This window comes from Megalodesulfovibrio paquesii (genome assembly GCF_054653055.1).
In genome coordinates this window covers 1-53,832 of the sequence record NZ_BAAIGQ010000006.1, presented here as the reverse complement: position 1 = coordinate 53,832, position 53,832 = coordinate 1, and the positions used below count along the sequence as shown (strand labels likewise).

The 53,832-nt window shown below is 62.1% G+C and carries 60 protein-coding genes and 2 pseudogenes (1 of these 62 only partly in view); 15 read left to right on the top strand and 47 right to left on the bottom strand.

The window, feature by feature from the left end:
* The 15 genes and pseudogenes from ACYQ00_RS13085 to ACYQ00_RS13015 all read left to right on the top strand — a co-directional run.
* Nucleotides 1–302: the 3' portion of a helix-turn-helix domain-containing protein gene (locus tag ACYQ00_RS13085; protein WP_460032584.1), read on the top strand. The gene continues 160 nt to the left of window position 1, outside the view; only the last 302 of its 462 coding nucleotides appear in the window; its start codon lies off the left edge, out of view; the stop codon is at nucleotides 300–302.
* A 198-nt stretch (nucleotides 303–500) separates the two neighbouring features.
* Nucleotides 501–1,316 (top strand): hypothetical protein, encoded by an 816-nt coding sequence (locus tag ACYQ00_RS13080; RefSeq protein WP_460032583.1) that lies wholly within the window; start codon nucleotides 501–503, stop codon nucleotides 1,314–1,316.
* On the top strand, nucleotides 1,313–1,612 hold the full coding sequence (locus ACYQ00_RS13075) for a hypothetical protein (protein WP_460032582.1): 300 nt from the start codon (nucleotides 1,313–1,315) through the stop codon (nucleotides 1,610–1,612). The genes ACYQ00_RS13080 and ACYQ00_RS13075 overlap by 4 nt, the downstream gene beginning before the upstream one ends.
* A gap of 66 nt (nucleotides 1,613–1,678) precedes the next feature.
* The gene (locus ACYQ00_RS13070; RefSeq protein WP_460032581.1) at nucleotides 1,679–2,041 is read left to right on the top strand and encodes a hypothetical protein; all 363 of its coding nucleotides are present in this window, start codon (nucleotides 1,679–1,681) and stop codon (nucleotides 2,039–2,041) included.
* A 69-nt stretch (nucleotides 2,042–2,110) separates the two neighbouring features.
* Nucleotides 2,111–3,217 carry an ABC-three component system protein gene (locus ACYQ00_RS13065; protein WP_460032580.1) on the top strand — a complete coding sequence of 369 codons (1,107 nt, stop codon included), beginning with the start codon at nucleotides 2,111–2,113 and terminating at the stop codon, nucleotides 3,215–3,217.
* Nucleotides 3,214–3,708 (top strand): ABC-three component system middle component 2, encoded by a 495-nt coding sequence (locus ACYQ00_RS13060; protein ID WP_460032579.1) that lies wholly within the window; start codon nucleotides 3,214–3,216, stop codon nucleotides 3,706–3,708. Before ACYQ00_RS13065 ends, ACYQ00_RS13060 begins: the two co-directional genes overlap by 4 nt.
* The gene (locus ACYQ00_RS13055) at nucleotides 3,708–5,591 is read left to right on the top strand and encodes an AAA family ATPase (RefSeq protein WP_460032578.1); all 1,884 of its coding nucleotides are present in this window, start codon (nucleotides 3,708–3,710) and stop codon (nucleotides 5,589–5,591) included. Before ACYQ00_RS13060 ends, ACYQ00_RS13055 begins: the two co-directional genes overlap by 1 nt.
* A gap of 180 nt (nucleotides 5,592–5,771) precedes the next feature.
* Nucleotides 5,772–6,119: pseudogene (locus tag ACYQ00_RS13050) on the top strand (response regulator); the annotation flags it as partial.
* A gap of 12 nt (nucleotides 6,120–6,131) precedes the next feature.
* Nucleotides 6,132–7,343, top strand: a complete 1,212-nt coding sequence (locus tag ACYQ00_RS13045) for a sensor histidine kinase (protein ID WP_460033170.1) — start codon at nucleotides 6,132–6,134, stop codon at nucleotides 7,341–7,343.
* 11 nt (nucleotides 7,344–7,354) lie between these two features.
* Entirely contained in the window at nucleotides 7,355–8,974 is a 1,620-nt protein-coding gene (locus tag ACYQ00_RS13040; RefSeq protein WP_460032577.1) for a response regulator, read from the top strand.
* A 160-nt stretch (nucleotides 8,975–9,134) separates the two neighbouring features.
* Complete coding sequence (locus tag ACYQ00_RS13035; RefSeq protein ID WP_460032576.1) at nucleotides 9,135–9,254, top strand: transposase; 120 nt, start codon at nucleotides 9,135–9,137, stop codon at nucleotides 9,252–9,254.
* A gap of 20 nt (nucleotides 9,255–9,274) precedes the next feature.
* Nucleotides 9,275–9,819, top strand: a pseudogene (locus tag ACYQ00_RS13030) (integrase core domain-containing protein); the annotation flags it as partial.
* A 44-nt stretch (nucleotides 9,820–9,863) separates the two neighbouring features.
* The gene (locus tag ACYQ00_RS13025; protein ID WP_460032575.1) at nucleotides 9,864–11,519 is read left to right on the top strand and encodes a hypothetical protein; all 1,656 of its coding nucleotides are present in this window, start codon (nucleotides 9,864–9,866) and stop codon (nucleotides 11,517–11,519) included.
* Entirely contained in the window at nucleotides 11,516–13,021 is a 1,506-nt protein-coding gene (locus tag ACYQ00_RS13020; RefSeq protein WP_460032574.1) for a hypothetical protein, read from the top strand. The genes ACYQ00_RS13025 and ACYQ00_RS13020 overlap by 4 nt, the downstream gene beginning before the upstream one ends.
* 453 nt (nucleotides 13,022–13,474) lie before the next feature.
* Complete coding sequence (locus tag ACYQ00_RS13015; protein ID WP_460030289.1) at nucleotides 13,475–14,527, top strand: IS5 family transposase; 1,053 nt, start codon at nucleotides 13,475–13,477, stop codon at nucleotides 14,525–14,527.
* Between the two features lie 154 nt (nucleotides 14,528–14,681).
* Here ACYQ00_RS13015 and ACYQ00_RS13010 read toward each other — a convergent pair whose 3' ends face one another.
* The 47 genes from ACYQ00_RS13010 to ACYQ00_RS12780 all read right to left on the bottom strand — a co-directional run.
* A complete protein-coding gene (locus ACYQ00_RS13010; RefSeq protein WP_460032573.1) occupies nucleotides 14,682–15,125 on the bottom strand; it encodes a hypothetical protein in 444 nt (147 codons plus the stop codon).
* 167 nt (nucleotides 15,126–15,292) lie between these two features.
* Nucleotides 15,293–16,048: a tail fiber protein gene (locus ACYQ00_RS13005; RefSeq protein WP_460032572.1), complete on the bottom strand. Its 756-nt coding sequence runs from the start codon at nucleotides 16,046–16,048 to the stop codon at nucleotides 15,293–15,295.
* A 23-nt stretch (nucleotides 16,049–16,071) separates the two neighbouring features.
* The gene (locus tag ACYQ00_RS13000; RefSeq protein ID WP_460032571.1) at nucleotides 16,072–19,215 is read right to left on the bottom strand and encodes a DUF4815 domain-containing protein; all 3,144 of its coding nucleotides are present in this window, start codon (nucleotides 19,213–19,215) and stop codon (nucleotides 16,072–16,074) included.
* 19 nt (nucleotides 19,216–19,234) lie between these two features.
* Nucleotides 19,235–19,771, bottom strand: coding sequence for a hypothetical protein (locus ACYQ00_RS12995; protein ID WP_460032570.1), 537 nt, complete (start codon nucleotides 19,769–19,771; stop codon nucleotides 19,235–19,237).
* Between the two features lie 3 nt (nucleotides 19,772–19,774).
* Entirely contained in the window at nucleotides 19,775–21,205 is a 1,431-nt protein-coding gene (locus ACYQ00_RS12990; protein WP_460032569.1) for a phage tail protein, read from the bottom strand.
* Nucleotides 21,198–22,322 carry a baseplate assembly protein gene (locus ACYQ00_RS12985; protein ID WP_460032568.1) on the bottom strand — a complete coding sequence of 375 codons (1,125 nt, stop codon included), beginning with the start codon at nucleotides 22,320–22,322 and terminating at the stop codon, nucleotides 21,198–21,200. Before ACYQ00_RS12985 ends, ACYQ00_RS12990 begins: the two co-directional genes overlap by 8 nt.
* Nucleotides 22,323–22,352: 30 nt before the next feature.
* Nucleotides 22,353–22,682, bottom strand: coding sequence for a GPW/gp25 family protein (locus ACYQ00_RS12980; RefSeq protein WP_460032567.1), 330 nt, complete (start codon nucleotides 22,680–22,682; stop codon nucleotides 22,353–22,355).
* Nucleotides 22,683–22,691: 9 nt separating this feature from the next.
* Nucleotides 22,692–23,096, bottom strand: coding sequence for a phage tail protein (locus ACYQ00_RS12975; protein ID WP_460032566.1), 405 nt, complete (start codon nucleotides 23,094–23,096; stop codon nucleotides 22,692–22,694).
* A gap of 9 nt (nucleotides 23,097–23,105) precedes the next feature.
* Nucleotides 23,106–23,897: a phage baseplate assembly protein V gene (locus tag ACYQ00_RS12970; protein WP_460032565.1), complete on the bottom strand. Its 792-nt coding sequence runs from the start codon at nucleotides 23,895–23,897 to the stop codon at nucleotides 23,106–23,108.
* 46 nt (nucleotides 23,898–23,943) lie between these two features.
* Complete coding sequence (locus ACYQ00_RS12965) at nucleotides 23,944–24,966, bottom strand: phage late control D family protein (RefSeq protein ID WP_460032564.1); 1,023 nt, start codon at nucleotides 24,964–24,966, stop codon at nucleotides 23,944–23,946.
* Entirely contained in the window at nucleotides 24,963–25,235 is a 273-nt protein-coding gene (locus ACYQ00_RS12960; protein WP_460032563.1) for a tail protein X, read from the bottom strand. Before ACYQ00_RS12960 ends, ACYQ00_RS12965 begins: the two co-directional genes overlap by 4 nt.
* A complete protein-coding gene (locus ACYQ00_RS12955; protein ID WP_460032562.1) occupies nucleotides 25,228–27,672 on the bottom strand; it encodes a phage tail tape measure protein in 2,445 nt (814 codons plus the stop codon). The genes ACYQ00_RS12960 and ACYQ00_RS12955 overlap by 8 nt, the downstream gene beginning before the upstream one ends.
* 87 nt (nucleotides 27,673–27,759) lie before the next feature.
* The gene (locus tag ACYQ00_RS12950) at nucleotides 27,760–28,095 is read right to left on the bottom strand and encodes a phage tail assembly protein (protein WP_460032561.1); all 336 of its coding nucleotides are present in this window, start codon (nucleotides 28,093–28,095) and stop codon (nucleotides 27,760–27,762) included.
* 4 nt (nucleotides 28,096–28,099) lie between these two features.
* Nucleotides 28,100–28,645, bottom strand: a complete 546-nt coding sequence (locus ACYQ00_RS12945; protein ID WP_460032560.1) for a phage major tail tube protein — start codon at nucleotides 28,643–28,645, stop codon at nucleotides 28,100–28,102.
* A 2-nt stretch (nucleotides 28,646–28,647) separates the two neighbouring features.
* Complete coding sequence (locus ACYQ00_RS12940; protein ID WP_460032559.1) at nucleotides 28,648–29,925, bottom strand: phage tail sheath family protein; 1,278 nt, start codon at nucleotides 29,923–29,925, stop codon at nucleotides 28,648–28,650.
* A complete protein-coding gene (locus ACYQ00_RS12935; protein ID WP_460032558.1) occupies nucleotides 29,922–30,176 on the bottom strand; it encodes a hypothetical protein in 255 nt (84 codons plus the stop codon). Before ACYQ00_RS12935 ends, ACYQ00_RS12940 begins: the two co-directional genes overlap by 4 nt.
* Before the next feature lie 9 nt (nucleotides 30,177–30,185).
* Complete coding sequence (locus ACYQ00_RS12930) at nucleotides 30,186–30,758, bottom strand: hypothetical protein (RefSeq protein ID WP_460032557.1); 573 nt, start codon at nucleotides 30,756–30,758, stop codon at nucleotides 30,186–30,188.
* A complete protein-coding gene (locus ACYQ00_RS12925; RefSeq protein WP_460032556.1) occupies nucleotides 30,755–31,372 on the bottom strand; it encodes a hypothetical protein in 618 nt (205 codons plus the stop codon). Before ACYQ00_RS12925 ends, ACYQ00_RS12930 begins: the two co-directional genes overlap by 4 nt.
* Nucleotides 31,369–31,695 carry a hypothetical protein gene (locus ACYQ00_RS12920; RefSeq protein ID WP_460032555.1) on the bottom strand — a complete coding sequence of 109 codons (327 nt, stop codon included), beginning with the start codon at nucleotides 31,693–31,695 and terminating at the stop codon, nucleotides 31,369–31,371. Before ACYQ00_RS12920 ends, ACYQ00_RS12925 begins: the two co-directional genes overlap by 4 nt.
* 17 nt (nucleotides 31,696–31,712) lie before the next feature.
* The gene (locus ACYQ00_RS12915; RefSeq protein ID WP_460032554.1) at nucleotides 31,713–31,940 is read right to left on the bottom strand and encodes a hypothetical protein; all 228 of its coding nucleotides are present in this window, start codon (nucleotides 31,938–31,940) and stop codon (nucleotides 31,713–31,715) included.
* Entirely contained in the window at nucleotides 31,927–32,559 is a 633-nt protein-coding gene (locus ACYQ00_RS12910) for a hypothetical protein (protein ID WP_460032553.1), read from the bottom strand. Before ACYQ00_RS12910 ends, ACYQ00_RS12915 begins: the two co-directional genes overlap by 14 nt.
* A 1-nt stretch (nucleotide 32,560) precedes the next feature.
* Complete coding sequence (locus ACYQ00_RS12905; RefSeq protein ID WP_460032552.1) at nucleotides 32,561–33,145, bottom strand: glycosyl hydrolase 108 family protein; 585 nt, start codon at nucleotides 33,143–33,145, stop codon at nucleotides 32,561–32,563.
* Between the two features lie 29 nt (nucleotides 33,146–33,174).
* Nucleotides 33,175–33,444 carry a hypothetical protein gene (locus tag ACYQ00_RS12900; protein WP_460032551.1) on the bottom strand — a complete coding sequence of 90 codons (270 nt, stop codon included), beginning with the start codon at nucleotides 33,442–33,444 and terminating at the stop codon, nucleotides 33,175–33,177.
* A complete protein-coding gene (locus ACYQ00_RS12895) occupies nucleotides 33,441–33,722 on the bottom strand; it encodes a hypothetical protein (RefSeq protein WP_460032550.1) in 282 nt (93 codons plus the stop codon). Before ACYQ00_RS12895 ends, ACYQ00_RS12900 begins: the two co-directional genes overlap by 4 nt.
* Before the next feature lie 8 nt (nucleotides 33,723–33,730).
* Nucleotides 33,731–34,750, bottom strand: a complete 1,020-nt coding sequence (locus ACYQ00_RS12890) for a major capsid protein (protein ID WP_460032549.1) — start codon at nucleotides 34,748–34,750, stop codon at nucleotides 33,731–33,733.
* Between the two features lie 4 nt (nucleotides 34,751–34,754).
* Nucleotides 34,755–35,102 (bottom strand): head decoration protein, encoded by a 348-nt coding sequence (locus ACYQ00_RS12885; protein ID WP_460032548.1) that lies wholly within the window; start codon nucleotides 35,100–35,102, stop codon nucleotides 34,755–34,757.
* 25 nt (nucleotides 35,103–35,127) lie between these two features.
* Nucleotides 35,128–36,411, bottom strand: coding sequence for a S49 family peptidase (locus ACYQ00_RS12880; RefSeq protein WP_460032547.1), 1,284 nt, complete (start codon nucleotides 36,409–36,411; stop codon nucleotides 35,128–35,130).
* Between the two features lie 62 nt (nucleotides 36,412–36,473).
* Nucleotides 36,474–37,205 (bottom strand): DNA-methyltransferase, encoded by a 732-nt coding sequence (locus ACYQ00_RS12875; RefSeq protein ID WP_460032469.1) that lies wholly within the window; start codon nucleotides 37,203–37,205, stop codon nucleotides 36,474–36,476.
* On the bottom strand, nucleotides 37,202–37,366 hold the full coding sequence (locus ACYQ00_RS12870; protein WP_460032546.1) for a Com family DNA-binding transcriptional regulator: 165 nt from the start codon (nucleotides 37,364–37,366) through the stop codon (nucleotides 37,202–37,204). Before ACYQ00_RS12870 ends, ACYQ00_RS12875 begins: the two co-directional genes overlap by 4 nt.
* 197 nt (nucleotides 37,367–37,563) lie before the next feature.
* Nucleotides 37,564–38,043 carry a hypothetical protein gene (locus tag ACYQ00_RS12865; RefSeq protein ID WP_460032545.1) on the bottom strand — a complete coding sequence of 160 codons (480 nt, stop codon included), beginning with the start codon at nucleotides 38,041–38,043 and terminating at the stop codon, nucleotides 37,564–37,566.
* Between the two features lie 158 nt (nucleotides 38,044–38,201).
* Nucleotides 38,202–39,161 (bottom strand): tail fiber protein, encoded by a 960-nt coding sequence (locus tag ACYQ00_RS12860; RefSeq protein WP_460032472.1) that lies wholly within the window; start codon nucleotides 39,159–39,161, stop codon nucleotides 38,202–38,204.
* 9 nt (nucleotides 39,162–39,170) lie between these two features.
* A complete protein-coding gene (locus tag ACYQ00_RS12855) occupies nucleotides 39,171–41,459 on the bottom strand; it encodes a hypothetical protein (protein WP_460032544.1) in 2,289 nt (762 codons plus the stop codon).
* Nucleotide 41,460: 1 nt separating this feature from the next.
* Nucleotides 41,461–42,831 carry a phage tail protein gene (locus ACYQ00_RS12850; protein WP_460032474.1) on the bottom strand — a complete coding sequence of 457 codons (1,371 nt, stop codon included), beginning with the start codon at nucleotides 42,829–42,831 and terminating at the stop codon, nucleotides 41,461–41,463.
* Nucleotides 42,828–43,934: a baseplate assembly protein gene (locus ACYQ00_RS12845; protein WP_460032475.1), complete on the bottom strand. Its 1,107-nt coding sequence runs from the start codon at nucleotides 43,932–43,934 to the stop codon at nucleotides 42,828–42,830. Before ACYQ00_RS12845 ends, ACYQ00_RS12850 begins: the two co-directional genes overlap by 4 nt.
* Nucleotides 43,931–44,269 (bottom strand): GPW/gp25 family protein, encoded by a 339-nt coding sequence (locus tag ACYQ00_RS12840; protein WP_460032476.1) that lies wholly within the window; start codon nucleotides 44,267–44,269, stop codon nucleotides 43,931–43,933. The genes ACYQ00_RS12845 and ACYQ00_RS12840 overlap by 4 nt, the downstream gene beginning before the upstream one ends.
* A 1-nt stretch (nucleotide 44,270) precedes the next feature.
* Nucleotides 44,271–44,654, bottom strand: coding sequence for a phage tail protein (locus tag ACYQ00_RS12835; RefSeq protein ID WP_460032477.1), 384 nt, complete (start codon nucleotides 44,652–44,654; stop codon nucleotides 44,271–44,273).
* The gene (locus ACYQ00_RS12830; RefSeq protein ID WP_460032478.1) at nucleotides 44,651–45,367 is read right to left on the bottom strand and encodes a phage baseplate assembly protein V; all 717 of its coding nucleotides are present in this window, start codon (nucleotides 45,365–45,367) and stop codon (nucleotides 44,651–44,653) included. The genes ACYQ00_RS12835 and ACYQ00_RS12830 overlap by 4 nt, the downstream gene beginning before the upstream one ends.
* 7 nt (nucleotides 45,368–45,374) lie before the next feature.
* Complete coding sequence (locus ACYQ00_RS12825; RefSeq protein ID WP_460032479.1) at nucleotides 45,375–46,655, bottom strand: phage late control D family protein; 1,281 nt, start codon at nucleotides 46,653–46,655, stop codon at nucleotides 45,375–45,377.
* A 9-nt stretch (nucleotides 46,656–46,664) separates the two neighbouring features.
* Nucleotides 46,665–46,880 carry a tail protein X gene (locus tag ACYQ00_RS12820; RefSeq protein ID WP_460032480.1) on the bottom strand — a complete coding sequence of 72 codons (216 nt, stop codon included), beginning with the start codon at nucleotides 46,878–46,880 and terminating at the stop codon, nucleotides 46,665–46,667.
* Nucleotides 46,873–49,656, bottom strand: a complete 2,784-nt coding sequence (locus ACYQ00_RS12815; RefSeq protein WP_460032481.1) for a phage tail tape measure protein — start codon at nucleotides 49,654–49,656, stop codon at nucleotides 46,873–46,875. The genes ACYQ00_RS12820 and ACYQ00_RS12815 overlap by 8 nt, the downstream gene beginning before the upstream one ends.
* A gap of 122 nt (nucleotides 49,657–49,778) precedes the next feature.
* Nucleotides 49,779–50,087, bottom strand: a complete 309-nt coding sequence (locus tag ACYQ00_RS12810) for a phage tail assembly protein (protein WP_460032482.1) — start codon at nucleotides 50,085–50,087, stop codon at nucleotides 49,779–49,781.
* 3 nt (nucleotides 50,088–50,090) lie between these two features.
* Entirely contained in the window at nucleotides 50,091–50,624 is a 534-nt protein-coding gene (locus tag ACYQ00_RS12805; RefSeq protein ID WP_460032483.1) for a phage major tail tube protein, read from the bottom strand.
* Between the two features lie 9 nt (nucleotides 50,625–50,633).
* Nucleotides 50,634–52,103, bottom strand: a complete 1,470-nt coding sequence (locus tag ACYQ00_RS12800) for a phage tail sheath family protein (RefSeq protein ID WP_460032543.1) — start codon at nucleotides 52,101–52,103, stop codon at nucleotides 50,634–50,636.
* A gap of 12 nt (nucleotides 52,104–52,115) precedes the next feature.
* A complete protein-coding gene (locus tag ACYQ00_RS12795; RefSeq protein ID WP_460032542.1) occupies nucleotides 52,116–52,370 on the bottom strand; it encodes a hypothetical protein in 255 nt (84 codons plus the stop codon).
* Between the two features lie 222 nt (nucleotides 52,371–52,592).
* The gene (locus tag ACYQ00_RS12790; protein WP_460032541.1) at nucleotides 52,593–53,093 is read right to left on the bottom strand and encodes a hypothetical protein; all 501 of its coding nucleotides are present in this window, start codon (nucleotides 53,091–53,093) and stop codon (nucleotides 52,593–52,595) included.
* Nucleotides 53,094–53,558, bottom strand: coding sequence for a phage virion morphogenesis protein (locus ACYQ00_RS12785; protein ID WP_460032540.1), 465 nt, complete (start codon nucleotides 53,556–53,558; stop codon nucleotides 53,094–53,096).
* Nucleotides 53,555–53,832, bottom strand: a 278-nt coding sequence (locus ACYQ00_RS12780) for a phage protein Gp36 family protein (RefSeq protein WP_460032539.1), incomplete at its 5' end; no start/stop codon positions are given. The genes ACYQ00_RS12780 and ACYQ00_RS12785, both read right to left, overlap by 4 nt.

Here is a 53,832-nt window from a genome sequence, read left to right as displayed (position 1 = left end):
CGCTGGCGCGATGGGCAGCAGAGTTAAATATCAATCTTAACTGGCTGTTGCTCGAAGAGGGGGAGATGTTTCGCAAGGGGGGGGCTGAGGAGCCGCAGGATGATCCCCAACGGGTGCGCGAACTGGAACAACGGGTCATGGAGCTGCAGCAGGAGCTGCTGGACGCGCGGGCAGAACTGCTCACGCTCTACAAGGAGAAAGCCCAGGCCGAGGGGCGCGCCACCAGGGGAGAACACTGCGTGACTGCCCGCACCGCCCCCACTGCTGCCCCCTTGCCGCCCCACGGCAGTGAGAGTTTGTGAGATGAAGACGGTGGCTGGGGCGGCTGGGGAGGATGGGGAGGATGGCCTGTGCGGCGGGACAGCCTGACACGGCGTCTCCCGGTAAAAAGCACGCGTACGTGCCCGCCGGACGCAGGCGCAGGGAGGCGAGGCAACAGGAGGCCTCGAACCCGCCCAGGGAATGGCGCAAGCGCCGCAAACCGCTGTACTGAGGGACCCATGCACCACACGCGATTTGCCCCGCGATTGGCCCCAAGCCTGGCCCCAAGCCTGCCCCCAAGCTTGGCTCCAGGTCTGGCCCTGCTGCCGGCCTTAATGCTGGCCTTGCTCGCCGTCGTGCTTCTTACCAGCCCCGCCATCGCGGCCAATTGGTATGAAGGCGGCACCCTGCATAGTGCCACCGTGAGCGGCTGGCTCAAGGCCACTGGGCAGAATCAGCTGGCCACCGCGGCCGATTTCGTTGCCGCCACCACAGATCCCGCACAGCTTCGAGCCCAGAGCCCCGACGCCCTCAGAACCGCCACCCAGGCCGCGGCCGACTGCGTCACCACATTTGCCGAGACCGGGGTGTTCGACTCTCGCATGACCGTCAAAGAAGCGGTCCTCTTCTGTCTCAAGGACAGCCAGAAAACCTACCCCTTTTTCCTGAGCAAGGCCGGCGCCGATCCGGAACGTGCTGCGCCTGCGGAAAAAGTGGCCAATGCGGCAACTGCGCCAATTGTGACAGAGACGCCGATGACCGCAGACCGCCTGCGCAGCGCCGTCAAAGCGCTGCTCCAGGAGCTGGACAGCTTCCGCAATACATCCACCTTCAGGGGGTGCATCTACGGCTGCGGCAGCCGCAACCCTGGCGCGGCCTGGGAAGCCAAGCGCAAGGCCCTTGACGCCCAGGTCACCCCACAGCTGGACGCCCCCTTGCTCCTGAAAACCACCCCAGCCGACCTCTGGTCCCTGGGCATGGCCTACGGCAGAAACAACCACGCTGAAGCCAAACGCCTCCGGGCGCACATTGAAGAAGGATTGGTGGTGAAGTGATACTTAAGTTGAAACACGGCGAAGGCTTTTTGCTGGTGGCTCCACAGGATATTCATGGAGAAGATGTCAGAAATGCGCATGTTTTTAAAGGCACCTATAATCCATTTACCAGGTCTTGGACGATTAAACCCAATCGCTCCCACTGTGGGAAAATGCGCTGCCACACACTTTCTCCAGAACCCGAAATTGCCGAGAGTGATGAACGAAAATTTTGCCATATGGTGGTCGATGCTCAGTTTAAGTATGGCATCGTTTGTGGTTCCTGCATGGCGACGTTTTTTGCGGATGATGATTAGAATAGCTAGCCATATACACTGGGCAGCCTACCATCCCAGCCAGCTGCAGGTTCTTGGTCACGGCTTATGGTAGTTACGATCCCGACGGAGCCAAACGGCTCCGGGCGTAAGCTGAAGAAGGAGATAGGAATATATAAAATGATTAATCCAAAGATTAAGGCTGTGTTCTTGGTGGCACCTGCGAATATCAAGGGCGAACATGTTCAAAATGAACATGTTTTTGATGGACACTATTATCCGAACGATAAACTTTGGAAGATAGGCAACATACCTCGCTGCAAAAAAAGCACACTACAGCTGCAAGCTGCAAAATCAATCACTAAAGATACTGATTTTCAGAAATTTTGCAATTCGTTAGTCGATCGCCAATTTGAGGGTAATCAAATCTGTGGAACATGCTTCGCAACATTCTTTGATGATGAGGACTAGAGCAATTGAATTTTCAGTGGTAGTTAACGTAACTTTGGCATAAATTTACTTAGGCAATTCGTAGACCCTATGACCTCCGTACTAAAAGATATTACGCCGCTAGTGGAAAATGTTACACTCACAGCGGCGCAAATTATGTGTGGAGTTCCATACCCTCCAGTGAGTTTGCTGCCCATCCTCTCCGCGGATGATTGGGAACAATTTATCCATGAGTGGCTCTGGTTCTATAAAAATGAGGGCACATATTATGCCGTGAACAAGTACAGTGGAGCGGGAGATCTCGGTCTAGATCTTGTGGCCTTCACAGCCGAAAACGGATTCGGCGCTCCTTGGGACAGCTTTCAGTGCAAGCAATATGACCACGCTCTCCATCCAGCTGATATCTATCCTGAAGTCGCAAAGATTATCTATCATTCCTTTAAGCGCACACCGCCATTTAACCAAAGTGAGCGAGTGCCACGACGTCATGTTTTTGTCTGCCCGCGAGGCGTGGGCATAACAGTTGGCCGATTACTCAAGGATCCGATTCGATTCAAGGAGGAGGTCCGAGAACACTGGGACACAAATTGTGTGCCCAAAATCCAAAGAGGCCTTGTCGCGCCACTTACAGATGAGCTTTTGACCTATTTTGATGCTTTTAATTTTTCGATTTTTGATGACGTCTCCGCGACTGATTTGATAGCCACACATCAGAAGACTCCTTTTCATGCGCCAAGATTTGGCGGAGGTCTTCCTCAGCAAGACCCAGCCGCCCCCCCTCCGCAAGAGCCCACTTCCGACGAAAGTGTCTATATCATGAAGCTGCTGGAGGCTTACAGCGATCACCTTGGTGTTGCAGTTTCAGCTATTGCGCAACTTGACGGACATCTTTGCCGCCATTATGACCGCCAGCGTGTTTTGTTTTACAGCGCTGAATCGTTACGGAACTTCGCACGGGACCGAACCCCCCCGAAGACCTTCGAATCGTTGCAGGAAGATATCTTTTTTGGCGTCATAGACACTTGTGATGACGACCATGCCGACGCGCTTGCCCGTTTGCGGGCAACCGTACACTCCGCTGGCCAGGTCGCAGCTGGAGGCAACGCGCTTTATGCTATTTCAAGGGTGGCTGACCGGCAAGGAATCTGTCATCAACTGGCGAATGTTGGCCGCCTGAATTGGATTAAGAAACCATGAACATCCCGCGCCCTTCACCATTCAATAGTGCGTTGGAAACGGGTGTGCGAACACTGTCGATTTTGGTGGAATCATATCCATCCGCGCACGATCTCAGCAGGTTGGTCCAGTATGACTACCTTGTCGTGCACTCAGCCGACGCCAACGGACCGCCAAGCCTCCATCCTCCCCTCCCATTGCGGGCAGGCGAACTATTAGTGCGGCGCGAGTTGATAGAATCTGGCCTCAGGCTCTTTATGAGCCGTTCTCTAGTAAAGCGAGTTTTGAGTAAAAGAGGTGTGCTTTATCAAGCAGAAGAGGCTGCTGGCGCCTTTCTCGGTAACATTACAGCCCCTTATTTACGTGAGCTGCGTTGTCGCGCAGAATGGGTGTCGGGGACATTCAATCCACTTGATGCAGATGAACTAAGTAACTTGGTGAATCAACTCTTCTCAACTTGGACGATTGAGTTTCAGCAGGTTGATTTAGGATTTCAAGGGGACCTTTTTTAATGAGTGGCATCCTGCTCAGATATCTAGCCTATTTTGGTCCGGGGCGAGAGCCTGCGGCTATCGAGTTTGGGCCAAGTCTGAATGTGATTTGTGGTGCTTCAGATACTGGCAAATCCCTCATTCTTGAAAGCATCGATTTCATGCTTGGGCGAACTGATCCTGTGCCTGACATCCCCGAACGTAGCGGTTATGATCGAATCCGCCTGATAGTTGAAAGCGCTGGGCATTCTACTTTAACATTGGACAGAAGTGTCGAGGGTGGTCATTTTAGTGCTTATGATGGAATGTTATTTTACGATATTGAGAATTCAGCACCAAGCACACTGCGTTGTAAGCATGCCGCCACTCGCACCGATACTCTTTCTTACCAGCTTCTGACCCGTATCGGCTTCACAGCCAATAAAATTCTAAGAAAAAATAAATCTGGCACAACACGGACTTTAAGCTTTCGTGATATTGCACGGTTATGCATCGTTTCGGACGAAGGAATAGAACGGCGTGGCTCTCCTGTTTTATCAGGGAACCCAACCTCATCGACCTCTGAATATTCGGCCTTTAAGCTCATGCTCACAGGCAACGACGACAGCGCCCTTGTTTCGATGAACAATGATTCTGCGCGCCACGAACACAACGGGGGGAAATTAGAACTCCTTGATCAATTGATAGATGAGTTACAGACGGAGCTAGAGGAGGCTGGAGAGGATGAAGATGATCTCAAGGAACAAATGCAGCGCCTAGAGGCTTCTCTGGAGAAAAGCAAATTATCTATCCTGGAAGCCCAACAGAAGTTTAATCTTGTAATGGAAGAACGCGCTAGTGCCGCCACGCAATTGCGTGAGACTAAGGCTAGATTGCTTGAACTCAAGGAATACATAGAGCGCTTCTCACTTCTTGAACGCCACTATATGAGTGATCTTGAACGGTTGCGTGCTATCTATGAGTCGGGCACTCTCTTCGTCTATCTTGAGGCTAAGCCTTGCCCCTTGTGTGGTGCACTTCCTGGAGATCAGCATCTTGATGGGGAATGCGAGGGTAACACCGAGGCCGTCATCCAAGCGGCGGCGGCTGAGATTAAAAAAATTGAAATATTGCGCTCAGAGCTGGCCGCGACGCTTGCCTCTTTGCGTGAAAAGTATTTTATTCTGGATAAATCATTCCCCCGCCTTCAGGCAAGTTATGACTCTGTAGAATCTCAACTTCACAGCATCGTTGCACCGGCAGTATTTGAAGAACGCGCTTCCTACGATGTGCTCATGAGTGAACAAGCTACTGTGCGTTCCTCTTTGGAGAAAATCAACAGACTGCACAAGCTGATTCAACGTCGTGTAGATCTTGAAAGTGATTGTGAAAAACAAAACTGCGCTACAAACGAATCAAAAACAATTATTCCTAAAAATATTCTTGATGATTTTGCAACAGAGATTCAGCAACTACTCGAGGAGTGGGACTACCCTGATGCGTCTCGAGTGTTCTTCGATGAATCACAAAAGGACATTCAGATATCTGGAAAACCACGAGGCAGCTCTGGGAGAGGCCTTCGTGCAATAACCCATGCGGCATTTACAATTGGGCTCATGCAATTTTGTCGAAAGCGCAGCTTGCCTCATCCCGGCTTCGTCGTGCTTGACTCTCCATTGCTTGCCTATTGGAAGCCAGAAGGAGAGGCCGATGATTTACGAGGGACAAATCTGAAGGACAAATTTTATCGCTATTTGTTAGGCATGTCAGGAGACTATCAGATTATTATCATCGAGAACGAGCACCCGCCCAGCTTTGTTGAGCATAGCGCATCTGTAACCGTTTTTACAAAAAATCCTAATGATGGCCGCTTCGGTTTTTTTCCTCCAAAAGTGGTCCCGGTCCTTCGGACCAGTGAGCGGTGAAAAAAGTTGGACTTGGTTTCTGGCCAAGGCAGTCATAGCGGGGTAGCGGAGGCACTACAACACCGTGCGCCCGCATTACACCGCTGGTCTACAGGGAGGCTGGGATGGGCCAAAACCGGAGCGCAACTCTCAAGTAACCAATGGTCCGAAGAAGGCCGGCAGGTCAGGAGTTACGCATAGATGTACAATAAAATACTCTTGGTTGACGATGAGAAACACATCAGAATGCTATATACTGAAGAGTTGGAGGCTGCTGGTTTTTTAGTCAACAGTGTCGACGGGCAGTCTGACATACTAGACGACATAAAAAAGTACTCACCAGATATTATTATATTAGATATCAAGCTTGGCGAACGACGTTCGGGGTTAGACTTATTACAGACAATCAGATCAACCAATTTACTCCTCCCTGTTATATTGAGCACCGCGTACGACTCGTTTCAGCACGATCTTAAGTCATTAGCTGCTGACTATTATGTTGTTAAATCTGTAGATTTAACCGAACTTATTCAAAAAGCAAAAGTCGCTCAAATTAGGCTCATGTTGCAAGGGGCATCTCTTCAGAAATGGAAAGGCGAGCTGACACAGCCATTTTCTGACACATTAACATATATTGACTATTCTCTTAGGGCTTACTTGGGGACAGCCCTTGAAGGGAAAGAAGCTTTTGCAATAAAGAGTCTACAATTAACAATCAAGGAATTTGCAACGGATGCGATATCGAAAAATGATATCCATGCGTTCATCCAAATTGTGCACGAGCAATGCCTTTTATTAAAAAAGCTTTTGTTCATTGCAAGTAAAGAGGCAAGTGTAATATTTATGCATAATCCTAAAACTTCGCTCAAGGAATTTCAAGATAAGGTAACGGCCGTATGCCCTGAATCTACAAAGCTATACCCGGAATTGATAAGGCAACTTTATGATCAGGCGAGTATTGCATTTGTCAAACGATGCAAGACAGTTGCAGAAAATCTCAAGGAAGCTGCTGAAGAAGTTTTACAAGGCAATATCTCTGGTCATCTACTCGATAGCATGCTGCTGCCTCTTCAATACGAACCCAAGGTTTATAATTCCATGGCACTTCAAGGCGAGAAGATCATGGATGCTTTGCTTGGATCAATCCGACATGACATCTTTTCATTACGTAGCAAAGTCACGCGAAACTACTATAAATCTAGATGGGATGCTTTTTGGGGGAATACGGAGGCGCAGCAAGAGAAAATAGCTTTAGACCGGGAAATAGATTCTATATACAAACGGCTTAAATCTATATCAGGTTTTCCTGTAAGGGTTGGGCTGGTTGAAGTAAACATATTCCGGCTTATCCAAAACACACTGAATAGTTCTTTTCGTGGCGCAAACATAAAACTTAATTGCCCCCCCAGCTCGCAGCAGATGACTGTATTTGGAGATCCAACTCTGGTAGATATTATTTTGAGGAATATATTAAATAACGCTCTGGAAGCAAGTGCTCAAAACACTGCGATTACTATTGAGCTTAGCTTTAAGCATGATCTATCTATAGTTAAAATACTTGACAATGGATGCGGCATTGCTGAGGATGACCTCCCATTTATTTTTGATTCTGGGGTTAGCATATCGAAAGCTAAGCACACCGGGGAAGGACTCCATATTGTTAAAGTTCTTTCCGATGCCATGGGATTCAAAATTCATGTAACTAGCGTACCCACACAAGGTACGACTGTTACAATTACAATGCCGTGCAAAAATGTAAAACTGCAGAATTAGAGAGGTGATTTATGGTTGACAACTATACAGTACTCATTGTCGATGACGACAAATTTTTCGCCGATAAGGCTCAGCGCGAACTGTCAACTACAGAGATTACTACGTTCGCTACTTATGACATTGATAGTGCGAAATCGTTTGCCAAATCCAATAAAATTGATTTGGCAATTTTAGATATAAAGCTCCCGCTTTCATCGACAAAAACGTATTTAACTGACAACGGCGGGTTCATTGTTTGTTCTTTTATTAGAGAACTCCACCCTCTGGCTACGGTGGTAATGCTTACTGCATTTGACTCGTCAGCAAACGCTGTAAAATCACTTAAGAATCTTAATGCAAGTAATTATATAGCAAAATCGGGCAGTGACGACGAAGACATTAAAAGACTCTATGCTCTCATTACTCAAGATTTCGAGACTTCATTTTACAAAGCCGCAAAGCCTAATCCATTCAGAGTACAGCTAGGCGAGTATCCAGATCGTGCTATTGAGTTCAGGGGAACTGGCCTCAAAAATTATATTAGAAGAATACTTAGCGGGAATGATGTTCCGACCCGTGCACTAATTTTTGGTCCGCGCGCAATGGGGAAAAGCTGTACTTTGCACTTCATAAAAAGTTTATTCACAAAAAAAGGTTTCAACGTTTCAGCCGTCTCTTTAAGTCCAGAGCTTTCAGAAAATTCATTTAACATATATGCTGCTGACTTCTGTAAGGAGTTGGCGACAGGTTTTCACGCTTCGACCTCAACTACCTGGACTAGCTTAGGCGAGTTCTTTAATAAAGTTGGGATTGAAATTGGGCTCCCTTTTGTTGGCAAAATAAGTATAGCTCGAGATGGTAATATGCTAAGAACACAATCGTATCAGGATCTTCTTCACGGCGGTCTCGCAGCAATCTCCAAGTCACTTCAAGGGTCTAGCAAACCTACAGTAACAATTATTGACAATCTTGATTCACTAATTAATTTTCCAGTTTTTTTTGACGCGTTTATGAATAATCTTACTGAACATTTGCTAACGAACGTAAATAGATCCTATTTCTTTGCGTCTTTAACCTCACTACACCCAGCACTTGAAAGGCAAAACTGTAGCAATTTTGTGAGGCATTTTAGTGGTAACCTATATCAAGTCGAACCTTTTACGTTCGAGGAATCGCACTTTTTTATATCTCAATCCCTTGCCGACACAGGAGTTTATTTTCAAGAGGACTTAATAGCTAAGATTCATCTCGTGACAGATGGCCACCCCTACCCACTAGGCGTTATATGTCATTATTTATATGAAGGCGCTTCGATTGGTGCAGTAACAATTGCAGGCTTTGATAATGCTTTTCAAAGGGCCGAACACGAGTTGGCACTTTACTTAAACCACCCATTTGATAATATTTCGCATGATGCTCTTTTGTTGTTAAGAATCATTGCCGTTCATGGCCCGCAAGCAAACAGTAGGGCTTTTCTTTTCCATATTCCCGATAACAGAAGTGATCTTTTGAACATTGAGCGCGTACAGATCATCCTTTATGATCTCCAAAAAAGTGGACATATTATCATAGCTAATGGGTATTATACAATTTCCAGCGAATTATTCAGAAACTTTATTTATACACATCTAGGCAAATTCTTTGAACCCTAACTTTCACAGTTTAATTTTAGATTTATTCAATTTTAGATCTACGCTGATAATAAATATCAATTTTTGCTAATCGACCTATCAGTCTATATATTGATCTGCCCAGGTATTTCCAGGCCAGTTGAAACTTGAGAGGGAGGCTCCAGAAAGAAACGAAGGAGCCATGAGGAACAGTCGATTCACGGACGAGCAGAGGGTAGGTATCCTGCGGGAGGCGGATCGGGAGCCGGTGGCGCAGGTGGCCAAGAGGCACGGCGTCAGCGAGCAGACGCTCTACACCTAGCGCAAGCGGTTCGGGGCCAGGCCAACGAGGTCTGGGCTTACGACTTCGTGTTCGACGCCTGCGCCAATGGTCAACAGCTGAAATGCTTGACGATTGTCGACGAGTTCACGCGTGAATGCCTAGCCCTCGACGTGGCCGGGAGCATTCGTTCCGGGAGGGTGATCGAGGTGCTGGCTCGGCTGGTCAGCGGCTTGTCTGGAACAGGGGCGCGCCACGGCATTTGCGGTCGGACAACGGGCCGGAGTTTGTCTCCACGGCGCTGCTGCGCTGGGCGGCAAAAGAATCCCTGGGTTCCGCATTGATTGATCCAGGCAAGCCGTGGCAAAATGGCACCGCCGAGAGCTTCAACGGCAAGTTTCGCGACGAATGCTTGTCAATGAAGTGGTTTCGCAGCCGGGCGGAAGCCAAGGCAATCATTGAGGGGTGGAGGCGGCACTACAACACCGTGCGCCCGCACTCCAGCCTGGGCAACATGACCCCAGGGGCTACAGGGAAACGGCAACGACGGGCCAAAACCGGAGCGCCACTCTCAAGTAATCTGTGGCGCAAGTTTTTTATACAATAATATTTAAAAATCGGCATTGTATCACAATGCACAGGAGGATTCCCATGTCTGTATATGCGATATTGAGCGATAATTACAAAAAAGCTTTCCCAAAAAAATCTTTTATTTCGCCAAATATCCCTGAAAAAAAACTTAATGGGGCCATTAAAGGCATGGACAAAGCCCTTGATCCTGATTCAGTCATTTTAATATTTGACTCTACAATGTTTGGTGGCGCAGAAGATGGCATTATGTTCACAAACGACACACTTTATTGGCATACAGCATTTTCCAATGTAATCTCTGTGAAGTATGACGCCATAGAAACAGCTGAGTACAGAGCAATTCCGGTAAAGGATAAAAAAGGCAGAGAAACACTTGAAGAAAGCGTGGTTATCAATGAGTCGTCCAACAATATTGTTATCAAGGAATCTTCAGTAAACCTTGAAGAGCTTGCTAAACTTATCAATCTTATCAAACACGAAGGAACTAGTCCATGCATTGAAGATACAAAGAATATTCCTCTTGAAGAAATGCCCGCTAAGGCCAAGCTGTCTTATGTCAAAATTATTGTTAATTTTACCTTCGCAGATGACGGTGTTATCGATCCAGAAGAAGTAAAAGAAATATATTCACTTATGCAACGCCTCAAGTTCGGACAAGAAGAGCGTTTTAGCATCATACAATATATAAATATCCATAATGAGTCAGATGATTTATTATTAAAAAATATAAATGAATGCTTGAACGACGTTACACTAAAAAGCTTTCCACCATCTATTTTGAAAGATTTAATCGCAATATATACGAGCACAAAAGTTAATGGCGATTATAACTGTTCGAAATTTATAATGGACATGGCAAAGAAACTCGATATTTCAACAGAAGCTCTAGAGCAAATCAAAAAAGCGATAGAGAACGACAAGAAGATTTTTGACCCGACTATTGACGACAAAGGCCTTTCCAACGGTTTTTCAGAAATAATTACCGGGGCCAGTGCAGTTGGAATCCCGATTGCCGCATTATATTTTTCTGGCACAGTGACAGGCTTAGGTGCTACGGGTATAACAAGCGGTTTAGCCGCATTAGGTTTTGGCGGAGTTTTGGGGTTTTCAAGTATGGCAACAGGTGTAGGCGTTCTTCTCCTCATAGGATATGGCGCACACAAAGGTTTAAAAGTCCTAAGTGGAAGCAATGAAATTGAATCTCGTCGGCGTAAGGAAATGATGCTTATGAATGTTGCTAAGCATCATCAACGCACAATGAATTCACTGATGCAAGATATTAACTTTTTAACATCAAAAATTACAGATGCTTTTCTCTCAATTTCTCATCTTGAATCTGAAATTGAAAATAAAACTGAATCTGTCAAAAAGATTCTTTCACAGCTAAAAGCTATGTCTGACGCCGGAAAGGCTGCAAGCAGAGACTATACGAGATCTGAAGGCTGTGCATTACAGACTAAAGTACCCTATGAGATTGATATTAAGCGGGTGGCAATTATCACTGAATCTCCAACAGCAAAAAAATACTATCAATATATAGTTGATTGTTATGATGAAAAAGCTATACCGTCACATGACGAAAGCAAAAAGGACGTCAGGAGTGCGTGGCAACTGAAAAACAATTTATCCAATGAAACGCTAGAAACCTTGAATTCGATACTGAGCCAACTTGGATACTTTGCCGCGACAAGTGTCGTCAAAGGTTTTTTTAAATGAAAGATCCACTTTCCGATTACAATAAAATTGCATTAGTTCAAAGCCATCAAGTAAACGCTGCACAATCTGTTATAACAAATGGGATAACCACGTTAAACGACCTTGAGCAACGACAAAAAATAATTTCTAAACAGGTTGATGAATTTGATGAGCTTGTCGCCTTAGCTCAAGAACAGGTTGAAACTCTTAAACAACATCCTGGCTTTAGTGACGTTTATTCCCTTGATCGTTGCTTAGATGTTAATGCTGATATTTTGGAACATAGTGCTTTCCTAGAACAAGAAGCCGGCCTGCCTTCATGTTTAATATTTGAAAAGCTTAAAACGATTGACCCCGGTTGTACTGATAATGATTTTCTAAAAAACGTATCATGCTATGCAGAACAGTTCGATATCAATTTGTCTCAATCTGCAATTTTCAATGTACTTTCTGAACAGGAGCGGCAAGAAGTTAATAGGCGTATATACGATGATCTTACCCATAAAAATGCTTGCTGTGATCACTATGACTACATGATTGCAGGAACGTGTGGAGTTGTTGGAGGGCTCATTGATATTTTTTTTGTAGGCATACCAGGAATAAGTTCTTCAACAAATTTTGGCGACAAAATAGTTGATATATCTGTTCAACGCTTTGCTACTTTTTTTGGATGGAAAGGGGACTCACTCAAAGGTCCTTTTGGCGCTATTGCGTTCCTTGAAAAACGGTTTAAGATCAACTACGATCAACAGTATGGAGCGGCAACAAATGATCTTCTTGGGATGAATACTAAAAACCATCACCTTAAGAGCATAGGCCATTGGCCAGATTTTGTCGGTTTATTTTTTTCCATCTTGGACCAATTTAATTCCACATCTCATTTTGTTGACAACGGTCGACTACTTACATTTAATACTGAAACATTTGAGTTATCTGGAGAGACATTTCTTGCTAAAATTTTTGCCGGATTCGTAAATTGGATAGGGCATTTATTTTCTGATGCTGCTGGTTCTTCTGCAGCCCAAGGGAGGGGCGCAGGGATACCGATCCCTTTTTTCGGATTTTCCCAGTTGCTATCATTTGGCTCAATAGGCAAAGCCAAAAAGACAATTGCGGATATCGCCGTAGAGCTTTTCGAAAAGGGCTACGACTTGCGTCATGGGATAGCCATGTCTATTCCTCTCATCACAACTGAAATTTTAGTGCGCTTCATGTGGTCAATAAAAGCTCATTTCTATCATCTAAAAAAATGGAGTGAGAGCATTCCTTCCGGGGATATCCCAGAACTTCGGAGAATGCTTCTGGTTGGACACGGAACACTGTGTTTACTGGATGGCCTAGATGCGACTCTTCGCTCTGGGGGTGAGATTGTCACCATGCTACTTCGCATGAATCTTATAGCGTGGGTACGTTTAGGATTCATTTCAATGAAAGAATTACAGGCCGTTTTTAAGTGTGGACACCTCGACCAAAGCAAAGTTAACATTTACCTTCAATCTGAATATGAACGACTTATCGCTTGAATAATCGAGAGAATAATTTTAACGAACAGCTTATTTTGACATAATGAGAGTGTCCTGAAAACTGTGTAAACGCTGCGGGCGATATATTGCCCCCCATGCAGCGCCGGTGTGTCAGCACCGGGCCGGTGGGGTGTGCTACCACCCCGCCTGCGCCTCCGGGTTTTATTGACAAATGTTATGCTACTTGCTATTTTTTGTCTCCTTCATTAGGAGAGTAGCTCAGTGGCAGAGCAACCGATTTTGGATCGGGAGGTCGTGGGTTCGATTCCCACCTCTGAAATCAACGGCCCGCTTTATGCGGGCTTTTTTTTTTGCTGATCCTTCATCTTGACAAGCCTGCCCATAGCTTTCGCCATTCCTACACCTATCGAGACCTCTGCACGGCCACCGCATATTTTCTCTTCAAATCCAGCATGATATCTGCTATTCTTCCTTCACCCCAAGGAGGATAACATGGCAGAGCGCAGCCCCAAGGCCCCGTTGCTTGGCGATTACTTCATGGCCCGGCGCAAGACCAAGCGCACCTTCCTGGACGACATTGACGCCCTCATCGACTGGCGGCCTATCCGTTCGTTTTTGAACAAGAAACTTACCCGCAAGGCCGACGCCGTGGGCAACCCCGCCTACCCGGCCCTGGCCATGTTCAAGATTCTGCTCCTGCAACGGTGGTACAATCTCAGCGACCCGGCCACCGAGCAGGCCCTCTACGACCGCCTCTCCTTCATCCGCTTCGTTGGTCTGTCCTTCGAGGGTGACGTCCCCGACGAAACCACCATCTGCCGATTTCGCAACGGCCTGATCAAGTTGAATATTCTCGATAAGCTTCTGGATCGCCTCAACGAGCAGCTCGAAGCCAAGGGCCTGCTCGTGCGTGAGGGGACCGTGGTCGACGCCTCGGTGGTCGAATCTGCCCGCCGCCCGCGCAAAATCATCGACATCCTGCCCGAGGATCGCGCGGAGGAGGCCGAACAGCAACCTGCATCCCCTGCGAAATCAGACTGTTCGGTCAAGGTCAGCTTTTCAGACGATGCCGACGCGGCCTGGCTCAAGAAGGGGCGTCGCTGTCATTACGGCTACAAAATCCACGCCGCCACCGATGCTCGCGACGGCTTCTTCCTCGGCGGCCACGCCACCTCGGCCAACCGGTCAGACATGCGCGAGTTCGAAACGCTGCTCGATGAAATCCATGTTATTCCAGGGACCTATGTCTATGGCGACAAGGGGTATTCCAGCGGCGCCAACCGCGACGCGCTGCTGGCCCGCGGCCTCAAGGACGCCACCATGGACAAGGCCACCCGCCACGCGCCGCTCACGGCCTATGAACGATTGCGCAACCGGCTCATCAGCAGCGTGCGCTGCGGCGTGGAGCGGGTGTTCGGGACCTGGAAACGCGGCTACGGCCTGGCCCGGGCGCGCTATCTGGGCCTGAAAAAGGTCTGCGCCGAGCTGTATCTGGTGGGAATGGCCTTCAATTTGAAGAAAGCCGTGCGGTTGATGGGCACTTGAGGGGCTGGTGCGTCCAAAATTTGGAAGGAATGATGAAAATGAGGGAAAAATGATGAAAACGATGACAGATTAGACCAAAATCAGAGGCCGAGAGGGCCATTTCCTCGGCGAAGAGTCGTTCGGGTGGTGTTGTGCAGAGGTCTCCTATCATCTTTCACGCCAGCACCTCTGCCGCCCGTGCTTCGGTCAGCACGCCGGTGGCCACGGCCACGCCGATGCCGGCCACGGTGCGCGGGTCGTCCAGGTCGATTTCCTGGGCGGTCAGGGTCAGGTCCACGAAGTAGCCCACCCCGGCGTGGTTGCTGGTTTTGGCCTGCTGCCATTCGTCTGCCGTGAGGCGGCTCAGGAACTGTACCCGCGTGAGGATGCGGGGATTGGGTTCCGGCGTTTCCGGGGCGCTGGGTTCGGGCGCTTCGGGCACCGCCTCCAGCGCCCAGGCCCGGTCCATCCAACGCGGGCGCGTGCCCGCCTCTGCCGCCGGGGGCGGCGTGGCGATGCAGCCGGCAGGGATGAGCCACACGCCCGGCTCGCGCGGGGATTCCTCCGCTGTCACCGACCCGAGGTAATAGCCGTCCTGGTCCAGTTGGTACACGATCATGCAAGGCTCCTTGGGAGGCGGGGGAGCGTTGGGGGAACTGAGTTCCCCCAAACCCCCTCCGACAGTTGGTTCTGGGCACCATTCGCGCCCGGCGTTTCAACCCCTCTCCGGGGGGCCAGTCATGAAAAGTCGGGACAGTGTTCCCCCGATGGCCGTTTTCTTTCCTCCTAATATTTCACACAAAACAGCAGCGCGACGTTGCGGGGGCGGGTTTCTGAGGTGGTGGTGGCCCGGGTGGCGTAGGCCACGGCAGACCCTGGGCCGGCGGGGACGTTCGCGGTCACGCCGGTTGTCGCCCCCAGGGTGTAGTCCAGGATGTGGCTGTGGGGGCCGACCATGCCCGCCTGCGCCGTCCCCAGCACCCGCCCGGCGTCCGCCCCGCGGCTGTCATCCCAGCCCCGGAGGAACTCCCCGCGCAGGTCCGGCAGGTGGAAGGTGGTCTCGCCATCCCCGGCGCCAAAGGTGGCGCCTATGACCGCGAACAGGGCCGCATACGCCGTGCGGCTGATGGCCGCGCCGTTGCACCTGAGCCAGCCTTCCGGCGCGGCGGCCATGGCAAAGGGCAGCACCGCCCCGACCGGCATGGCCTGGACCACGGCGGCTTCCAGGGCCGTGACCGTCCCGGCCAGGGCCGCGTGGGCCTGCTGCAGGTCGTCATCGGCCTGCCCGCGAGCGGCGGCTTCGGTGGCCAGCTCCCAGGCCATGGAGGCCTGGACCGCCTCCCTGGCCTGGGCTTCCAGGTCCATCCGCGCGCCCAGGACGGAATCCCCCTCCAGCCGAGCAACGGCTTCGGCGGCGCGTTCCGCATGCCCCTGCTTGAGCAGGCCGTCTAGGATGTCCGTGTTTTCGTTGAGTTTGGGCAGGTCCTCATCCAGATACGTCCCCACCTTGTGCAGCCCTGCGAAGGCCGTTCTTTGTGCCATGATGCACCTCCCAGTGTGCGGTCTTAGATGGTCAACACGCGGACGTTGGTCACCATGGGCCGGGCCACAGGGGTGCCGGTGAGCTCCAGCTTCACCCGGATGAGCAGGGCGCCCGTGGTGCCTTCGTAGGTCAGCTCCTGCCAGCCTTCGTCCAGGGGACTGGACTGGAGGAAGGGGACCGGGGTCCAGTGTTCGCCGTCGCCCAGGCTGGCCAGCACGGCCGCGCCGGCGGGCAGGAAGGCGTCCAGGATCACCCGCACCCTGCTGTCCTGCCCGGCGGGCACGGCGCGGGTGATGTAGTCCGCCGTCTGCGCCGTCACCCCGGCCACCAGCTGCGCGCCAGGATGCAGCACCGGGGAGGCCTGGGCGCTGCCACTGAGCCTGGCCGCCACGGCCAGGGCCCCGGTGAGGGGCTGGGCAAAGCGCGCTGGCTGCTGGTCCGTGAGGGTCACCACGGCTGCGTCGGGCAGGGTCACGGCATATTCCACCCGGCAGGCTGCGGCCGGCTGTTCCGCCACGCCCATGAGCATCAGGTCCGTGGCCCCGTCCACCTCCACCTGGCCCAGGGGCACAAGGCGTGACGCTTCGGAAAACACCGCCTTGAGCAGGCGGAAGGTCAGGTCCTTGTCCTGATGCGCCGTCCAGGTGCTGGCGTTGCTGGAGCTCAGCAGCACCCCCACCTGATACGGCTGGGAGGTCACCCAGGTGCTGTACCAGGGGTCGGACTTACCCAACTCCGCGATGGCCAGGGCGGTCACGCCGTCGTCGCACATGACCACCAGGGCGTATTCCATGCCCGGCTGCAGCATTACCGGCGCGGGGAATTCCACGCGGGTGGCATTGTTGCCCAGCACCAGGTCCGCGGGGTCAAGAATCTGCTCCGCCAGGACGGTCTGGTTGGGCATGCCCACGGTGGTTTCCCGAATCTGCACCACCACCCTGGACGTGCCGGCGGCCGTGAACCACACATCCACGGCGGCCAGCTGGCAGGCGGCGTCCAGTACAAAGGTCTGGGCCAAGGGATCGTGCCAGGTCAGCACGGTGGTGGTCACGTTGCGCAGGGTCTGCAGGGTCAGCTGGCCTTGCCCGGAAAAGATGGCCGAACCACGGGACCCACCGCGGCCGGCAAACAGCACCTGCTTGGAGCCGGCCGGCACATTGGCCGGAATGGTGAACGTGCCGGCCAGCGCGCCGGCGGCATCGGCCTGGGCCGTGGCCACGGGGAGGCCGTCAAAGGTCACGTCCACGGTCTCGCCCGCGGCAAAGCCAGCACCCTGAAAGCCCACCGCCAGCTGCCGCAGGTACTGCAGCCGGGTGGACTCGGCAGCCACCACCTGGGCCTGGGTGCTGCTGGTCTGGTCCACCAGCGTCAGGTTCGGGTTGCCCGGCACAAAGTGTCCGGTGTTGAACAGCTCGGTGACCGGGCTGGCCCACTGGGTCTGCACATCGGTCCAGCGGTCAATGGCCGGGCTCAGCTGCACCAGGGCCGGCAAGGGCTCAAAGGCGCTGTACGGATTGACCAGCATGGCGCCGGTGCGCAGCAGCTGTTCCAGCACCGGAACATACGTCGCCTGCAGGGCCAGCGGCCGGGCCACGTCCTGGGCCATCCTGGCCACCACGTCCACGCCCACGGGCAGGGTGATCACGCCGTTCACGATGGCTGCGGTCTGGGCCAGGCCCTGGTCGCGCATGTCGTCCCCCAGGCAGGGGTCCACCCACAGGCCGCGTTTGGCCCCGGCTTCGCGGGTGATGATGTCCGCCGTCAGGCGCTGGGCCGCCACTTCGGCCAGGATGCCGTCCATGCGGGTGTTCAGGGCCGCGATGTCATCCATGGGCACGGTCTTGACGCCGTCGTTGCGCACAGTGCGGGCGCTGTCCCAGGTCTGGTGCACCGTGGCCAGGGCCAGCATGTCATCGGGCACGCGCGGCGGCTGGGGATTCCACTCCGAGGCCACGCCGTCTATCCAGAGGAACTCGCCATCGCGCGTCAGGCACAGCCGGTCATACCGCGGCAGCATCTGGGTGTAGGTGACCAGGATCTGCGTGTTGGCCACGGCCCCTTCCACGGTGCAGCCCTGCAGGTCCGCGTCCTGGGCCACGGCCTGGGCAATGTGCCGGTAGGTGACCGTGTACGCGCTGTGCGGCGCGGGCTCCAGGCCGGCGGGGCTCCAGTCCACCTTGCCGGCGGTCAGCCTGTAGTCTGCGCCGGGGGTGTAGGTGATGCCGCCTTGCTTCACCTCCAGGATCTCCACCACCGAGGTGTGCGGCAGGGGGTCTGCCGCGCCGGTGTAGCCGCCGTGGGTGATGGTCTCGGTGCTTTCTTTGGTGATGCGAATCTGCTGGATGGCACCCACGGGATACCGGTCCAGCACAAGGCGTTGCGCCTGCGGCCCGGCGGACAGGTGCGGCTCCGAGTCCACGGCCAGCAGGTCCGGCGTGGCGGCTTTGGTCAGACGACGCGACACCGTCAGCTCCACGGGATAGCCGTACACCCGCGCCCGCCCTTCGGACACGGTGTAGACCTGTTGCCCGGCTTCGGAAGAGCCGGCCGCCATCAGGGTCCGCAGACCGGAGACGATGTAGGTCCCGCCGGCGGAATCACGGTCATACCGGGCCAGGGCCTGGGTGACGCTGTCCAGGTTGGGCGGCGGCTCCTTGGCCCGCAGCGCGCCATTGTCCACGGTGTAAATGGGATAAAAATCCCCGGTCTGCCCGTCGGTGGAATAGCCCCAGGCGGTTTCCTCCTGCAGGCGGGCCGCGCCGCCCTCGCCTTCCCCGCGCGTGCCCACGGCCGGGTTGTACAGGCCGGGGTCCTCAAACTCGGTAACCACCCGCCGCCGCAGGTACACGCCAATGGCCACCGTGCCTGTGGTAGGGATGAAGAAGGTGGCCGCAGGCACGCCGCGCACCGCGCCTTCCAGGTACAGGGCCCCGGATTCGCAGACCACTTCGCCCGTGGCTTCGTTGATGGACACCCGGCAGTCGCGGACAATGTCGCCATTGGAGAGGATGGCGTCCCCAATGCCCTTGACCCGGTCCAGGAGGCTGCGCTGCACCTCGTTAAGTTCGGCGCTCTGCAGGGTGCGATCGGCCCGGAACAGCACGCGGCTGTAGTGGTCCGCCGGGTCAAAGCGGTCATAATACTGCTCAAGCTGGATATCGGACATACACACTCCTTCACGCTCCTTAGATGGCCAGCACAAAATCAAAGGTTTGCCGGACGGCGGGAGACCGGACAATCACGGGGTCCATGCGCTGGATGGCCAGCAGCCGGCCGGCGTCGTCCAGCTGGTCCGGGGTGAAGTACCGCTGCCCTGGCGGCAGGTCCGCCCTGGTGGCGGTGTTCAGGAACACGCCCACCTCGCGCACCACCTGGTCGCTGGCGTCGGCAAAGTCGAAGTTGGCCCGCAGGTACAAAAAAGGCGTGGGCTCCAGCACGGCGCGGTACCGGGCCTCCACCACGGCCCCGTCGGGCTGCCGGCCCACGGGCACGGTGATCTCGCCTTCAGGATCCGGCGTCACGTAGCCGATGGCCGTCACGGCCCGGCGGCCCAGTTCGTTGTTCAGGGCCACGGCCTCCACCAGGGACTGCGCCAGGTGCTGGGCCGTGGGATCGTCATCCCAGGCCGCATTGCCGCTGCCCCAGGCAAAATGCAGGGGCATGGCGGCCAGGGCCTGGGCCATGCCGGCGCGGCCACTGTGGGTCAGGGTTGCAAGACTCATTCGCTACTCCTCTGCGGTTGTGCTGTGCGTGAAGACGCCTGCGGCGCGCATGGTCCGCCAGGGCCGATGGTCCCAGGGCCCGGCCCACTCGGTGCCGTCGGGCAGGGAGCAGGGCCGGCGCAGGGCCAGCAGGCCCAGGGTGTCTGTGCGCGAATCCGTCACGCCAATGCCTGCATGGGTTTCCGCCCGCTGCGCCAGCCCGCCGCGGATGTGTCGCAGGCCCAGGCCCGAGGGCGCTCGTGTGGCCTGGGCCACGCCGCCAGCACTGTGGTGGAAGCGCGCATCAATGAGGATCTGGCGCAGCCCCAGGGCCTGCTGGCCGCAGTCCAAGCGGCTGCCGTCCAGGCGGGGCGGATGATCAATGACCACGGCCCGCTGGCGGTCCAGGCGCTCCAGGGAGGCGTCCAGCCGGCCACAATCCAGGACCAGCTGCGACCTGGACACGCTGCGGTGGGTGTCGATGCGGCGGCGGGGCATGGGCCGGAAGGCAGGCGGGCCGTCACAGTCGTTCCATTGGCGATGGTCCCAGGGCCCGGTCCAGCGGTGTTTGTGGCCGCTGATGCCCCTGCTCGCCAGGGACACCAGCCACCCGCCCACCATGCCGTGGCTTTTGACGGTGGGGGTGTCCAGCCGCCACTGGTCCAGGATGGGCTTGTCCACATAAAACGCGCGGACCGCGCGCCCCTGGCCGCTCCACAGGTGCGCCACCCAGGCCGGCTGCGCCTGCAGGGCGCGGGTGTTGCCAAAGCTCTGCTTGACGCCGGTCACGGGGTCCCAGACGCCGGAATCATCATCCAGAAAGCCCAGGTCCAGGGGCGGCCCCACATCCAGGACAATGGGCCGCCGGTCGTACCCGCCGTACACGCGGCGAAGGCGGCAGCGCTGGGGCGCGGTTTCCGTGGCCACCTCCACCACCGTGGGCAGCAGCTCCCCCGGCGCCTTGGCCAGCTCCAGTTCATAGATGGCCCATTTTTCGCCCCGGCCGCTTTCATCCACCGTGGCCTGCACGTCAAAGAGGGCCAGGGCCAGACGCACCCCGGCCGGCGTGCCCTTCAGGCGGTGCCAGGCTGTGGCTTGCCGGACCAGATTTTCCCGGACGGGCCGCGGCCAGGCCGGGTTCCAGAAATCCACGTGCATCTGCCAGGCCAGCAGTTCCAACTCGCCATCTGAGAGCGGCGGCAGACCTGACGAACCTGATTCCAGGGCGCACCAGTCCACAATGCGCCGCAGGGCCGGCGAAAGCTGCCCTGCATCACCCCCCACCCCGCTCCATAACCGGGCCCACAACAGCATGCGCGGGATGGCCTGGACCAGGGGCAGCAGGGCGGCATCCACCGCCGCCGCTGCGGCCTGGATGGTGGGATCGTCCTTGATGGACGGCGCCAGCACGGCGGCCAGCGGCGTGGGGCCCAGCGTTTTGGACGCGTTATTCATCTTCCTGCCCGCCGTAGCTGGCCTGGCGCGTGGTGACGCGGGCGATCTGCCAGGGCTCCAGCCGGGTGAAGGCCGGAGCGGCCATTTCCACGCGCTTGGCCCCGGCCTGTTTGATGCGGGTCAGCAGTTCATCTGGGTTGATGTCCCGGCCGGGTTTGGCATGCTGCCACTGCACGTACGCTTCCACGGCATTGGCCACGGCCGCGCCGATGGAGCCCGCCAGCGCGGCGTCCTGCTTGTCCAGGTACCAGCGCAGGGCGATGGCGTAGGGCGCCACTTCCGGCGCGCGCACCAGGACGGTGTCCGTCAGCGGGCGCACGTCCTCGGCACGCAGGGCCTGCCGGATGGCCTCCAGCACCTCCGGCGCGGGCAGTTCGCCGTGGCGCATGATGGGGCAGATGGCCACCGTGCCAGGCACCGGGGTGTAGATGCCGGCGTCGGCAATGTCCTTGTGCACCCGCAGGACGTGGTATTCGTACTGCCCGCGCGGCCCGGCGCAGGTGTAGGCCTCCCGCGCGCCGGGGATGCGCTGGCGGTAGTGCTCGTCATCCTCCACATCCGCGCCGGCCACGGTCACGGTGGTGTTCACGGCGGAGGCCACATAGGGCCGGACGTCCACCAGACTGCCCACCTGCCCCGGCACCAGGCCGTTGGCCACCGCGCCGGCGGTCATGGCCGTGGCCGCCACGTCCACATGATTGGCCCCAGGCGGGATCGCGGCATGGGCGTCCGTGGCAAAGACCACCTTGCGGTCGGCAGTGGACACGCGCGTGCCGGCCGGGATCTCCACCGGCCAGTCTACTGCGTTGGCCAGGGAAAAGCGGATGACCGTGGTGGCCGGCAGCACGTCCAGGCGGGGCGTGTCGGACTCCGCGCCCAGGTGGTCCAGGTGCGGGCCCTGGGCATAGGCCACCAGGTTTTGCTTGCCGGCAACGTCCACCTGCCCGGCCAGCACGGCAATAAGGTACGCCAGCCCTTCCAGGAAGAGCCGCTCCGGGTTCCCCGGATACAGGGTGCGGCCCGTGGCCTGCTCGAACCCGGTGAGGATGGCGTTGCGGCAGGTCTCCGCGTCGGTATCCACAAAGGTGATGGGCGGCAGGTTGGCAAAGGCGTTCATCCATCCCTCCTCATGACCTTCTGGCCCTCCTCATGACCTTCTGGCCACCGTGATGACCGGGTAGCCGATGCCCTGCGAGGCCTTCACTGGTTCGTCCCTGAAGGTGATGGAGACCACGCGCAGGCGGGGTTCATGGCGTTCAATGGCTTCGGCCAGCCCGGCGATGCGCCGGGCCGTGGCCAGGGGCAGGGGGCTGTCGATGTAGTCGCCCACGTCGGCAAAGGGGACGTCAAACCGCACGGAACAGGCAAAGGTCGAGACAATGAGCCGCACATTCTGCGCCAGCTCCGCATCGCCCGCGGCGCCGATGGCCAGCGGCTGCGGCGTGGTGTCTATGCTCAGTTCATTGCCCACGTGCATCCCCGCAACTTATGCATACTGCCTGAACTCCAGGGACACCTGGATGCTGATGGGCCGGCCTTTGGCATCGCTGCGGGTCCATTCTTCCGTGGCCTTCATCAGCACGTGCCGGCCCTGGTTTTTCCCGCCCAGGATCAGCTGCTCCACCTGCCCCGTCTCCACCAATTCGGTAATGTCCTGCATGACCGCCTCGGGCTGCACGCCCATGGACGCCGAAAGCAGCACGGTCATGGACACGCTGCGCAGCTCCGGCGCAAGAAACTCCAGCCGCGGCGCGGCCCCCAGCACCTTGTGCTCCTCGTAGGCCGCGGCCACGTCGCGCCGGACGCCTGCGGGGGTGCAGACTTTGCGGACAAGGCCTGCGTCCGCATGGACCTCGAAGACCAGGGATTTGCCAAAGGAGCCGACTTCCATACGCCGCGCCTACTCGTGCTCGCAGCCGGTCACGGGGGCGCCGTGGATTTCGCCCGAGGCCGTGATGGTGCCGGTCACATCCTGATTGCCCGTCTGCACCAGCCCGCCCTGGTGGGTCACGTCGCCTTCCCGGACCACATCGCCGCGATGGTCCAGCAGGCCGCGCAGGTACAGATCCGTGTGCAGCGTGGTCTGGCAGACCTCGCCGTCAAGGCCCTCCAGCACCACGCCCGGCGCGCGCAGCCAGATGCCGCCGCGGCCTTCCAGGATCAGCCGCGCCTCGCTGCGCACCAGCACATCCTCACGCCCGTGCAGGGTCGTCTGCCCTTCCACGGTGACCGTGGCGTCTTCCTTGATGGTGACGGTGGCGTCCTGCAAAATCGTGATGTCCGCCGCGCCCTTGATGTCTGCGAAATACCTGTGCTGCACCCGGTCGTAGGAAATCACGGTGCCGTCCTCGAACTGGTAGAACTGCACGGGCTGTTCCTGGCCGGGGGCCTGATCCTGCTGGGAATAGACCGCGCCCAGCACGCAGCCTTCCTCCATGCCCTGGCCGGCAAAGAGCACCGCCACCTGTTCGCCCAGGTCCGGCAGGCACTGGTCCTGATCCTTGAGCGTCCGGCGGTGCAGGGTCCGCACGGGAAAGGACACCATGCCGTCGCCGTCGTGGAGCTGCACCCGCGCGCTGCCCACGCTGTTGGACTCCGTAACCGTGCCATACCGCAGGGACGCGCCGCGGTTGGCCTCCACCCTGGCCAGCCGGCGTTCCAGATCCACAAGGCGTTGTATCAAATCCGTCATGCCGCCCGCCTCCCCCAGGCCGGATTGGCCAGGGTCCTGCCTAGGCCTAATAGGCCAGGGTTTTCCGCAATTCCGCGCTGGTGGTGTAGGCCCGCCCCAGCTTGTGTTCTGCCGATTCCACAAAGTACGTGCCGTCAAACTGGCCAAAGCCGGCCAGCTCCACGGTGATGGCGGCCACCAGACCGGGAAAGCCCATCCACTCCAACGTGGCGGTCTGCTCCCCCTCATTGGCCGCCCGCAGGGCCCCCTGCCCCAGGGCGATGGCCTGGGCGGAATTCTCCACCCGCTGGTTCAAGGTCAGGGTCTGCCCGCTGGGAGGCGGCCCGGTCACCTCCACTTCCGCCTGCACCGTCTCCCGTCTGGCCGGATCGTGGTAGGCGACTTCCGCCTTTTTGCCGGTGCCCTGGGAGCCTTTCTTGAACGACCAGGACGTGGGCGAGTGGACCGAACCCCGCTTGTGGATGACGTATTTCGTCCCCTTGGCGTCCCATTCCCTGGCCCCGTAGAGGATAAGTTCCTTGCCATGGACCTTGAGATTCACGCCGTACCTGCCGGCCAGGCCGTTCAGGAAGGCAATGTCCGAGGCTTCGCGCTGGTCCACCCGGTTGAAGGGGATTTCCGGCGCATCGTAGCGCAGGGTATATCCGTGCCGGTCGGCAATCTCCTGGGCAATGCGCTCCAGGGTGTACGTCTCCCAGCCTCTGGTGCGGGCTTCTTCGGACATGGCCGACGTCTTGGCCGCCGTGACTGCCTTGACCTTGACCACGTCCGGCGGGCCGGAGCATTCCGCCTCATCCACCGTAAAGGCGCCCATGGGCAGTTCCACGTGTTCACCGGGCGTGTACCAGTCCAGGCAGAGCAGGCTGGCCGTCACCTCGCTGCCCTTGGCGATGAACCATGGCCCCTGGAAGCGTTCGTCCCGGTCCATGAGGGTCAGGCTCACTTCATCGGCCTTGCCCTTGGCGTTGTCCTTGAAGGAGAATTCCTTGAGATAGGGCGCAATGCCGGAGGTCACGTCCCTGCCATTGACGGTCACCTGCAGGCGGGTGCGGCGGGCGGATTCGGTCATGACACCACCCCGATCGTCCAAAGCAGCCAGACAATCCCGGTCATCCCGGTCATCCCGGTCGTCCCGTGCATCCAGGGCGGCAGGTCAGGCCGGCGGGCCGGCACGGTCAGGGGTGGCACCGTGAGCGGCACATCCGGGCCGAACACCATCACGTCGCCATGGTCCGGATTGGCGGCAATGAGGGCCTGCATCAGGGTTTCCCGGCCCCAGAGGCGGTAGGCGATGACGTCCCAGGTGTCCCCTTGGCGGGTAAGGTACACATCAGCCATAGGTCACCCGTGCGGCGTCGGTCAGCAGGCCGGACAGCAGACGCTGGATGGCCCCTTTTTGCGCCTCCAGCGATTCCACCACGCGCGCGCCGAATTCACGATCCGGCACGCCCTCCATGGTCAGGCTGATCTGAAATGTCGGGGAGATAGTCACCGGCGCGCCGCCTATGCCTCCGCCTGGCCCTCCACCTGGGCCGGCCCCCAATCCTGAACTCCCGGAACCGGAGCCCATGACCGCCTCCAGGCCGCCGGATTGGGGCATTCCGGCCCCGCCGCCAGCGCCAGGGGCCTGCGCCATGAAGGCATCCGCCTCTTCTGCGGTCATGCCGCCGGGCGGCAAGACCGCAGAAGAGGCATCACGCGACACCGCCGCCGCAGGCGTTGCACCCGCTGCCGCCGGTCGCTGCACCGCCGTGGCCCCAGCTGTCTGGCCGCCATGGGGTGAGGCCTGGCCGGCATCCGGGGCGTTCTGGCTGGCATCCGGAGACGTCTGGCCGGAAAGTTGCGTGTCGGCTGCGGCGGCGCTTTCGCCGGCCTCGCCACCGCCGAACCACGACATGATCTTTTTGACCTTGTCCCAGACCGTGGTCACAAAGCTGGTGACCGGCTTGGCCGCCGCCAGAAAGCCATCCCACAGGGAGTCCAGCACGGTGCGCACCGGCTCGCAGGTCTGGTACAGGGTATAGAGCGCGCCGCCCAGGAACACGACGCCCTTGATCACCCAGCCCACGGGGTTATTGCTCATGGCCGCGTTGAGCACCCACTGCGCCGCGGCCACGGCCCGCACGCCCACGGCCAGGCCAAAGGACGCCGTGCGCTGGGCGAGCATGCTGTAGGTGGACAGGTCGCACACCGCCCGCCCTGCCGCCCACACGCCTTTGGCCATGGTCCAGGCGCTGGAGGCCGCGGACAGGGCAAAGCCCCCCGCCAGGGTGGCCACCTTGAAGGCCGCCATGGCCGTGGCCGCCATCATGGTCACCCGCACCACTTCCGGATGCGCGGCGGCAAAATTCGCCACGGCCACCGCGCCGGCGCCGAACACGTCCAGCAGGTCATTGACCACGGGCAGCAGCGTCGTGCCCACGGTGACGCCGATTTCCGCCACCTTGTTCAGGGAGCGGATCACGTTGTTGGAGGTGGTCTTGGAGCGGTTTTCAAACTCCGCCTGCATGGCCCCGGCGTAGGCCGCGCCATCGCCCGCGGTGATCAGGTTTTTTTTGACCAGCTCCAGATTGTCCAGCAGGGGCGCGATGGAGCCCAGGCTTTCCTTGCCGAAGATTTCCTGCATGATGGACAGCTGCTGCGCCTTGGGCAGCTTTTTCACCGCCTCCAGCACGCTAAGGATGGCCGCCGGGCCATCCGTCTGCATCTGTTTGGCCAGCTGCACGGTATCAATGCCCAGCTGGGCATACGCGCTGCGCTGGGCCTTGGTGGCCGCGGTCCCGGCGGTCATGGCCAGGATCATGTTCTTGATGCCCGTTGCCGCCACTTCGGGAGAGACCTTCATGGCGTCCAGGGTGGCCGCCAGGGCGGTCATGGGCTTGGCCGCCACACCGCCCACGCTGCCCAGCGGGCCGATGCGCCGGACGATGTCCGCAATGCCCTTTTCCGAGGCGCTGGTGGTGTTGGCAAACTGGTTCATCAGGTCCAGCACGCCGCGCACTTCCGGCATGGACAGCTTGAGCGCCGTGCGATAGCCGCCGATGGCGTCCGCGGCCTCGTCGGTGGACATGCCAAAGGCCACGGCCATGTGGGCGCTCAAGGTGGTGAACTCTTCCAGGTCTGCCGTGGCCTTGAATCCCTGCTGTCCACCGGCGGCAAACAATCTGGCCAGCTCTTCATGGGTCAGGGGCAGGGTGCGCCCCAGGCGCTTCACCGCGGCTTCCATGGCGTAATATTCCGGCGTGAGGTTGCCGGCCTTGTCCCGCATGCCCTCGATGGTTTTTGCGGCATCGGCCATGGCGCTTTCAAAGTCCATGGCCATTTTGATCGGCGTGGCCACGGCTGCCACCGAGGCCACCGTGCCCATCATGTCGCCCTTGAGCTCGTTGCGTTTGGCGGCATTGCGCTGGTACGTCTCCTGCCGCTGCAGGGCCGCCTCGGTGCGCTGCATCTGGGCTGTGGCCCTGGCGTGCACTGAGGCGGCCTGCTGGACGCTGACGTTGTACCTGGCGGCGGAGCGCTGGGCAGAGGCATAGGCCTTTTCCGCGGCAGTCAGCTGCCGGGCCACATCCTTGCCGGCTGCGGCCTCCGCCCGGAGGGCATCCACCGAGGCCTTGGCCGACGTCAGCTTGCCGGCCGCGCCGGACACGGCCCGGAGCTGGCTCATCTCGCGCTTCAGATTGCCGGCCCGGCCGGCCACCGTGTCGAAGACGGATGCAACGCTGGACTGCAGCCGCGCGCCCACTTCAAACGTAAAGCCGATGGTCCTGCCCATGCTCACCCTTCACCAGATAGGAGTTTTTCCGCGGCCACCAATTCTTCAATCCACCCCAGGGCTTCTTCGTAGGAGAAGCCCAGCGCGTCACGCAGGGACATCCGCCCCAGCCGGCTGAGCACGGCCGCGGTCATCCGCAGTTCCTTTGCCGGGCGCGCCTTTGCCACGAAACAGCAGGTACTGCGTCTGCAACCGCTCGTAGTCCGCCATGTCCATGCGCAGGAGTTCCTCCACCGGCAGGCCGCACAGGTGGGCGAAATAGCCGGCCTCTTCGTGCAGCCCCTCCCTGGGGTCTCGCGAGGCTGGCGCATGGTCGAGCTCGTCCTGCAGCGTCGGGCGGCGCATGGTGACGGTTTTCAGCAGCCGGTCGGCCAGCTGCACCGGGTACTCAAGGGGCACGACTGCGTGGGTGTCTTTGGCCATGGGGTTATGCTCCAAGGTAGCTGTTGATTTCCGCAAGCATGTCTTCGCCGTCGATGCGGCAGATGCCGTTGAGCTTGTCGATGGACAGGCGTTCTTCGCCGTCAATCCAGAGCTCCATGCTCACAATTTCCACTTCCGTATCGTTGTCCATTTTCTTGCCCGGCGCGGTCTTGCCCAGGCCGGCCTTCTTGGGCAGCACATTGGCCGTGAGCTTGACCGGCCTGGGCACCAGGCTGTTCAGGCCGGCGTCATAGGCCTGGATGGCCGCGTACACCTGGAGCTGATGCCCGGTGGTTTTCAGCAGCACCACGGCCTGGGCGTTCACCGTGTTCCAGGCAATGCTCAGGGTCAGGTTGCCAAAGTGCCCGATGACCGGCGTTTCCAGCTCCCCCAGGATGCCCAGGCCGGACATGGATTCCTTCATGTATTCGAACTCGGGCAGGGTCACTTCGCCCACGCCCAGCAGCTCGTCGCCAGCCCGGTAGATTTTGGCGTTGATGAGCTTGTCCGGGATGGGATTGGCGCTGGGAAGTTTGTCGGTGCCGGCCATGGCTAGTTCCCTCCGCTGAACAGGTTATTCAGCGCGTTGTGGTCGTAGTGCAGGATGTGCACGATTTCCTGGGCCGGGGACGGCGGGGTGAGGGCCACGCGGTACCGCACCGTGCCGTTCATGATGTCCGTGGTCGGGTTGTCCCCCGGCAGAAAGCTCACCTTGCCACCAATGAGCCGCTCCCGCCGGACCAGGCCGTTCAGCCACAGATTGACGCTATCCACGATGGATTCGATGTGCCGCACGCGGACAATGGGTTCGTCGACCTTTTGCCAGGTGGACAGCACCAGGGTGTTGCCCACCCAGGAGAACATGCGCCGCACGGGGATGAAGACGTCCTTCACATCCGTGACGCCGGGATAGGCCGCCGTGTAATTGCCCCAGACCTTGAGGCCGCCCACAAAGTTGATGGCCGTCACACAACCGCGGAAGTTCAGCCAGCCCGCCTGCTGGGAGTCCAGGTCCAGCAGCTCGCCATTGTGCAGGATGCCGTTGGCCAGCAACCGGGAGTTGGAAGGCGACCAGAACGGGATGCCTTCGTTGTCCGCATCCCGCCGGCCAATGGCCCCGGCCAGGTGCGAGCTGCCCCACATCAGCCGCTCCCCGATGACCGGGCGGCCAAAGAAGGGGATGAGGTGCTTGTCCGTGAGGTTATTGTCCTGGATCCATTCCGGGGCCTCGGTGTAATTCCGCACCTCGGACGGGACGTCGATGCAGGCGGTGCAGGAAAAGTGGCCGTTGATGTCTGCGCATTTGGTGCCCATGACCAGGGCCACCGCGGGGTCTGCCGAAAACCCCGGCGCCACCACCTGCCCCGGCACGCTGATGAACCGGGGGAACACCGAGGCCACCAGCTCCAGCCCCTTGCGGCGCATGGTCGTGCCATCAATGCCGCCGATGATGTCCGCGCTGGTCACCTTGGCGACGTCCGGTTTGGTCAGGGTGCCGTCCCCGCCCTGCACCGGGCTGGTGTGCACCGCCGGGTCAAAGACGTTGATGAAGACCACGGGCGCGACGCTGTACAGGCCCATGTACACGTCGGCAAATTCGGCCAGGGTGTACCTGCCGGCGTCTTCGCCTTCCGGCACGCTGCCGAACTGCGCCGTGAATTCTTCGGGGGTGAAGAGCAGCCTGGGTTCATGGACGGGAGGGACCACCCCGGCCGGCAGGGTGTGCACAGGCGCCGTGCCCACCACCACGGGCAACGCGGAATCCACGTTGACCATGGTCAGAATATGGGTGGCCTCCTCCTGGATGAATACGCCGTGTCTGCCGCTCATGTGGCGCTCCTCTCCGTGCCGCGCAGCGCCGGACCAATCGTGGCTACCTGGGACAGCGGCACAAACAGCGCGGCCAGCGCGGCATCCGCCGCCAGGGCCCGTTGCAGCACCGCCGGCAGGCTGGTGAACACATTGCCCCGCTCCAGGGGAAAGGGGTCCCGGCAGCGCGGGCCGATGTACATGAGCGGCATACGGGGTTCCTGGCCTGCAGGCGCGGCGGCCTGGGGCGTTTCGGGGTCTTTCTTCGCCATGGGAGTCTCCTATTCCCAGCCGGGGAGGCTCCACCGGCTGATGATGGCCACCTGTGCAAAGGGGCGCGGCTGCCCCAGCGGGTCCTGCCGCTGCCAGCGCATGTAGCGGCCCTTCTCGTCACGCACGCACGTAAATCGCGAGGCCACCGGCACATCCAACGCCTCGCGCAGAAATCTGGTGAGGCGGCTGCGCAGCAGGGCCAGTTCCGCTTCCGCGCCTTGGGCGTCGCCGTCTTCATTGTTGTAGACACCGGCCAGGAAGGCCACGTCCTCAAACACTTCGCCGCCTTCGCCCCATCCGGCGATGGGGGTGAGAATCACCGCCGGGAACACGCTGTCCTGCCCCGACCGCGGCGGCAGATCGCCGATGAACACCTGCACGGTGCCCGGTACGGCTGTTCCTGGCGCTGGGGGCATTTCGTGCCCCTGCGGATGCCCTCCCGGATGTGCCTCCTGTTGGCGCCCTCCCGGATGCGCCAGTTGGCGCTCCCGATTATGCCCCCGTTGATGCTGCGTCAGGGACAGATCGGCCAGGGCCTCCACCAGGGCCGCCTGCAGCGCCGGCAGCAGGTCGGCAATCATGACGCGCCCCCGTGTTTGGCCAGCACTGTTTCCACAATGCGGGGCAGGATCCGGGCCATGTTGTCCTCAGCCCCGACCCGCAGCAGCCGCTCCACCTCTGGCGTGGTGGCGTGGTACTGCACGGCCGGGCCATAGGCCTCCCGCGGCGTGTTTTTGCTCCCGCGGTAGTACACGCCCAGGTGGCTGCCCATGCGGGCGATGAACGGCAGGCCCCGCATGTACTGCAGGCCCAGCATCTCCTCGCGCTCACGGCGCTCCCCAGTGCGCAGGGCAAAGCTGAAGCCCGGCCACTGCTTCGGGCGCGCCCCCTTGCGGGCGGTCAGCTCCTGGGGCTGCACGTCGTAGTAAATGAGGGGCACGGTCCGGCTCGCCACCGTGAGCCGCCCCGTTACGTTCTGGCCAGAGGCCCCCACCTGCGAAAGCCGGATGCTCTTTGCAATGACCCGCCGCGGCAATGGCACGTCGGACACCAGGTGTGCGGCCAGCTCCGTCCGGCTGCAGTCCAGCACCTCACCCACCGCCGGGTACAGCGCCCGCTGTACGGCGTAGGGCACGCCGGCCAGGCGCTGCAGCTGGCGCGCGATCAGGGCCTCGTCAAAGGTGATGTCGATCATGCCGTGCGCCCCTCCAGATCAAGGCGGAGGAGGCCCTCCTGCGGGGTCGCCCTGACCACCGTGTACCGTTCGCCATCGACCGTCAGCGCTTCGCCGGAAAGGGGGCACGGGAAGGCCTCGTCCAGCAGATACAGCACCGCCAGGTGGGAGACGACACCCCAGCCCGAGGGGTCTGTGACGGAATTCGTCCCCTGCGGCTGGAGGGTGTCGTCCCACAGCGTCAGCATGGGCAGGCCGTTCACCAGCCGCTCTTCCGCGAACTCCGCCGGGTTCATGAAGACGTCTCGTGCTTCCCGCCGCAGGATTTCCTTGAACTGACGCATCCGGCGCTCCTTGGGGCTCAGGCGGCGTCGCCAGGTCCATCGGGCGTTGCAGGGACCACGCCGGCAGGCGTTGCGGGAGCCAAGCCGGGCTTGGCGCGCAGGGCGTCCACGCGGGCTTCGAATTCGGCCAGCGTGGGCACGGCTTCGCCGCCGTGCGCGCCGCACAGGCGCTGCACGATGTCCGTGGCCGCCAGCCCAAGCCGGATGCCGGATTCCACAATGGCGATGATTTCAGTCGGGGTCATGGGAGCCTCCTCCGTGGGCGTCGTGGGCGTCGTGGGCGTCGTGGGCGTCGTGGGCGCGCGCCAGGAGGGCCCCGGCGTCGGTCAGCAGCAGGACGGCGCGCGTGCGCAGGCCGTCCCAGTCCTCGGGTTCCACCTGCGTACGCGCCCACAGGGCCGTGGCGTCACCCAGGGCGACCAGGGCGGCCTTGGCCAGATCCAGCGCCGGCGCGGCCTGGGCTTCCAGATACGCGCGCTGCTCCGGCAGGGAGGCGTGCAGGTGGAGATATTCCGCATGCAAGGCCTCGTAGGCGGTGATGCTTTCGCTGGTGATGACCAGCGCCTGTTCATGCGGCTGCAGCCCCTTGAGGGCGCAGGCCGGCAGGGTCAGGCTGGTGGCCAGCAGCAATCCAAGGAGGGACAATGCGGCCGTGTCCTTCCCCGGCGTGGTGATTTGCTTGGTGGCCGCGATCCGTCCCCAGACGGCCACGGCGAACCCGGCCAGTTCCGTCAGCGCATAGGCCAGCCTGGACTGCTCTTCCGCGCCAAAGTCGATGCCAAAAAACGACAGGCCCGAGGCCACCATCATCAGTGCCGCGCCCCAGAAGGTGCGGCTGGTCAGCAGGGATTTGGTGCCATCCATCCTAGTGTCCTCCGGTGGCGTCGCCCCGCTGGGACAGCCACCCGCTGGTGAATTTGCGCTTGCCCGGCGCCGTCAGGCCAAGGGCCACGTAATGGGCGCACTGCAGGCCATTGACGCCGTATTGAATTGCGCGCGCCCGGCCATCGCCCACGGCCTGGCGCAGGCGGTGCAGGGTCTTGGGCCCGAAGGCGCCGTCAACCGTCAGGTCATCGCCGAATTTGTATTGATAGTTGATGGTGTTGAGCGTCTTTTGCAGCTGCTCGACCATGCGGCCTGCGCCCAGATTGACGCCCTGTTCAAACAGCTCACAGGCCAGGGCCTGATCCAGTTCGCTCAGGCAGAACCGATCCCAGAACCGGGTGCGATAAAACCCCTGCACGGCCACGGCCAGCGCCGGATTGCCCTGCAGGGTTCCCGGGAACCCTGCGGCCCGCTTCGCGGCGTCCACCAGCGGCCAGCCGGACCAGTTCGGCCAGAAGGCACGGGCGATGCCGCACACGGTTTCCCCGCCGGAGTCGTCAGGGTCATTGCCGTAGAGCCCTTCCACCAGGCCCATTTTGAGATATGCCGTCTGAAAATCCGCCACTGTTCGCTCCTTTTGCTCCTGCGGCCGCGCTATTCCGTGGGCCGCATGTTCAGGATTTCCGTCTTTTCCTTGGCGGGCAAATCCAGGTGCATGACCGTGGCCCGCAGCATCCGGAACTGGATGTCGTTGCTGATCTTGAGACTCTCGATGGCTTCGGCCAGACGCAGAAAGGCAATGTCTGTGACCTTGCGACGCTCCTCGCATTCATGGGGCGTCACACTGCGGGAACGCACCACGATGCCCACCACGCAGGACAGCAGGGAGGCCAGCAGCAGGGATTCAAGGGCCGTGAAGGTCATGCGCGTTTCCCCGGCCTGCCCGGCCTGCCTTGCCTATCCGGCTTGTCTTGCCTGCCTTGCTTGCCCGGCCTGTCCGCTTCATCAATGCCGGCAATCCGCTCCACCAGCCCTGCGGCGGCCAATCTGCCTGCCGTGTCCTTGTCCATGGCCACAGTCTGCCCAGGGAGCCGCACCACCGTGCCCGTCTCCAGCCGGCAGCGCAGCGTCACCTTGACCATCTCCGTGCCCGTGGCCATTTCCGTGTCCGTGCCCATGCCCGTGTCCATGCCCATTTCCATGGCCGCGCCTACAGCACCTTGGCCACGACAACCCAGCCGGGTTGCTTGGACCAGGGCAGCGGGCGGGATTCGGCGATGCTGAACGTGCCGGAGGGGTCCTCCTGCTTGAAGGCCTTGGAGAAAATGGCCACGGGCCCGGCGCAGTCATTGTCCACGGGCATGCCGTATTCGATGACGCTGGTGGCATCCCGCGCCACCAGCACAGCGGTGTCCGGCGCAATGCAGTGCCGGGTTTCGCCGTTGAGGTCGGTGTACGTGTCGATGACAACCCAGACCCGCAGGCCGTTCCAGACGCCCTTGAGCTTGCTGCCCACGCGGGGGGAGAGTTGGCCGATGTCGATGCCTTTGTTGTCCAGGTCGTCCTTCACATCGGCATGCTTGCGGAACACGGCCCAGGCGTCCTTGCCCAGCAGCAGGTCCGTGGCCCCGTAGCCGGTTTCCTCCAGGATCATGAGGTTCCAGGCATCCATCTGCCCCGGCAGGTCCGAGGCGGACGCCGACCAGAGCGCGTCACCGGTCAGCACGACGGTGTGGTGCGCAGGCCGCTTGAAATCCACGGTGAAGGTCGGCACGGCCTGGGCGCCTTCGATCACGTCAAAGAGCTCGATCTTGCCCTGCACCAGGGCCTGGCAGCACATGATCTCGGTGGAAAGGTCGATTTCCTCGCGGTGCAGGTCCATATCTTCGGCGATGGCCCGTTCCACGGCGTTGTAGGTCGGGTCATAGGGATTGACGCCGGCCGGCATCCTGAAGCGGTCGGCAGCCATGAAGGCCCGCTTGGGCCGGAACCGGGGCGCTTTGACCGCGCCGGCGGCGATGCCGTCGCTGCGGCGCATGGTGCCCGGCGCGTGGTTGGTGATGGCCGGCAGGATGGACACGTTGCGGGTTTTCACATGCAGCTCGAACAGCTCCACCGGGCTGGGAGGCTGCCGGACAAAAAAGCTGCCGAACAAATCAAGCTTCACAGGGCGCTTGTTAATGACGCCGGTCAGCAACCTGGGGTCGAAATAATCAATGGTAAAGGACATGGGTTCAGGCCTCGCTTGCGTAGAGACCCTTGCCGCGCAGGGCGGCCAGGGCAATGTGTTGTTCTGCAGCGGAGACGCCGTCACCCCACGTCAGTTCGGAGGCGATGACTTCGGCATGGACGTACACCAGGGCGTACACATCGCCGGCTGCGGGGATGGTGGTGTCCGCCACCAGCACGCCTTCGGCGTCGGCTCCGGCCACGAATTCGCCTCGCTGCCCGTCCTTCATGCCCAGCACCGTGCCCGCGATGAGCACCTGCTCCGCGCCGGTGGAATGCAGCAGCATGCGTTGCAGCACGGGAGGGTGCCCTTTGAGGAATGGAATGCGTTGATAGCTCGCGATGTCTTTCATGCTCGTTGCTCCCTCACCTGCTCCCTTACAGGGCGCTGATGCGGTCGATGGCGGCCTGCATGGGGTTGCCCCCATTGACCGTAGCCGAGGTGTTCACCGGGCCGGGGGTGGCGGTGCGGATGGCGGCCAGGATTTCCGCCTGGGCCGGGGTTTGGGCCGGGGCCGGGGCCTGGGTCTGGGCCGGGGCCTGGGCCAGGGTTTGAGCCGGGGCCTGGGGCGGAGTCTGGGCAGTAGGTGCAGGGGTGGGAGCAGCCGCGCCGGCAGCGGGTTGCGTCGCCAGACTTGCCACTGCAGGGCTTGCCGCCGCAGGGCTAGCCGCAGCCAGCATGGGCGTCAGCACTGCCAGCTGCGCAGGGGTGATGCCGGCGTGCAGGAGCGTGGCCACCTGCGTCGCCACAGCATCGCCGGCCACCACCCTGACCAACGCCACCTGCATCTCTGCAGCCTCCTGCAGGCGCGTCTGGGCCGCCGTGTCCGCGGCCTGCCGGGCCTCTGCCTGAATTTCCGCCACAAGCTCGGGATGCGCTGCGGCGAGTTGGGTCTTGTCCATCGTGATCTCCTGCTTGATGTGGGCGATGAGAGCCTCACGGTCCGTCACGATGCCCGTGATCAACCCGATGGCCCTGGCATCGTCAGCCAAAAACACCCGGCCATCTCCCCAGGTGGCCGGCGCCGCCGCGTCCACGCCCATGTGGGTGACGACATCGGCACGAAAAATGTCATGGAGTGTGGCAACCATCTGCTGCAGATAGGCCTGGTCCGCACCGGACAGGGGGGCGTCGGTATTGCCGCTGGCCTTCATGGCGCCGCCGCTGATGTAGGTGTAGCGCAGCCCTGCCGCGGCATTGGCTGCCGACCTGTCGCAATGCACATGCAGCACGCCAATGCTGCCAACGGAGGCGGTGCGGGGAGCGAACAGCTTGCGCGTGGCCGCTGCAAGCCAATAGGCGGCGGAGGCGCACAGCCCATCGGCATAGGCGTACACCGGCTTGCGGTCCTGGGCGGCGATGAAATCGGCCAGCTCTTTCACGCCGGCCGCAACCCCGCCGGGGCTGTTGAAGGACAGCAGCACCGCCAGCACCTGCGGATCATCCATGGCCGCGGTGACGGCGGCGCGAATCTGGTCCTGCCCGGACCAGGAGAAGCGCGAACCAAACAGGGAGAAGCCGCCAGCCTTGCGCTGGATGACGCCCTCAATGGCAACCACCGCCACGCCATCAATGACCGTGTACGACTGCGCAGCTCCCTCCTCACCAGAAGGCGCCAGCGCCGCCCCAGGCTGGTGTACGCCAGCGATTGCTTTTATCACAACCTGCACGTGCTTTTATCACCTCCTGTTGCGGGATGGATTATGCACGGCATGGTGTTTGCTCAGTTTCCCATCCCCTCTTCCGCCTGTCTGATCCGGTCTGCCGCCAGGGCTGCGTACTCTGGTGACAGCTCCACGCCCACGAACTGCCTGCCGGTCTCGATGCAGGCCAGGGCCGTGGTGCCGCCGCCCAGGAACGGGTCCAGGACGGTGCCGCCCTCGGGCGTTACAGCTAGCAGATCCTTGATGAGCGGGATGGGTTTGCTGGTCAGGTGCACCTTGGCGGCGGTGTTGACCGCGTGGCGGAAGATGCCGGGCAGGCAGCGATCGTGCACCCGCTGAAACGGCGGCTTGACCGCATACACCACATATTCGGCGTCCCGTCTGAACTCCCCGAGCATGGGGCGGGCGCTGGGTTTGTGCCAGATAACCAGGCCGCGCCATTCCCAACCCGCGGCCTGGACCACGTCCGAGGCCAGGGGCAGTTGCCGCCAGTCCGTGAACATAAGCAAGGGTGCGCCAGGCCGGGCGATGCGCCAGCACTCTGCCAGCCAGAGCGTGGCCCACAGGGCGTAACTGCGCTGGTCTTTGCTGTCGCCCAGCATGGCTGGGTAGCTCTTGGCAGTCCCGGTGTTTTGATATTTCGTCGCCGGATCACGCCGCCGGGCGCTCGCATGGGTGCCGCCGCTGGAATACGGCGGGTCTGTCACCACGGCATCCACCGAGGCCGCCGGCAGGTCCCGCAACACCGTGACCGCCTCTCCTTGAAACACTTTGCCATTGTCAAAGATCATCCGCACTTGCCTGCTCCCGTTGGAGCCTCTCGGGCCTCTTGCCTGGGGCTCGCGGCCCGCACGTGATTCATGGCCCCGCAGCGGGGGCATTTGATGGCGAGGTTCAGGGCTTCGCCTTTGGCCAAGAGTTTATTGCACTGTCCGCATCGGATTTGGTCCATATCCCTGCTTGATTGTTGGGCCTTGGGCCTGCTACCCATGCGGCGTCCGGGGGTACGCTCTGGACTCCGCATGGCGCAGCGGCCTCGGCCGTGGTCCGGTGTTGTCGCACCGGGCCGGTGGGGTGTGTCACCACCCCGCCTGCGCCTCCGTTTTGGCGGGCGTTAACGCGCTGTTAACGCCCGCAACTCATCTCACCTCATGCCAGCACCTGTGCGGCCCGCTCGCTGGTCAGCACCCCGGCCTGTACGGCCACAGCCAGGCCGGCCTGGGTTTGGGCGTCGTCCAGGTCGATTTCCGCGGCCGCTAGAACCAGGTCCGTGAAGTACATCGCTTCCGGGAGGCTGCTGGTTTTGGCCGTGGCCCATTCCTGGGGCGACAGGCGGCGGATGAATTCGACCCGCGTCAGGATGCGCGAGCGGTCCATGGGTTCGGGCTCGGTCGTGTCGGGCTCTGGCTCCGGCTCTGGAATGGCCTCCAGGATCCAGGCCCCGCCGGCCTCCCCATTCTCCCCGGCTTCCCCGGCCTCCCAGCGCGCCCGCTGGCCCTCAGGGATGGCCGGCGGGGGTGTTTCCACACAGCCGGCCGGGATGAGCCATACGCCAGGCTCCAGGGGCGATTCGTCGGCCACCGCCTCGCCGAGGTAGTAGCCGGCGGCGTCTAATTGGTACACGATCACAAGAGGCTCCTTTTTAAGAGTTTCTTGGGGAAACTGAGTTTCCCCAAACCCCTTCCAACTATGGGTTCACGCACAACACTTGCCTTTCCTTCCCCCCCTATCCGGGGGGTTCGGGGGGACGGTGTTCCCCCGAGAGCCGTTTCTTTTGTGCCGTTTCCTCAGTATTTCACGCAGTACAGCAGCGCGATGTTGCGGGGCCTGGCCTCGGACGCGCCGTTGGCCGCAATGGAGATGCCGGTGACGCTGAATTCGCTGACACTGTTGACGCCGAACAAATAGTTGCCGACGCTGGTCATCACCTGGTTGGCGGGGGTGCTGCCGGGGTTGTAGCCGCTGTAGTTGGTGGTGTGCCGGTGTGATGGATCATTCACTCCATGGGAGTGCGAGAGGTTGGCCGAGGCCTGGGCGCTGCCCAGCGTGCGCCCGGCGTCGGCCCCGCGCCCGTCATCCCAGCCGCGCACGAACTCGCCGCGCAGGTCCGGCAGATTGAAGGTGGTGGAGCCGTCGCCCGCGCCGAATACCGTGCCGATGGCCGCGAACAGGGCGGCATAGGTGGTGCGGCTGATGGCCGCGCCGTTGCATTTGAGCCAGCCCGCCGGCGCGGCGGCCATGGCGAAGGCCAGCACCGCGCCGGCGGGCAGGATGGCGGCCAGTGCCGTGGCGGCGGCTTCGGCAGTGGCCACGGCGACGGCCACGTCCTGCCGGGCCTGGTCCACGCAGGCGGCCACATCGGCCTGGGCCTGGGCAATGGCCGCGGCCAGGTCCGCCGTCAGCTGGGCCTGGGCGGCGTCCACCTCGGCCAGCTTGGCGTCCACGGCCGCGCCCCAGGCGGCCAGGGAATCGGTCACGGTGCCGTTCCAGGCCTCCAGGTTGGCGTTGCCCACCTCGATGAGGGCGTCCAGGTCCGCGGCCAGATCGTCCACCAGGGGGATGACGGCGGAGTTGATGCGTTCCAGGCCGGCGTTTTGCAGCTCGGCCACGGCGGCCTCCCAGTCCACCTTGAGCTGCTCCAGCTCATGGAGCCGGCGGACCAGGCTGTAAAAGCGCCGGTTCAGTTCCTCGGCACTGAGGGGCGTCTTGCCGTCGATGAAGACGAATTTTTCCAGGTCCAGCGTCATTGCGGCCTCCTACAGCGCCACGTCCATGCGCTGGGCCACGTGGAAGCAGCTCAGGGGCGTGGTGGTGGTGCCTTCGATCTGGATCTTGTAGGAGGCGATGCCGTCCGGGACTTCCGGAGAGGTGGGGGTGAAGGTCACGGTGCGGCGGATGGTGGTGGCGTCCAGGGCCTGATCCTGCACCGTGCCGGTGTAGGTTTCCGCGCCACTGCGCAGTTTGACCTCGCAGGTGTGCTTGGCCGCGTCCCAACCCTCCAGACGCAGGATGACCTGGATTTCCGCGCTGGGTTGGGTCAGCGCCCGTTCGGTGGAAATGTGCCGGAAGGAGGTCCCGGCGCGCCTGGCCCGCAGCTTGCTGCCGGAGCAGCCCAAGGCCGGCATGACGTCGGAAGAGCCATTGAACACGGCCCGCAGCCGGCACATGGCCGGCAGGCCCAAGAGGCCGTCGGTGGTGCCGTCCACCAGGCGCACCCATTCGGCACTACCGCTGGCCTGGTATTCCAGGGTCAGGTCCGTGGCGTCGGGCACGATGGCCTCGTGCAGCAAGGAAAAGACGGCGATGCCGTCGGACAGGGAGACCGGGGTCAGGTCCAGCACCGTGCGCGGGTTCTTGAACTGGGCATAATACAAGGAGAACATCAGATCCTTGGTGAAGTCGCCCTGGAAGTATTCGCCATCGGTGGAATAAAACAGCGTGCCTTGGCTGTACTGGGTGCCCGAGACCAGGGCCACATAATGGTTGCCGCCGGTGACCAGCACCAGGGCGTAGCGCCGGCCGTTTTGCAGGTACACGGGTTCGGCGAACTCGAAACGCGTCTCGCTGCCGAGCTTGATGGCCTCGGGCTGGACCACGGCCCGGCCGATGGTCCGGTGGTGGTTGGGCAGGCCGTTCAGGGTGTCCATCAGATAGAGATAGACCGGGCCGGTGGAGGCCTTGGCCGTGAAGGTCAGGCCCACGCCGGTCAGCCAGCCGTTGGAGCTGTTCAGGAAGGTCTGGGCGTTGGTCGAGCCGTTGACGCTTTCGGTCACCGAATCGATGACCGTGTACTGCTCCTGCCAGGTGTGCACCCAGACCTGCCGGCCCTGGGTCAGCTCATGGCCCGGCGCGCCGCCCGCGCCCCAGGCCTCCATGTAGGTGGCATCGCCCAGGGTGACGCCCGCGGGCACCGCGCCTTCAAAGACCTCTTCGACCACCCGCGCCTGATCCACCTCGGCCCAGTACTGACCATTGGTACAAGATTGCCACGTGGGCGAGTACTCGATGCGCCGCCGGGTGCGCGTGCACTGGCGGGTGGTCACGGTCTGGAACTGGTACTGGCTGAGCGCCAGGCTGCCGGATTGGCCCGTCAGCTGCACGCGGGGCACCACCTCGTAGGCCGGCAGGATCAGGCCGTTGTGGTCCTTGACGCTCGTATCGTTGGGGTTGAAGGGGGCCAGCTGCATCTCGGTTTCCCCGGCCCAGGGGAAGCGCGCCCCCATCTGCACCAGGGCGTGGAACTCGGGATTGGTGGTGTCGGATTCGTCCTTGACCAGGAAATTATCCGCCTCATACTCCATGAACGTGGCCGGGAGCGCCAGCTTGTCCCGGATCACGGCCACTTCGGCGGCCAGCTGGGCCAGCAGGGGGCTGGTGGACTGGCTCTTGATCAGGGCGGCCAGGGCGGCCAGGTCGCTCATGATGGCGGCCAGTTTGGGGCCGGCCTCGGCAATCCAGGCGGCGTTGGCCAACGTGCTCTGCCAGACGTCGAAGAGGCGCATGAGCCGGGTGTTGTCCGCAATGCGCACCTCCTGAATGCCCGAGACAGTGAGGAGCACGGCGGCCACCTCGGTGTAGCCCGTGGGCGCCACGGGCTGCTGCGGGTCCGTGGACTCCAGGCCCGGCGTGACCAGCACGGCGATGGTCCGGGCGCGCTCCATGGCCACCACGCTGGGCTCGGTCTGGCCGCTTTGCAGATCGATGAGGAAATCCCGCGGCTGCAGGTCGGTTTCCACCTCCTGGCCGATGACGGACAGGGTCAGCCAGCGGGAATCCTGCAGGGGCAGGTGGCTGAAAATGCTGATGGTCTCGGCCTGATCCTTGCGGTAGATGATGCCGGCCTGGCCGTCCCAGAGGCGGCCGGCGGCCATGTCCAGCTCCGTGGCGCTCTTCTTGGAAACGGTCAGCCCGACGAACATGCGCTCGGCGGTGATGGCGTCCATGACCAGATGCTGGTGCATCTCATCCATGAAGGTCTGGGTGTTATTCAAATCAGCGGCCTGGAACTCCTGGCGGTCCCGGAAGACAACGAATCGGGATGGCATGTTAGACAACCTCCAGTTGTCGCTCGCCCACCACCGTCGCGCCGGCCTTGAGGCTGGCGCTGCAGGTCACGGTGCGGCGGTTGGTGATACGGACGTCAATTTTGTCCGAGAGGCGCACGGCCTCGCGGCCCACGCGGCGCATGCGGTCAATCCAGCCCTGGGCGTCCACGGTGGCCAGGAAGCGCCGGCCGGAAAAATGGCGGCCCACAAAGGCCACGTGGCGGGACTGCGGCCGGAGCAGGTCCACGGCGGCCTCCCCGTGATGCGCCGGGAAGCCGCCCAGGCGGAAGGCCCCCAGGAACAGGGAGGCGTCGCGGGCCGGGAAGGCGTTGCGGGCCGGGTCGAAGAGCCTGGTGCGCCGGTAGATGCGGTCCGCGGCGCGGCTGGCGTGGGGAAAGCACCTGGCCAGGCAGGCCCCGCCCTTGTCGGGAAAGACGTCTGTCCAGCGATTGCCCAGGAAGACCACCTGGCTGCGGTGGCCGGGCTGGGCCACCAGCTCGTAGCCCACCCGCACGGGCTCCAGGGAGGGCTGCACGGCCAGCGCCCGGCGGCGGTCCAGCTCATCGGCATACGGCGCGGCCTGCTCCAGCAGGTAGTAGCGTGATGCGGCGTCCAAGTTTGCCAGGAAGCCATGGAGCAGCCCGCCGCACATGACGGCGCGGCCACGGCTGTCTCCGCGCCCGGCATCGCCCGGCAAGGCCACCTGCACCGTGCGCGTGGCCTGGCGCTCCAGGCGCTGGCGCTCGGTCTGCAGGCTGTGCAGGGGCGTTTCCCGTGCCGTTTTGGGATCATACAGCGTCACCTGATCGCCGATGCGCAACAGGGCATCGCCCCGCGCCAGGAACCGCGCCCGGCCATATCCGAACGTGTCCCCCACATGCGCCCCCACGGCCACCCCGGCATGCCGGTACGGGTAGACCCGCACTTCCGGATGCGGGGCCAGCCAGGCGGCCCGCTCGTCCGCCGTCAGGCTGCCGCCCAGATAGCTCTTGGTGGGCGGCGAGGCGGCGAGCAAGTTACGTTTCAGGAAGGTGCGGAAATAGAGGGCCAGGCCGGCCTTGGTGCCCTTGAGGCGGTGGAATTCCACAAACCGCCGCGTGACCTCCAGGCGTTCCGGGGTGGACTCCAGCAGGTCATACAAATCCACGTGCCAGCCCCAGGCCACGGCGTCGAGGACCTGGCCGCCCAGGCGCTGGGCATAGCCGGACAGGTCCGCATAAATGTCCAGCAGGTCAATGGCCGCAGTCACCCCGGCCAGCTCGCCCTGCACGGCCGCGGCCGAGGTCTGGATGGTCGGGTCCGCGGCGATGGAGCCGGGCAGCAGGTCCGCAAGGGCCAACTCTCTGATGGAGGTCTTGACGGCAGGCGTCATGCTTCCATCCCTCCGAAGACCACTTGCATCTCATCCACCTGGGCCACCTCCCAGGCGGCCAGGGCGCGGGGGGCGGGACTGGTCACCTCCACCCGCGTGGCCCCGGCGTCCATCAAGAGCGCCGTCAAGCGGCTGGGGTTCAGGTCCCGCCCAAGCTTCGCAGCCTGCCAGGTGACGTACTCCTGGGCCGCCTGGGCCACGCGGGCCGTGATGGTCCCGGCCTGGGCCGCCTGGGCCGGGTCCAGCCACCAGGTGGCCGCCACGCCATAGGCCACGGCCACGGGCGTGCACACCTGGACGATGTCCGTCAGCGGCCGGACGTCCTCACGGTTCAGGGCCGCGGCAATGGCCGCGATGACCTCGGCCGCGGGCAGCGCCCCGCCGCACAGGGGATAGACGTCCACCTGGCCCGGCGAGGGCGAGACCACGGCCACGTCCGTCACCCCCTGGTGAGCGGACAGGGCGTGGTAGCGGTAGGCCTCGGCCGGGCCGCAGATGCCCAGGGCCTCCGGGGCCAGCTGGACGCGGACCCGGAAATGGTCGTCAGACTCGCCATCGCAGCCGCCGTAGGACGGGGTGACGTTGGCCACGCGGTCCACGTAGGCGATGGGTTCCACCATCTTGTTGATCTGCCCCGGCACAAAGCCGTTGCCCACCGCGCCGGCCGCGCTGCAGGTGGCCACGCCTTCGGCGGCCAGCTGGCCGGGGGCGATGACCAGCGTTTCGGCCAGCACAAACACGGCCGCATCCGCGCCATTGCCGGCCACGGCCCGCGCCCCCGCCGGCACGGCCACGGCCCATTCCAGGGGAGCCACCAGGCTGTAGCGCAGGGTGGTCCGGGCCGGCTGGGACGGCAGGCGCACCGTCTGCAGCAGCTCGCCCAGGGCGTCCAGGTACGGCCCCGAGGCGTACCGGACCAGATTCTGCTTGGCCGTCCAGTCGATCAAAAAGCGCTGGTGCGACAGGGTGTAGGCCACGCTCTCCAGGAACAGGCGCACGGGGTCGCCGGGATAGAGCGTCTTGCCCGCGGCCAGTTCATAGGCGGCCATGACCTCGGCCTGCACCCGGCTGGGGTCCGTATCCACGAACATGAGCTCGCTCATAGCGCCCCTGCCTTGATGGTGATGGTGACCACGGGAAAAAACGCGCCGTCAGCATTGGCGGCCTGGTCCGCGGGCAGCTCGATGCGTTTGACCCGCACCCGCGGTTCATGGCGCTCGATGGCCTCTGCCAGGCTGGCCATGGCCCGCGCCGCGCCCATGGGGCCGGGCTGGTCGATGTAGCTGCCGTCCCCGGCAAAGGTGCGGTCCAGGACCACGCTGCCCAGATGGGTCAGGATGATCAGCTGCACGCACTGCATGATATCTTCCACGCCCGTGGCCCCGATGAGCAGCGCCTCGGGCCGGCTGCGCAGGATAAGCGTCGTTTCCATGCCCATCTTAATGGTGTTCCTTCAGAGACAGGTTCACCCGCAGCACCTGAGGGCGGCCCCGGCCATCCGTGCGCAGGCGGGTCTCGGACAGGCTCTCCAGGACATAGCGCCCCCACAGCTCGCCCCCCAGCACCAGATAGTGCGGCGCGCCGCCGTCCTGCAGGCCGCGCAGGTGTTGCAGCTCCTCGGCGGGGTCGCACCAGGGGGCGCAGAGCAGGATGTCCAGCCGGGACGTTTCCAGGCCGTAGCCCAGCCACTGCAGCCGGGCCTTGCCGTCCACCACGGCATGCTCGGCAAACTGCACCTTGCGTTCCCGGGAACAGGCTTCCCAGGTGCGGATGGTCTCGCTGGAAACCTCAAAGGCCACGCTGCCCAGGCTGCCGACGTTCATTGCCCACCCCCGCCGTCATCAATCTTTTCCGACCAGATGCCTTCCTCCAGCAAATCTTTGCGAAAGGCGGCCTGGGACATGGCCCCCATGATCAGCACCTGCGGGGCGTTCAGGACGATCATCCGCGGGGCCTCGATCACCACGTAGCCCTCGCCCTTGAGCGCCCGCCAGTCCTCGGCTGCCGGTGGTTCCGGCGGTTCCGTGGGCAGCTGTTTTTCTTCCTTCAATTTGATGAGCAGGTTTCCTTCAACAATGCGCAGGGTGCACAGGTCGCCCTGCAGCTGCTCGTCAATACCGCCACCCTCCGCAGCACCCTGGACGTGCCGAAACAGCCGGTGGGACCGGCGGTCATACCCGGTTCTTGAACCGTCCTTGAAGGCCCGTTCCTGGACGTCCGCCCCGCCCGCCGCGGCCAGGGCCGGCACCGGGTCCGGCCCGGAAAAGATGGAGCCCAGGTAGACGCCCTGTTCCTGGCCATACGGCAGGGACAGGATCACGCCCTGGTCGCCCACGTCGGGCAGCCAGGCGTCCTGGTCCGCCGTGGCCTTGCGGCAGAGCACGGGCACGGTGTGCGTGACCAGGCCGTCCTGATCCTGCATCTGCACCCGCACCCGGTGCCGGGCCGGCTCCAGGCCCACCACCAGACCAATGCGGATGACGTGGTTGGTCTCGCCCCGCTGGCGGTGCAATGCGTCCATCAAGGTGCCCAGCATGATAGCCTCAATAGTTGAGCGTTTTGCGGATGGAGATGGAGGTGGTGTAGCCGGCGGATCGGTTCAGGGTGTGCGTGGCCGTCTCCACCATCCAGGCGCCGTCAAAGCGCCCCCAGCCCTGGACCTGCACCACCAGGCCGGCGTACAGGCGCGGGTCGCCCATCAGGTCCAGGCTGCCCGTCCATTCTTTCTGATTGGCCTGGCGCAGTTCGTTGGCCGCCACGCGCTCGGCCTCGGCCTGGCTCTCCACCCGCGTGTTGATCTTGAGCGTATGGCCCACCTGTTTGTCTGTTTCGGCCCGTTCCGGGGCGCAGCCTGCGGACTTGAGGGCCTTTTCCTCGGGCTCCCAGTAGTCGCACGAGGCGTCGCCGTAGGTTTCGGAGGATTGCGTGGAAAACTGGAAGCGGCTCACGGCCGTCACCCCGCGGGCAATGGCCAGGCTGGGCGGCTGGGCGTCGGCCTCTTTGGCCGACCGGATCACCAGCCGGTCTTCGCAGACCTTGACCGTCAGCCCCTGGCGCTCGGCCACGCGCTTGATCAGGGCCAGGTCGCTTTCCTGGCGCTGGTCCAGGCGCACAAAGGCGCATTCGTCCCCCTCATAGTGCAGGGCGAGCCCATGTTCCGTGGCCAGATCCCCGGCCACGGTCTTCAGGGATGCGTGCTCCCAGGCCCGGCTTTTGGCCTCGCGCCTGAGCGGCGTATCCACCGCCGCGGACACGGCCCGCACCCGGACCACATCCGGCGGGCCGCTCAAATCAATCTGGTCGATGGTGAAGCTGCCGCAGGCAAGCTCCAGGCTGTCCCCGTCCGCAAACCAGTTGCGGCACTGGATGGCCGCGCGCAGGCGGTCGCCCTTGTCGGGCATCCAGCCCATGGCCCAGGCGTGGTCCCGATCCTCGAATTCCAGCTGCAGATCATCGGCCTGGCCGTGGGCGTTGTCCGTGTAGGTCACGGACAGGCAGTACGGGGCCACGTCCTGACTGACGTCCGCCAGGTCCGTCTTGGATGCCGAGGCCTGGGCCATGAGGGACAGGACGGCGTGGCGGGATAAAGAAGTGGAAGGAAAGGACGGGGGAACTGAGTTCCCCCGCGCCCCCTCCCATTGGGTGGACGTTTGGGTGGACGCCGTGGAAGAAGTGGATGAAGCCGAAGGGTTGCCTTCGGGCGTCTGCTGCGGCGCGGCCACGGGCACGGCGTCCGCCCGCTCGGAGGCCGAAAAGGAAAACGGCTCCCGGCTGCCGGTGGCAGGCGTGGTCCCTTCGGATTTGGAAAAGGAAAAGTCGCTCACCGCCGCCTCCTACCGCCGCCATGGCGGGCGGGTGTCCGCCGTGGTCAGTTGGGTGCCGGCCGGCAGCTCGGGCACCGTGAGCACCACCCCCGGCCCGAAGACCACGGCCTCGCGGTGGGCCGGGTTGGCGGCCAGCAGATGATGGAAGAGCGTCTCCCGGCCCCAGAGCCGGAAGGCGACCAGGTCCCACATGTCCCCCTGCTGGGTGGTGTAGGTGCTAGGCATAGGACAGCCTCCGCTCCTGGTGGAGCAGCTCCCGGATCAGCCGGGCCAGGGCCTCCTTGTCTTGCGCCAGGGCCTGGGCCAGGCCTCCGGCCGCGTCCTGTCCCGTGCCCTGTCCCGAGCTCTGCACGGTGATCTGCGGGGCATAGTGGATGGTCAGGCCGCCGGGGCTTCCTGCCCCGCCGGCTGCTCCCGGGCCAGCCGGCACGGCTGCGCCGCTGCCCGCCGCATCACCAGTCGCCGCCCCCATTGCACCACCTGACGCGGGGTCAAGGAGCGCTGCAACCGCGCCCAGGTGTTGCCCCAGGGGATCCACCAGCGGCCCGGCCCCGGCACCCTGGATGCCGGCACCCAGGGTGCGCACAAGCATGCCGCCCTGGTGCGTCACGTTGGAGAGTGGCCCTTCCTTGGCATCAGATCGATTGAATAAGCTTGGAATTTTGGACAGCACGCCCTTGACGGCGTCATAGGCCGCCCCCCCCATACTGGTGATGCCCGAAATAAAGGTATCGATCAGCCGCCGCCCGGCCCCGGACAGGTCCAGGGTGGAGAGGTACTGCAGCGCCTGGCCCAGTGAGGTCTCAATCTTCCCGGGTACCCCTGCCAGACTGGCCAGGGCCGAATCCCACATGCCGGTTACACTTTTGCCCAGCCCGCTAAAAAATCGCCCCACTCCGGCCCAGGCATCCTGGATGCCCTGCACGACACTGAACACCGCATACACACCCCAGTCGATGAGATTCACCCACCCCGAGATGGCTGCGCCCAGGGTCTGCCCCACGGCCTGCCCCCAGGTCCGCGCTCCTTCCGAGGCCTGCATATTCGCTGGTCCACCAAAAAGATCACCCAGGAAATTGGTCACACTGGAAAACGCGCTCTTGACCGGGGCCAAGGCCTCCCCCCAAGCAGAGAGCGCCTTGCCCACGCTCTCGAGGGCTGGACCAGCCTCATCCTTCAGGCCTTGCCAGACACCCTGAAAAAAACTCTTGAGCGGTCCCCAGTGTTGGTAGACCAGGTACCCAAGCCCCGCCAAGGCGAGCACCGGCAGGAGCGCAGGACTCAGCGCCAGGAGCCCGGCCTTAAGACCGGAGAGCGCTGCCCCGACAGACCCCAGCGCCGGCACAGCTCGGGTCAGGGAAGACAGCCCCCCGGCGGCCGAGGCCAGGCGCATGGTCTGCAACAGGGCGAGGCCCGCGCGCAGCGAATGCAAGGGGCCGGTGACAAAGGTCAGGGCGTAGCCAAGGCCGATTGAAGCCACCTTGAAGGCCATCAGTCCTGCTACCGCGCCCACAACCACCTTGGTCAGTTCAGGATGCGCATTGGCAAAGGTGTCCACAGCGCTGGCCGCTCTGGTCAGGATCGCAGTCGCCCCCCGCACCACCGGCGCAAGCACATTGCCAATGCTGATCGCCAGGGACTCCGTGGCGCTCCCCAAGGCCTTAAACTGCCCCATCAGCGTTTCCTGCTGCTTGCGGGCTACTTCGGCCGCGGCCCCTTCCTCCTTGATTTGTTCGATAAACGCCTGCAGCTCTCCGGAACTGGACTTGTTCATCAGTTCCGTGGCCGCAGCCAGGGCTTCCACGCCGAATATGGTGGAAAGCACATCCGCGCGCTGGGCCGTCCCCAGGCCCCGCTTGGTCATGGCGGCGTTCATTTCCGCCAGGATGGTCGGCATATCCCGCAGGTTGCCTTTGGCATCTTTGGCATGTACGCCCAGCCGCTGCATCATTTTCGCGGCTTCCTTGGGCGGCGAGGCCAGACGGGCGTACATGGCCCGCATTGCCGTACCAGCCTCAGAGCCCTGGATACCCACGTCCCCCAGCTTGCCGGCCATGGCCGCCACAGTCTCTACCCCCACCCCGAGACTTTTGGCCACCGGGGCCACATACTTCATGGTATCGCCCAGCATCGCGAGCGAGGTATTACTGGACGTGAAGGTGTTGGTCATCACATCGCCCAGGTATCCCATCCGCTCGGCCGGCAAACCAAACCCGGACAGAATATTGGAGGCGATATCCGCAGCCTGGGCCAGATCAATATTGCCGGCTGTCGCCAAATCCAGCATGCCGGGCATGGCGGCAATTATGTCGTTGGCCTTGAATCCGGCCATGGCCAGATACTGCATGCCACCTGCGGCTTCCGAGGCGCTCCAGGCCGTGGTGGCCCCCAGCTCCCGGGCCGTGGCTGTCAGACGCCTGAACTCCTCACCCGCCAGATCGAGCTTGCCCACCGCACCGACCCTGGCCATGGATGCTTCAAAATTGGCGGCCACCCGCACCGGCGCGGCCAGGGTCAACCCCATGCCCACCGCGCCCAGCATCTGCCCCCGCAACTCGCCCCGGCGTTCAGTCACCGCATCCCGGGCCGCCAGGGCTTGGCCCATGCGGGCGTGGGCCTGCATGGCCTGACCCAGCTTGCGTTCCTCCGCCGCAAACCGGGCCGCGTCCCGCGCGCCGTCGGTCAGGGTGAAGTTGTACTTTTTGGCTTCTTCCGAGACCTTGCGATACGCCAAATGCGCCGCGGCCAGTTCGGTCTTGATGCGCGGGTTGGGCTGCAAGGCCCGGCTGGCCGCGCCCTGCACTTCATTGATGCGCCGCTGGGCAGCTTGCAGATCCTTGGCCAGGGTCTGGCCCAGGCGGGCCTTGGCCAGACCTTTTTCCAGCCCGTCGCCCAGCTCCTTGCCCAGCCCGGCTAGGCCGCGCTTGGCCTGGCCGAGGGTGGAGCCGAAGCTGCCGGCCAGGGCAGCCCCGATGAGGAGGGAGACGGCGAGCTTGCTCATGGGGTCCTACGTGCGGGTGGGGATGGGGTCGAGGGTGGCCAGGGCCGTGAGCCAGGCGGCCAGTTCTTCCAGGGTCAGGGCCAGGAGCTCCGCCCGGCTCCAGCCCGTGGCCGCGGCCAGCCTCAGGCAGGCGGCGCGGAGCTGGGCTGCGACGTCCGGGCCGCGGCAGGACGCCGCAAAAAACCGCTGAACACCTCCTGCAGCTGGCCATAGTCGGCCAGGTCCAAGAGCTCCAAACACTCGGGATTGACGTCGCACAGGCTGGCAAAGAGATGCAGCTCGCGCTGCTGCTCACTGCCCAGGGATTCCACGGCCAGCATGTCCTTGACCGTGGGCCGGCGCATGGTCAGGCTGTCCACGGTCTTGCCGTCAAACACCACAGGATAGGCCAGGGGCACGCCCTGGGCCACGACTTTGGCTGCGATGCTCATTGCCTAGGCCTCCATGCCGAGGTGGATGCGGGTCTGGGCCAGGTAGTCCACCCCTTCCACCACGAACTTGCAGTTGAGTTTGTCGATTTCCACCAGGTCTTCCCCGGCCACCACCATCCGCAGGTAAAAGCATTCCACTTCCACCTGATTTTCCTGCTTTTTGCCGGTCTCCATCTTGCCGGCCCCCAGCTTCTTGACCGTGCCCTGCATGACCAGCTTGATGCCGTAGCTGTCAAAGGCCGTGCCGCCGGCATCGTATTCCTGCACGCTGCCCCGGGCCGTGAGCAGGTGCCCCCTGGGCGCGGCCAGGGCCAGCAAATCCTTGGTCAGCACCCGGTACTTGATCTTGCAGACCAGGCTTTTGAAGTGCCCCACCACCGGGCTTTCCACCTCGCCGGCAATGCCGGAGCCGGAAAGGGTCTCCGTCAGGGCCTCCAGGTCTGGCAGTTCAATGTCCGCCGTGCCCAGCAAGGCTACATCGTCCTTGTACAATCGGAAGTTCTGCAGGACGTCCGGGATTTTATTGATGGATGGCATGTCCGCTCCTTAGACGAAGAGGGTCTCAAAATACGACGGGTCCAGTTCCACCAGGAACTCGATCTGCCTCGCTGGCGGCGGGGGCATCCACATGAGGTGGAAGCGGATGATGCCGTCCAGCAGGTCCGTCACCGGGTTTTCCTCTTCCCGGAACTCCAGCCGCCCGCCCAGGATGATTTCCCGCGCCGCCAGGCCATTGAGGGCGATGTTCTCACTGTCCACAATGGTTTCGATGAGCCGCTTGGTGATGGGGTAGTCCACCTTCTGCCACCAGGTCAGCACCAGCTGGTTGGACTTCCAGTTGGTCATCCGGCGCAACGGGATGAAGGCGTCTTTGGGATCGGTATTGAAGGGGTAGCAGGCCGTGCGGTTGCCCCAGCTGCGCCAGCCGCCCGTGAAGTTCAGCGCCGTGACGATACCCTGGCCGTTCAGGTAGTTGGCCTGATCCGGCCCCAGCCAGACCGGTTCTTCCGCGCCGGCCGGGCCGGCCACGGCCGCGTCCATGCGCAGAAGCTCGTTGGACGGGCTCTTGTACGGGATGTCGCCGTGCTCCACGTCCACACGGGCCATGGTGGCGGCCAGGTGGCAGGACAGATGGTAGACCGTGCCGCCCAGGGCCACCTTGGGCCAGCAGCAAATCTGCTGCGGGTCCGCCAGGGAGGCCAGCTCCTTGGCCGCAGGCACGTCGGTGTAGCGGGTCAGGGTCTGGGCATCCATGTCCAGCACGGCCACGGCCTTGAAATGCCCGTTGATGCTCCCGGCCTTGGCGGCCATGACCGCGGCCACCTCGGGCAGGTGGCTGTAACCCGGCGCGCAGATGGAGCCGGGCACCAGGCGGAACATGGGGAAGATGGCCTCCACCAGCTCCAGGCCCTCGCGTGCGCCAGTCACCCCGTCGATGCCGCCGATGATGTCCTGGGCGGTCACGGCGGACGGGTCGGCCCAGGCATAGGCCGCCACGGACACCGTGGCCCCGGCGGCGATGGCCCCGCCCTCCAGCAGGCTCACCAGGCCCGTGGCCTCATCCACCATGTAATCCGTGCCGGCGGCGTATGTGGTCGCGCCGTCCTGGCTTTTGATAACCAGGCTGCCGGGGATCAGATCGTCATGGGCCAGCTGCAGGGTGCCGGCGGCGGAAACGACCTGGGCCACGGGCGCGTCCAGCACCTGCCGATGCACCGCGGGGTCAAAGACGTTGACAAAGATGACCGGCCCGACGTTGTACAGGGCAAAGGTCACATAAGCGTATTCCGTGAGGCCGTACCGGGTCTGCCGGCCATCCAGCCAGCCCAGGGCCGCCACGGCTTCGGCGTAGCTGTAGCAAAGCTTGGGGGCGTTGACGTGCACGCCGTCCGCCGCGCGGTGCACCGGGGCCGTGCCCACCACCACCGCAATACCGGCCTCCACCTTGCGGGCCGGCAGGACGGCCGTGGGCACTTCCTGGGTGTATACCCCATGTTTGTAGCCAAGAGTCGCCATGATGAGGCCTCCTTAAGAAGTGCGGCCGGCCTGCCGGTACGCGGTCAGCAGGGCCTGGGCGGCTGCCTGCAGGGGGTGCCCAGGCCGCCGCAGATCGGCGCGAGCCTGGGTCAGCCTGGCCACGGGCACCATGAGACCGGACAGCTCGGGATACCGGGCCGCCAGGGCCAGCACAGCGGGCGGCAAGGGGCCGGCCTTGAACACCCGGTACTGCGCCAGGCCATCCCGTCCCAGGGTCGGCCCCACATAAACAACAGGGCGCGACATGGACGCACCGGCCCGGCGACAGGCTTGTGAAGAGTCTGGCCGGCGATGGCAGTCTGCCCGGCGTCAGGATGCGGGGGGCGTAGATTCAGGGCAGCAGTCGTCGTCTCAGGGCATGGCCGTTTCCTCTTGATGCTTTCTTGCCATGGTTTCCTCCATTGGCCCGGCCTGACGCGTGTCAGGCCGAATGGGTGCTTGGGGGTTCGCGGTGGCGTCAATCCGCCGTTACCCATCCGTAATCAGCGGTTCGGCGAGGTCTGGATCCTTGATCCGGATGCGCTGCCGCCAGGCCACGCCCCAGACTCCCAGGCCACGCTCGCGCGTCTCGCCGGCCCACAGGTTGTCCGCGCGGATGGAGGCCGGATAGTCCAGGCCCCCACAGGAGGCACGCGGGGAAAAGGCCTGCGTCGCCACGGCCACCAGGGCCAGTTCCACCAGGCGGGCCAGCTGCTCGGCCCGGGGGGCGCGGGGGGCGTCGGTGGCCAGCAGGTACGCGGCCAGGTCGGCCACGGCGTCCAGCTCGCCCAGCTCGCCGCGCCGCAGTTCCCGCACCCCCAGGCTGGCCACCAGCACCGCCGGGCATTGCGGGGCCATGCGGGTGATCTCATCCGCCGCCCCAAACCGTCCGGCATGCACTGCGCAGTGCCTGAGGGGCAGCCCGGCTTCCAGGGCCGCAGCCGCCAGGTGGGCGGCCACGGCGTCCAGGTGGGCGCGCAGGCGGTCCATCTAGCGCCCCCCCGCCTGGCCAATCACATCGGCCAGCCAGTCCCGCGCCACCTGCTCCAGGTCCGCGGCGTTGGCGTCGGAGACGCCCAGATACGGCCGGGCCGGGATGTTGGACCCGACCTCGGCTCCGCCGAACTGCTGGATGCCGGCATAGACCAGATTGGAGCCCACCTCGGCCCCGTCCCCGTCGGCAAAGGATTGGATGCTGTCCAGCAGGCCGCCTTCGGCCTGCAGCAGGCTCTGCCCGCCGTGCCGGGTGGCGGCGTATCGGGGGGACCAACCGGGCCAGGCCGCGCCATCCGGGGCGGTCTTTTCGTCCTGGATGCGCCGCCGGGTCTGGCTTTCCACCTCCGCGCCCATGGCCTCCATGAGTTCCGGCCGCCGGCCCTGGATGCTGGCGGCGAACCGGTCCAGCATGGCGTGCAGCTTGTCCAGGCCGTGGATTTGCAAGGTAACGCCGCTCATGCGCGCCGCCTCCACATGGGTGGCGGCCCGGCGTAGATGGCCGCGCCGCCGGCCTGGGCCGGTGCCGGAGACTCCGGCTCCGGCCCCAGGCGCACGTCGCCCTTGCTGATAGCCTTGAGCAGCGCCACGGCGTCTTCATAGCCCTTGCGTTCCTGCTCGTATGGCCCGCCCGCCCGGTTGCCCGCCAGCAGGTACCAGGCGATGGCGCAGGCGCAGCGGGCCAGCACGGGCGAGGGGCTAGCCAGGGGCAGCGTGTACCGGGCCGCCACCCAGC

What these genes read in the sequence shown, in the direction of transcription:
- ACYQ00_RS13080 (WP_460032583.1), top strand. Translation starts at nt 501, where the DNA reads ATGCACCACACGCGATTTGCCCCGCGATTGGCCCCAAGCCTGGCCCCA.
- ACYQ00_RS13070 (WP_460032581.1), top strand. Translation starts at nt 1,679, where the DNA reads ATGGTAGTTACGATCCCGACGGAGCCAAACGGCTCCGGGCGTAAGCTG.
- ACYQ00_RS13065 (WP_460032580.1), top strand. Translation starts at nt 2,111, where the DNA reads ATGACCTCCGTACTAAAAGATATTACGCCGCTAGTGGAAAATGTTACA.
- ACYQ00_RS13060 (WP_460032579.1), top strand. Translation starts at nt 3,214, where the DNA reads ATGAACATCCCGCGCCCTTCACCATTCAATAGTGCGTTGGAAACGGGT.
- ACYQ00_RS13055 (WP_460032578.1), top strand. Translation starts at nt 3,708, where the DNA reads ATGAGTGGCATCCTGCTCAGATATCTAGCCTATTTTGGTCCGGGGCGA.
- ACYQ00_RS13045 (WP_460033170.1), top strand. Translation starts at nt 6,132, where the DNA reads ATGTTGCAAGGGGCATCTCTTCAGAAATGGAAAGGCGAGCTGACACAG.
- ACYQ00_RS13040 (WP_460032577.1), top strand. Translation starts at nt 7,355, where the DNA reads ATGGTTGACAACTATACAGTACTCATTGTCGATGACGACAAATTTTTC.
- ACYQ00_RS13035 (WP_460032576.1), top strand. Translation starts at nt 9,135, where the DNA reads ATGAGGAACAGTCGATTCACGGACGAGCAGAGGGTAGGTATCCTGCGG.
- ACYQ00_RS13025 (WP_460032575.1), top strand. Translation starts at nt 9,864, where the DNA reads ATGTCTGTATATGCGATATTGAGCGATAATTACAAAAAAGCTTTCCCA.
- ACYQ00_RS13020 (WP_460032574.1), top strand. Translation starts at nt 11,516, where the DNA reads ATGAAAGATCCACTTTCCGATTACAATAAAATTGCATTAGTTCAAAGC.
- ACYQ00_RS13015 (WP_460030289.1), top strand. Translation starts at nt 13,475, where the DNA reads ATGGCAGAGCGCAGCCCCAAGGCCCCGTTGCTTGGCGATTACTTCATG.
- ACYQ00_RS13010 (WP_460032573.1), bottom strand. Translation starts at nt 15,125, where the DNA reads ATGATCGTGTACCAACTGGACCAGGACGGCTATTACCTCGGGTCGGTG.
- ACYQ00_RS13005 (WP_460032572.1), bottom strand. Translation starts at nt 16,048, where the DNA reads ATGGCACAAAGAACGGCCTTCGCAGGGCTGCACAAGGTGGGGACGTAT.
- ACYQ00_RS13000 (WP_460032571.1), bottom strand. Translation starts at nt 19,215, where the DNA reads ATGTCCGATATCCAGCTTGAGCAGTATTATGACCGCTTTGACCCGGCG.
- ACYQ00_RS12995 (WP_460032570.1), bottom strand. Translation starts at nt 19,771, where the DNA reads ATGAGTCTTGCAACCCTGACCCACAGTGGCCGCGCCGGCATGGCCCAG.
- ACYQ00_RS12990 (WP_460032569.1), bottom strand. Translation starts at nt 21,205, where the DNA reads ATGAATAACGCGTCCAAAACGCTGGGCCCCACGCCGCTGGCCGCCGTG.
- ACYQ00_RS12985 (WP_460032568.1), bottom strand. Translation starts at nt 22,322, where the DNA reads ATGAACGCCTTTGCCAACCTGCCGCCCATCACCTTTGTGGATACCGAC.
- ACYQ00_RS12980 (WP_460032567.1), bottom strand. Translation starts at nt 22,682, where the DNA reads ATGCACGTGGGCAATGAACTGAGCATAGACACCACGCCGCAGCCGCTG.
- ACYQ00_RS12975 (WP_460032566.1), bottom strand. Translation starts at nt 23,096, where the DNA reads ATGGAAGTCGGCTCCTTTGGCAAATCCCTGGTCTTCGAGGTCCATGCG.
- ACYQ00_RS12970 (WP_460032565.1), bottom strand. Translation starts at nt 23,897, where the DNA reads ATGACGGATTTGATACAACGCCTTGTGGATCTGGAACGCCGGCTGGCC.
- ACYQ00_RS12965 (WP_460032564.1), bottom strand. Translation starts at nt 24,966, where the DNA reads ATGACCGAATCCGCCCGCCGCACCCGCCTGCAGGTGACCGTCAATGGC.
- ACYQ00_RS12960 (WP_460032563.1), bottom strand. Translation starts at nt 25,235, where the DNA reads ATGGCTGATGTGTACCTTACCCGCCAAGGGGACACCTGGGACGTCATC.
- ACYQ00_RS12955 (WP_460032562.1), bottom strand. Translation starts at nt 27,672, where the DNA reads ATGGGCAGGACCATCGGCTTTACGTTTGAAGTGGGCGCGCGGCTGCAG.
- ACYQ00_RS12950 (WP_460032561.1), bottom strand. Translation starts at nt 28,095, where the DNA reads ATGGCCAAAGACACCCACGCAGTCGTGCCCCTTGAGTACCCGGTGCAG.
- ACYQ00_RS12945 (WP_460032560.1), bottom strand. Translation starts at nt 28,645, where the DNA reads ATGGCCGGCACCGACAAACTTCCCAGCGCCAATCCCATCCCGGACAAG.
- ACYQ00_RS12940 (WP_460032559.1), bottom strand. Translation starts at nt 29,925, where the DNA reads ATGAGCGGCAGACACGGCGTATTCATCCAGGAGGAGGCCACCCATATT.
- ACYQ00_RS12935 (WP_460032558.1), bottom strand. Translation starts at nt 30,176, where the DNA reads ATGGCGAAGAAAGACCCCGAAACGCCCCAGGCCGCCGCGCCTGCAGGC.
- ACYQ00_RS12930 (WP_460032557.1), bottom strand. Translation starts at nt 30,758, where the DNA reads ATGATTGCCGACCTGCTGCCGGCGCTGCAGGCGGCCCTGGTGGAGGCC.
- ACYQ00_RS12925 (WP_460032556.1), bottom strand. Translation starts at nt 31,372, where the DNA reads ATGATCGACATCACCTTTGACGAGGCCCTGATCGCGCGCCAGCTGCAG.
- ACYQ00_RS12920 (WP_460032555.1), bottom strand. Translation starts at nt 31,695, where the DNA reads ATGCGTCAGTTCAAGGAAATCCTGCGGCGGGAAGCACGAGACGTCTTC.
- ACYQ00_RS12915 (WP_460032554.1), bottom strand. Translation starts at nt 31,940, where the DNA reads ATGACCCCGACTGAAATCATCGCCATTGTGGAATCCGGCATCCGGCTT.
- ACYQ00_RS12910 (WP_460032553.1), bottom strand. Translation starts at nt 32,559, where the DNA reads ATGGATGGCACCAAATCCCTGCTGACCAGCCGCACCTTCTGGGGCGCG.
- ACYQ00_RS12900 (WP_460032551.1), bottom strand. Translation starts at nt 33,444, where the DNA reads ATGACCTTCACGGCCCTTGAATCCCTGCTGCTGGCCTCCCTGCTGTCC.
- ACYQ00_RS12895 (WP_460032550.1), bottom strand. Translation starts at nt 33,722, where the DNA reads ATGGAAATGGGCATGGACACGGGCATGGGCACGGACACGGAAATGGCC.
- ACYQ00_RS12890 (WP_460032549.1), bottom strand. Translation starts at nt 34,750, where the DNA reads ATGTCCTTTACCATTGATTATTTCGACCCCAGGTTGCTGACCGGCGTC.
- ACYQ00_RS12885 (WP_460032548.1), bottom strand. Translation starts at nt 35,102, where the DNA reads ATGAAAGACATCGCGAGCTATCAACGCATTCCATTCCTCAAAGGGCAC.
- ACYQ00_RS12875 (WP_460032469.1), bottom strand. Translation starts at nt 37,205, where the DNA reads ATGATCTTTGACAATGGCAAAGTGTTTCAAGGAGAGGCGGTCACGGTG.
- ACYQ00_RS12870 (WP_460032546.1), bottom strand. Translation starts at nt 37,366, where the DNA reads ATGGACCAAATCCGATGCGGACAGTGCAATAAACTCTTGGCCAAAGGC.
- ACYQ00_RS12860 (WP_460032472.1), bottom strand. Translation starts at nt 39,161, where the DNA reads ATGACGCTGGACCTGGAAAAATTCGTCTTCATCGACGGCAAGACGCCC.
- ACYQ00_RS12855 (WP_460032544.1), bottom strand. Translation starts at nt 41,459, where the DNA reads ATGCCATCCCGATTCGTTGTCTTCCGGGACCGCCAGGAGTTCCAGGCC.
- ACYQ00_RS12850 (WP_460032474.1), bottom strand. Translation starts at nt 42,831, where the DNA reads ATGACGCCTGCCGTCAAGACCTCCATCAGAGAGTTGGCCCTTGCGGAC.
- ACYQ00_RS12845 (WP_460032475.1), bottom strand. Translation starts at nt 43,934, where the DNA reads ATGAGCGAGCTCATGTTCGTGGATACGGACCCCAGCCGGGTGCAGGCC.
- ACYQ00_RS12840 (WP_460032476.1), bottom strand. Translation starts at nt 44,269, where the DNA reads ATGGGCATGGAAACGACGCTTATCCTGCGCAGCCGGCCCGAGGCGCTG.
- ACYQ00_RS12835 (WP_460032477.1), bottom strand. Translation starts at nt 44,654, where the DNA reads ATGAACGTCGGCAGCCTGGGCAGCGTGGCCTTTGAGGTTTCCAGCGAG.
- ACYQ00_RS12830 (WP_460032478.1), bottom strand. Translation starts at nt 45,367, where the DNA reads ATGCTGGGCACCTTGATGGACGCATTGCACCGCCAGCGGGGCGAGACC.
- ACYQ00_RS12820 (WP_460032480.1), bottom strand. Translation starts at nt 46,880, where the DNA reads ATGCCTAGCACCTACACCACCCAGCAGGGGGACATGTGGGACCTGGTC.
- ACYQ00_RS12815 (WP_460032481.1), bottom strand. Translation starts at nt 49,656, where the DNA reads ATGAGCAAGCTCGCCGTCTCCCTCCTCATCGGGGCTGCCCTGGCCGGC.
- ACYQ00_RS12810 (WP_460032482.1), bottom strand. Translation starts at nt 50,087, where the DNA reads ATGAGCATCGCAGCCAAAGTCGTGGCCCAGGGCGTGCCCCTGGCCTAT.
- ACYQ00_RS12805 (WP_460032483.1), bottom strand. Translation starts at nt 50,624, where the DNA reads ATGCCATCCATCAATAAAATCCCGGACGTCCTGCAGAACTTCCGATTG.
- ACYQ00_RS12800 (WP_460032543.1), bottom strand. Translation starts at nt 52,103, where the DNA reads ATGGCGACTCTTGGCTACAAACATGGGGTATACACCCAGGAAGTGCCC.
- ACYQ00_RS12795 (WP_460032542.1), bottom strand. Translation starts at nt 52,370, where the DNA reads ATGTCGCGCCCTGTTGTTTATGTGGGGCCGACCCTGGGACGGGATGGC.
- ACYQ00_RS12790 (WP_460032541.1), bottom strand. Translation starts at nt 53,093, where the DNA reads ATGGACCGCCTGCGCGCCCACCTGGACGCCGTGGCCGCCCACCTGGCG.
- ACYQ00_RS12785 (WP_460032540.1), bottom strand. Translation starts at nt 53,558, where the DNA reads ATGAGCGGCGTTACCTTGCAAATCCACGGCCTGGACAAGCTGCACGCC.